The sequence below is a fragment of the Streptomyces sp. NPDC037288 genome, assembly GCF_055603265.1.
This window is the reverse complement of record NZ_JBVJVY010000017.1, coordinates 92,158-133,368: the sequence shown is the minus strand read 5'-3', so window position 1 is coordinate 133,368 and position 41,211 is coordinate 92,158. Positions and strand designations below refer to the sequence as shown.

Here is a 41,211-nt window from a genome sequence, read left to right as displayed (position 1 = left end):
CCAACAAAAAAACACAAACAAACCAAAACAAACCCGCAGGGGGGCCGCCACCCCCCCCCCCCCCCCCCCCCCCCCCCCCCCCACGTTTCTGCTCAGGTGCCGCAGGCGGTCACGCCTCTTCGTGCGTGGCCACGGCGCGGCGGGCGTCGGCGTCCAGGACGCCCCAGCTGATCAGCTGCTCGGTGAGGACCGAAGGGGACTGGTCGTAAATGACGGCGAGCGTGCGCAGATCGTCCTGGCGGATGGAGAGCACCTTGCCGTTGTAGTCACCGCGCTGGGACTGGATCGTCGCCGCGTAGCGCTGCAGCGGGCCCGCCTTCTCGGCCGGCACGGTGGCCAGCCGCTCCAGGTCGAGGACCAGCTTCGGCGGCGGCTCGGCCGCGCCGCCCGGCGTGGTGCCCGGCAGGAGCTCCTGCACGGGAACGCCATAGAAATCGGCCAGCTCGGCAAGCCGCTGGACGGTCACCGCACGGTCGCCACGCTCGTAGGACCCGACCACCACGGCCTTCCAGCGCCCCTGGGACTTCTCCTCGACACCGTGGAGGGAAAGGCCCTGCTGGGTGCGGATGGCCCGGAGCTTGGCCCCGAGCTGTTTGGCGTATTCGCTGGACATATAGCTCCCCGGACACTGTGTCGACGCGGCCGGAGGGTGTTCCCGCCGCGCGGCTGGTAACTCACTGTGAGGTTACGCAGCGTGACTCTCGTGCGTCAAGCCGAATGGTCCACACCGACTCTTCCGTGGTAGTGGCAACCGGTTGCGCCAAGGGGGTGATCGGGGACCTCTCCATGACCTGGTACGGTGGATGGCGCAAATCCGACGTCCTTTAAGGTCCGTCCCGTGAGGCGGAGAAGGGGGTCCGTTTCGTATGGACAAGCACGACTCGCCCGCGCAGGCGTCCGATGCGCGGCCCGTTCTCGAAGGCCCTGACATCGCGCGGGTACTGACCCGTATCGCCCACGAGATCGTCGAGCGCGCCAAGGGCGCCGACGACGTGGTGCTCCTCGGCATTCCCACCCGGGGCGTCTTCCTCGCCCAGCGGCTCGCCGTCAAGCTGGAGCAGATCACCGACCGCAAGGTCCCGGTCGGCTCCCTCGACATCACCATGTACCGCGACGACCTGCGCATGCACCCCCCGCGTGCGCTTGCCCGCACCGAGATCCCCGGTGACGGCATCGACGGCAAGCTGGTCGTCCTCGTCGACGACGTGCTCTTCTCCGGCCGCACCATCCGCGCCGCGCTCGACGCCCTGAACGACATCGGGCGCCCCCGTGCGGTCCAGCTCGCGGTCCTGGTCGACCGAGGCCACCGCGAACTGCCGATCCGCGCCGACTACGTCGGCAAGAACCTCCCCACGTCGCTGCGGGAGACGGTCAAGGTCCAGCTCGCCGAGGAGGACGGTCGCGACACCGTGCTGCTCGGTGTGAAGGCCGGTCAGTAGCAACTCAGGCGCCGGGCTGCTCCGGCATGCCCACACCTGCGCCGATTTGCCCCATATCTCCTGAATGAACTGCCTTACGGAGCCTGACAGATGCAGCGTCATCTCATCTCGGCCGCCGACCTCACCCGCGGCGACGCCGTCCTGATCCTCGACACCGCCGAGGAGATGGCCCGGGTGGCCGACCGGCCGATCAAGAAGCTGCCGACCCTGCGCGGCCGCACGATCGTCAACCTCTTCTTCGAGGACTCCACGCGCACCCGGATCTCCTTCGAGGCCGCCGAGAAGCGCCTGTCCGCCGACGTCATCAACTTCTCCGCCAAGGGCTCCAGCGTCTCCAAGGGCGAGTCCCTGAAGGACACCGCCCAGACCCTGGAGGCCATGGGCGTCGACGCCGTCGTCATCCGGCACGGCGCCTCCGGGGCCCCGTACCGCCTCGCCAACTCCGGCTGGATCGACGCGGCCGTGATCAACGCCGGTGACGGCACCCACCAGCACCCCACCCAGGCCCTGCTGGACGCCTTCACCATGCGCCGCCGCCTGGTCGGCCGGGACGCCGGTCTCGGCCAGGACCTCGGCGGCAAGCGCGTCACCATCGTCGGCGACGTCCTGCACAGCCGGGTCGCCCGCTCCAACGTCGACCTGCTGCACACCCTCGGCGCCGAGGTCACCCTCGTCGCCCCGCCCACCCTGGTGCCGGTCGGCGTCGAGACGTGGCCCTGCGAGGTGTCGTACGACCTCGACAGCGCGCTGCCCAAGTGCGACGCCGTGATGATGCTCCGCGTCCAGCGCGAGCGGATGAACGCCGCCTTCTTCCCGACCGAGCGCGAGTACTCCCGCCGCTACGGCCTCGACGGCGACCGCATGGCCAGGCTGCCCGAGCACGCCATCGTGATGCACCCCGGCCCGATGGTGCGCGGCATGGAGATCACCGCCGAGGTCGCCGACTCCGACCGCTGCACCGCCGTCGAGCAGGTCGCCAACGGCGTCTCCATCCGGATGGCCGTCCTGTACCTGCTGCTCGGCGGCAACGAGCCCGCCCAGACCCGCACTGAGGAGAAGTAAGACCATGAGCAAGATCCTGATCCGTGGTGCGAGGGTGCTCGGCGGCGAGCCGCAGGACGTGCTGATCGACGGCGAGGTCATCGAGGCGGTCGGTACGGGTCTGTCCGCCGACGGTGCCGAGGTGATCGAGGCCGGCGGCAGGGTACTGCTGCCGGGCCTGGTCGACCTGCACACCCATCTGCGCGAGCCGGGCCGAGAGGACTCCGAGACCGTCCTGACCGGCACCCGCGCGGCGGCGAGCGGCGGCTACACCGCCGTCTTCGCCATGGCCAACACCTTCCCGGTCGCCGACACCGCCGGTGTCGTCGAGCAGGTCTACCGGCTCGGCCAGGAGCACGGCTACTGCGATGTGCAGCCCATCGGCGCCGTCACCGTCGGCCTGGAGGGCAGGAAGCTCGCCGAGCTGGGCGCCATGCACGAGTCCGCCGCCGGGGTCACCGTCTTCTCCGACGACGGCAAGTGCGTGGACGACGCCGTGATCATGCGCCGCGCCCTGGAGTACGTGAAGGCCTTCGGCGGCGTCGTCGCCCAGCACGCCCAGGAGCCGCGGCTGACCGAGGGCGCCCAGATGAACGAGGGGGTCGTCTCCGCCGAGCTGGGCCTGGGCGGCTGGCCGGCCGTCGCCGAGGAGTCGATCATCGCCCGCGACGTGCTGCTGGCCGAGCACGTCGGCTCCCGCGTCCACATCTGCCACCTGTCGACCGCCGGCAGCGTCGAGATCGTCCGCTGGGCCAAGTCCCGCGGCATCGACGTCACGGCCGAGGTCACCCCGCACCACCTGCTCCTCACCGACGAGCTGGTGCGGACGTACAACCCCGTCTACAAGGTCAACCCGCCGCTGCGCACCGAGCGGGACGTGCACGCCCTGCGCGCGGCCCTCGCGGACGGCACGATCGACATCGTCGCCACCGACCACGCCCCGCACCCGCACGAGGACAAGGACTGCGAGTGGGCCGCCGCCGCCATGGGCATGGTCGGCCTGGAGACCGCGTTGTCAGTGGTCCAGGAGACCATGGTCGACACGGGTCTGCTGGACTGGGCCGGCGTCGCCGACCGTATGTCCGTCAAGCCCGCGCAGATCGGACAGGCCACCGGGCACGGCCGTCCCGTCTCGGCTGGTGAGCCCGCCAACCTCACCCTCGTCGACACGGAATACCGTGGCCGGGTGGACCCCGCGGGCTTCGCCTCGCGCAGCCGCAACACCCCCTACCAGGGGCGTGAGCTGCCGGGCCGTGTGACGCACACGTGGCTGCGGGGCAAGGCCACGCTCGTCGACGGGAAGCTCACGTGACACCTGTAATCCTGCTGGCCGAGGCCAAGAGGTCGGCCGAGGTCACCGACTGGCCGGCCCGCATCGGCTGGCTCGTCGGACTCCTGCTCTTCATCGCGCTCGTCTACTGGCTGATGCGCGAGGGCTGGAAGTGGCGCGGCACCCTCCAGAGCGACATCCCGGAGCTGCCCAGCGCGCCGGACGAGACCGGCCCGGTGAGACTGGGCATGAGTGGCCGCTACCACGGCTCCACCACCGCCGGGCAGTGGCTGGACCGCATCGTGGCCCACGGCCTGGGCACCCGCAGCCGGGCCGAGCTGACCCTGACGGAGCAAGGCCTGGAGGTCGAGCGTCCCGGAGCGACCGACTTCTTCGTCCCCGCCGCCGCACTGCGCGGAGCCCGGCTGGACAAGGGCATCGCCGGCAAGGTCCTCACCGAGGGCGGACTGCTGGTGGTGACCTGGGAGCTCGGAGACAAGCTGATCGACTCCGGCTTCCGCTCCGACCGGGCGGCCGAGCACACCGAGTGGGTCGACACCCTGAACCAGATGATCAACGACACGGAAGGCGCACGATGACGACCTCCACCAGGGGAAGCTCCTCTCAGAGGAACAAGGTGCTTCCCGCCGTACTCGTCCTGGAGGACGGCCGCATCTTCCGCGGCCGTGCCTACGGGGCCGTGGGGGCGACCTTCGGCGAGGCCGTGTTCTCCACCGGCATGACCGGCTACCAGGAGACCCTGACCGACCCGTCGTACGACCGGCAGATCGTGGTCGCGACCGCCCCGCAGATCGGCAACACGGGCTGGAACGACGAGGACGACGAGTCCAAGCGCATCTGGGTCTCCGGATACGTCGTGCGCGACCCCGCGCGCGTGCCGTCCAACTGGCGGGCCAAGCGCTCGCTGGACGACGAGCTGGAGCGGCAGGGCGTGGTCGGCATCTCCGGCATCGACACCCGCGCCCTGACCCGCCATCTGCGTGAGCGCGGCTCCATGCGCGCCGGCGTCTTCTCCGGTGAGGCGATCGCCCCCGACTCCGAGCTCCTCGCGCGCGTGCAGGCTCAGCCGCACATGAAGGGCGCGAGCCTCTACGAGGAGGTCGCGACCAAAGAGGCCTACGTCGTCCCGGCGATCGGCGAGAAGAAGTTCACCGTCGCCGCGATCGACCTCGGCATCAAGGGCATGACCCCGCACCGCATGGCCGAGCGCGGCATCGAGGTCCACGTCCTGCCCGCGACCGCCACCGCCGCCGACGTGTACGCCGTCAGCCCGGACGGGGTCTTCTTCTCCAACGGCCCCGGTGACCCGGCGACCGCCGACGGCCCCGTCGCCCTCATGTCCGCCGTCCTGGAGCGCAGGACGCCGCTCTTCGGTATCTGCTTCGGCAACCAGATCCTCGGCCGCGCGCTCGGCTTCGGCACGTACAAGCTGAAGTACGGCCACCGGGGCATCAACCAGCCGGTCCAGGACCGTACGACCGGCAAGGTCGAGGTCACCGCGCACAACCACGGCTTCGCCGTGGACGCGCCGCTCGACAAGGTCAGCGAGACCAGGTTCGGCCGCGCCGAGGTCTCGCACGTCTGCCTGAACGACAACGTCGTGGAGGGGCTGCAGCTGCTCGACCAGCCGGCCTTCTCCGTCCAGTACCACCCCGAAGCGGCAGCGGGCCCGCACGACGCCGCCTACCTGTTCGACCGCTTCGTTTCCCTGATGGAGGGCCAGCGTGCCTAAGCGCACCGATATCCAGTCCGTCCTGGTCATCGGCTCCGGCCCGATCGTCATCGGCCAGGCCGCCGAGTTCGACTACTCCGGCACGCAGGCGTGCCGCGTGCTCAAGGCCGAGGGCCTGCGCGTGGTCCTCGTCAACTCCAACCCGGCGACGATCATGACCGACCCGGAGATCGCCGACGCCACCTACGTCGAGCCGATCACCCCGGAGTTCGTCGAGAAGATCATCGCCAAGGAGCGCCCGGACGCCCTGCTGCCCACCCTGGGCGGCCAGACGGCCCTGAACACCGCCATCTCGCTGCACGAGAACGGCGTCCTGGCCAAGTACGGCGTCGAGCTGATCGGCGCCAAGCCCGAGGCGATCCACAAGGGCGAGGACCGCGACCTGTTCAAGGAGGTCGTGGAGGAGGTCCGCAAGAAGATCGGGCACGGCGAGTCCGCCCGCTCGGTGATCTGCCACTCCATGGACGATGTCCTCAAGGGCGTCGGGACGCTCGGCGGCTACCCGGTCGTCGTCCGCCCGTCCTTCACCATGGGCGGCGCCGGCTCCGGCTTCGCGCACGACGAGGAGGAGCTGCGCCGCATCGCGGGCCAGGGCCTCACGCTCTCCCCGACCACCGAAGTGCTCCTGGAGGAGTCCATCCTCGGCTGGAAGGAGTACGAGCTGGAGCTGATGCGGGACAAGCACGACAACGTCGTGGTCGTCTGCTCCATCGAGAACTTCGACCCGATGGGTGTGCACACCGGTGACTCGATCACCGTCGCCCCGGCGATGACGCTGACCGACCGCGAGTACCAGATCCTGCGCGACATCGGCATCGCGGTGATCCGCGAGGTCGGCGTGGACACCGGCGGCTGCAACATCCAGTTCGCGGTGAACCCCGAGGACGGCCGCGTGATCGTCATCGAGATGAACCCGCGCGTGTCGCGGTCCTCGGCCCTCGCCTCCAAGGCCACCGGCTTCCCGATCGCGAAGATCGCCGCCAAGCTGGCCGTCGGCTACACCCTGGACGAGATCCCGAACGACATCACCCAGGAGACCCCGGCCTCCTTCGAGCCCACGCTCGACTACGTCGTCGTCAAGGCCCCACGGTTCGCGTTCGAGAAGTTCCCGCAGGCCGACAGCACCCTCACCACCACCATGAAGTCGGTCGGCGAGGCCATGGCCATCGGCCGCAACTTCACCGAGGCCTTCCAGAAGGCGCTGCGCTCGCTGGAGAAGAAGGGCAGCCAGTTCACCTTCGTCGGCGAGACGGGCGACAAGGAAGCCCTGCTGCGTGAGGCCGTACGGCCCACCGACGGCCGGATCAACACGGTCATGCAGGCCATCCGCGCGGGCGCCACGCCCGAGGAGGTCTTCGAGTACACGAAGATCGACCCGTGGTTCGTGGACCAGCTCTTCCTGATCAAGGAGGTCGCGGACGAGCTGGCCGAGGCGCCCGAGCTGACCCGCGAGCTGCTCGCCGAGGCCAAGCGGCACGGCTTCTCCGACCAGCAGGTCGCCGAGATCCGCGGCCTGCGCGAGGACGTCGTCCGCGAGGTCCGGCACGCCCTCGGTATCCGCCCGGTCTACAAGACGGTCGACACCTGCGCCGCCGAGTTCGCGGCCAAGACGCCGTACTTCTACTCCTCCTACGACGAGGAGACCGAGGTCGCCTCCCGTGAGAAGCCGGCCGTCATCATCCTGGGCTCGGGTCCGAACCGCATCGGGCAGGGCATCGAGTTCGACTACTCCTGTGTGCACGCCTCCTTCGCGCTGTCCGACGCCGGGTACGAGACCGTGATGGTCAACTGCAACCCGGAGACCGTCTCCACGGACTACGACACCTCCGACCGGCTGTACTTCGAGCCGCTGACGCTGGAGGACGTGCTGGAGATCGTGCACGCCGAGCAGCAGGCGGGCCCGGTCGCCGGTGTGATCGTGCAGCTGGGCGGGCAGACCCCGCTGGGCCTGTCGCAGGCGCTGAAGGACAACGGCGTGCCGATCGTGGGCACGTCCCCGGAGGCGATCCACGCGGCCGAGGACCGGGGTGCCTTCGGCCGGGTGCTGGCGGAGGCGGGGCTGCCGGCGCCGAAGCACGGCACGGCCACCACGTTCGAGGAGGCCAAGGCCATCGCCGACGAGATCGGCTACCCGGTCCTGGTCCGGCCGTCGTACGTCCTCGGCGGACGCGGCATGGAGATCGTCTACGACGAGACCCGGCTCGCCGCCTACATCGCCGAGTCGACCGAGATCAGCCCCTCCCGGCCGGTCCTCGTCGACCGCTTCCTGGACGACGCCATCGAGATCGACGTCGACGCCCTGTACGACGGCGAGGAGCTGTACCTCGGCGGCGTCATGGAGCACATCGAGGAGGCCGGCATCCACTCCGGCGACTCGGCGTGCGCCCTGCCCCCGATCACGCTGGGCGGCTTCGACATCAAGCGGCTGCGCGCCTCCACCGAGGCCATCGCCCGCGGCGTCGGCGTGCGCGGCCTGATCAACATCCAGTTCGCGATGGCCGGCGACATCCTCTACGTCCTGGAGGCCAACCCGCGCGCCTCCCGTACGGTCCCCTTCACCTCCAAGGCGACCGCGGTGCCGCTCGCGAAGGCCGCCGCCCGCATCTCGCTGGGCGCGACCATCGCCGAGCTGCGTGCCGAGGGCCTGCTGCCGAACAACGGCGACGGCGGCGAGCTCCCACTCGACGCGCCGATCTCCGTCAAGGAGGCCGTCATGCCGTGGTCGCGCTTCCGCGACATCCACGGCCGCGGTGTCGACACCGTCCTCGGCCCGGAGATGCGCTCCACCGGCGAGGTCATGGGCATCGACTCCGTCTTCGGCACGGCGTACGCCAAGTCGCAGGCGGGTGCCTACGGCCCGCTGCCCACCAAGGGCCGCGCGTTCATCTCGGTCGCCAACCGCGACAAGCGCTCGATGATCTTCCCGGCGCGCGAGCTGGTCGCCCATGGCTTCGAGCTGATGGCCACGTCCGGCACCGCCGAGGTCCTCAAGCGCAACGGCATCAACGCCACGGTCGTGCGCAAGCAGTCCGAGGGCACCGGTCCGAACGGCGAGAAGACCATCGTCCAGCTCATCCACGACGGCGAGGTCGACCTCATCGTCAACACCCCGTACGGCACCGGCGGCCGCCTCGACGGCTACGACATCCGTACGGCCGCGGTGGCCCGCTCCGTGCCGTGCCTGACGACCGTCCAGGCGCTCGCGGCGGCCGTCCAGGGCATCGACGCCCTCAACCACGGTGACGTGGGCGTCCGCTCGCTCCAGGAACACGCGGAACACCTGACCGCGGCCCGCGACTAGCAGCCCTGAGGGGGACATCGGAAACGGTGTCCCCCTCTTCGTGAGGACCCCAGAGGACTTTCTAGATGTACGAGCTATTCTTCCGTCTGGTTTTCAAACGGATGGACCCGGAGAAGGCCCACTACCTGGCCTTCCGCTGGATCCGCCTCGCCGTCCGCATTCCCGTGCTGCGCACCCTCGTCGCGGCCGCCCTCGCACCCCGCTACAAGGAACTGCGCACGGAGGCCTTCGGGCTGCGCATGCACGGCCCCTTCGGGCTCGCCGCCGGCTTCGACAAGAACGCCGTCGCGATCGACGGAATGTCGATGCTGGGCTTCGACCACGTCGAGATCGGCACGGTCACCGGCGAGCCGCAGCCCGGAAACCCCGGGAAGCGGCTGTTCCGGCTGGTCGCGGACCGCGCGCTGATCAACCGCATGGGCTTCAACAACGACGGCTCGCTGGCCGTCGCCGCCCGCCTCGCGACCAGGGAGCCGGTCTTCCGGACCGTCGTCGGCGTCAACATCGGCAAGACGAAGACCGTCCCGGAGGCGGAGGCCGTCGCCGACTACGTGAAGTCCGCCGAGCGCCTCGCCGCGTACGCGGACTACCTGGTCGTGAACGTCTCCTCGCCGAACACGCCCGGCCTGCGCAACCTGCAGGCCACCGAGGCCCTGCGCCCGCTGCTGAGCGCCGTCCGCGAGGCCGCCGACCGCACGGTCGCGAACCGGCGCGTCCCGCTGCTGGTGAAGATCGCGCCCGACCTCGCCGACGAGGACGTCGACGCCGTCGCCGACCTGGCCGTGGAACTGGGCCTGGACGGCATCATCGCCACCAACACCACCATCGCCCGCGAGGGCCTCGGCCTGAAGTCGGCACCTTCGCTGGCGAAGGAGGCCGGCGGCCTGTCCGGCGCCCCGCTGAAGGCGCGTTCCCTGGAGGTCCTGCGCCGTCTGTACGCGCGCGTGGGCGACCGGATCACGCTGGTCGGGGTCGGCGGCATCGAGACCGCCGAGGACGCCTGGCAGCGCATCCTGGCGGGTGCCACGCTGGTCCAGGGGTACAGCGCGTTCATCTACGAGGGTCCCTTCTGGGCCCGGGCGATCCACAAGGGCCTCGCCGCCCGCCTGCGCACCAGCCCGTACGCCACCCTCGCCGACGCGGTCGGCGCCGACGTGAGGAAGCCCGCATGACTCTTCTGGAGCCCTTCGGCGCCCGGTTGCGCCGTGCCATGGACGAGCGCGGCCCGCTGTGCGTCGGCATCGACCCGCACGCCTCCCTGCTCGCCGAGTGGGGTCTGAACGACGACGTGGCCGGGCTGGAGCGGTTCAGCCGCACGGTCGTCGAGGCGGTGGCCGACCGGGTCGCCGTGATGAAGCCGCAGAGCGCCTTCTTCGAGCGCTTCGGCTCCCGCGGTGTCGCCGTCCTGGAGACGGTCGTCCAGGAGGCGCGCGCGGCCGGCACCCTGGTCCTGATGGACGCCAAGCGCGGCGACATCGGCTCGACCATGGCCGGGTACGCCGAGGCCTACCTGCACAAGGACGCCCCGCTGTTCTCCGACGCCCTGACCGTCTCGCCGTACCTGGGCTACGGCTCGCTCAGCCCGGCCGTCGCGCTGGCCCGGGAGAGCGGCGCCGGCCTGTTCGTGCTGGCGCTCACCTCGAACCCGGAGGGCCCCGAGGTCCAGCACGCCGTCCGCACCGACGGCCGCACCGTGGGCGCGACCATGCTGGCCCACCTGGCCGCCGAGAACGCGGGGGAGGAGCCGCTGGGCTCCTTCGGCGCCGTCGTCGGCGCCACGGTCGGCGACCTGTCGTCGTACGACCTCGCCATCAACGGACCGCTCCTCGCGCCCGGAGTCGGTGCGCAGGGCGCGACGCCGGCCGACCTTCCGAAGGTGTTCGGGTCGGCGCTGCGCAACGTCGTGCCGAACGTCAGCCGGGGTGTGCTGCGGCACGGTCCCGACGCCGGGGCGCTGCGCGCGACCGCCGAGCGCTTCGCGGAGGAGATCCAGGCCGCCGTCGCGGGCGCCTGAGTCCTGAGAGGTGCGCCCCGGCGAGCGGTGTCCCGGCGACTTGAGTGTGAATACATCCTCAAATCGAGGGCATTATGTCGGAAATGTCCGGCCTGGCGGAGGCTGACCAGGACTTTTCCGCTGTTCTCGCTGACTCTGGCGGCCTTGACCGCTAGTCTCCGAGCTGTGGGGGCACCCCCACACCCATTAGGTAGTGGGGGAGAACGGGCGAAGCGTGTTGCTCGTAGCTCCCCAGGTGTGGGGCGACTAGGTTCCTCACCGGTCCGTATCCGACAGTTCGACATCCGAGGTGACGTAGGCGTGGCTCTTCCGCCCCTTACCCCCGAACAGCGCGCAGCCGCGCTCGAAAAGGCCGCCGCGGCTCGCCGGGAGCGGGCCGAGGTCAAGAATCGACTCAAGCACTCCGGCGCCTCCCTGCACGAGGTCATCAAGCAGGGCCAGGAGAACGACGTCATCGGCAAGATGAAGGTCTCCGCACTGCTCGAGTCCCTGCCGGGCGTGGGCAAGGTCCGCGCCAAGCAGATCATGGAGCGTCTGGGTATCTCCGAGAGCCGCCGCGTGCGCGGTCTCGGTTCCAACCAGATCGCTTCCCTGGAGCGTGAGTTCGGCAGCACCGGCTCCTGAGTCCGGCGCCTGCCGGACCGGGAGTCCCGGGCACTCCGGGATTGCTGGAATAATCGCTGCATGAGTGAACGTCCGCGGCTGACCGTGCTCTCCGGCCCCTCGGGGGTCGGCAAGAGCACGGTCGTCGCCCATATGCGCAAGGAACACCCCGAGGTCTGGCTCTCGGTGTCGGCCACCACCCGCAAGCCGCGTCCCGGCGAGCAGCACGGAGTCCACTACTTCTTCGTCACCGACGACGAGATGGACAAGCTGATCGCCAACGGCGAGCTGCTGGAGTGGGCCGAGTTCGCGGGCAACCGCTACGGCACGCCCCGTGCGGCCGTGCTGGAGCGGCTGGAGAAGGGTGAGCCGGTGCTGCTGGAGATCGATCTCCAGGGTGCCCGGCAGGTCCGGGAGTCGATGTCCGACGCCCGCCTGGTGTTCCTGGCTCCGCCCTCCTGGGAGGAGCTGGTGCGCAGGCTGACCGGCCGGGGCACCGAGCCGCCCGAGGTCATCGAGCGCCGTCTGGAGGCGGCCAGGACCGAGCTGGCGGCCGAGCCGGAGTTCGATACGACCTTGGTCAACACCTCCGTCGAGGACGTGGCGCGCGAGCTGCTAGCCTTGATGGACGTCGTGTGATCGTGACTGTGATCACGTCGACTGAATCTTTCCCACCCATCGGAAGGTAGAGCGTGTCCTCTTCCATCACCGCGCCCGAGGGCATCATCAACCCGCCGATCGACGAGCTTCTCGAGGCAACCGACTCGAAGTACAGCCTCGTGATCTACGCGGCCAAGCGTGCCCGCCAGATCAACGCGTACTACTCGCAGCTCGGCGAGGGTCTCCTCGAGTACGTCGGTCCGCTCGTCGACACCCATGTCCACGAGAAGCCGCTCTCGATCGCCCTGCGTGAGATCAACGCGGGTCTGCTGACGTCCGAGGCCATCGAGGGCCCCGCCCAGTAGTACGCGGAGGAGTGCGCAGTAGTACTTTCAGACTGCGAACGACTTATCCACAGGCCCGGCAGTCGCACTGCCGGGCCTGTGGTGTGTCATTGGGTGTGCAGGGTTCCGAGTCCGGGGAGTGAGCGTGGACAAGCCGAGGGTCGTTCTGGGAGTCAGCGGCGGCATCGCCGCGTACAAGGCCTGTGAGCTGCTGAGAAGGCTTGCGGAGTCGGGCCATGACGTCCGCGTGGTGCCCACCGCCTCCGCGCTGCACTTCGTCGGCGCCGCGACCTGGTCCGCCCTGTCCGGCAACCCGCTCTCGACGGAGGTCTGGGACGAGGTCCACGAGGTCCCGCACGTCCGCATCGGCCAGCACGCCGACCTGGTGGTCGTCGCGCCCGCCACGGCCGACCTGCTCGCCAAGGCCGCCCACGGCCTCGCCGACGACCTGCTCACCAACACGCTCCTGACCGCCCGATGTCCGGTCGTCTTCGCGCCCGCCATGCACACCGAGATGTGGGAGCACCCGGCCACCCAGGAGAACGTGGCCACGCTCCGCCGCCGCGGTGCCGTCGTCATCGAGCCCGCCGTCGGCCGCCTCACCGGCGTCGACACCGGCAAGGGCCGGCTGCCCGACCCGGCGGAGATCTTCGAGGTCTGCCGGCGGGTGCTGGCCCGGGGCGCCACCGAGCCCGACCTCAAGGGGCGGCACGTCGTCGTCTCGGCGGGCGGCACGCGCGAGCCCCTCGACCCGGTCCGCTTCCTCGGCAACCGCTCCTCCGGCAAGCAGGGCTACGCCCTCGCCCGCACCGCCGCCGCGCGCGGCGCCCGGGTCACCCTGATCGCGGCCAACACCGGCCTGCCCGACCCGGCGGGCGTGGACGTCGTACCGGTCGGCACGGCCGTCCAGCTGCGCGAGGCCGTGCTGAAGGCGGCGGCGGACGCCGACGCGGTCGTCATGGCCGCCGCCGTCGCCGACTTCCGCCCGGCGGTCTACGCCAGCGGCAAGATCAAGAAGAGGGACGGCCAGGACCCGGACCCGATCGTCCTGGTGCGGAATCCAGACATTCTTGCGGAAGTTTCGGCCGACCGAGCGCGGCCCGAACAGGTGGTCGTGGGCTTCGCCGCCGAGACCGACGACGTCCTCGCCAACGGCCGTGCCAAGCTCGCCCGAAAGGGCTGTGACCTGCTCGTGGTCAACGAGGTGGGGGAGCGCAAGACCTTCGGTTCCGAGGAGAACGAGGCCGTGGTGCTGGGCGCCGACGGCAGCGAGACACCGGTGCCGCACGGCCCCAAGGAGGCTCTGGCCGACATCGTCTGGGACCTCGTGGCACGGCGGCTGGGGTGAGGTAGGGGCCCCGGACGCCCGGTTGACGGAGCGCCTCGGGAACGATCAAATCGGGTGCGGCGGTACCTGGCCAACGCCGCCCGGCATTGTGCAGAATGCCCGTGCCGCAGGTCACAGCGCTCCCGAGAGGCGAGACACGTGCCCCATCGGCCGAGTGTGACCGATAAACTGTTCACGGTCGACGCCGGGCGCAGCCCCGCGCGTCGCCGCAAATGATCAGCCAGCAGCCGCTGCAACCACAGGGAGCGTTGTGTCCCGTCGCCTGTTCACCTCGGAGTCCGTGACCGAGGGTCACCCCGACAAGATCGCTGACCAGATCAGCGACACCATTCTCGACGCGCTTCTGCGCGAGGACCCGTCCTCCCGGGTCGCCGTCGAGACGCTGATCACCACCGGCCTGGTGCACGTGGCCGGCGAGGTGACGACCAAGGCCTACGCGGACATCGCGACCCTGGTCCGCAACAAGGTCCTGGAGATCGGCTACGACTCCTCCAAGAAGGGCTTCGACGGCGCCTCCTGCGGCGTGTCGGTGTCCATCGGGGCGCAGTCCCCGGACATCGCCCAGGGTGTCGACACGGCGTACGAGTCCCGGGTCGAGGGCGACGAGGACGAACTGGACAAGCAGGGCGCCGGCGACCAGGGCCTGATGTTCGGCTACGCGTCCGACGAGACGCCGACCCTGATGCCGCTGCCGATCTTCCTGGCGCACCGCCTGTCGAAGCGCCTGTCGGAGGTCCGTAAGAACGGCACCATCCCCTACCTGCGCCCGGACGGCAAGACGCAGGTCACCATCGAGTACGACGGCGACAAGGCCGTACGCCTCGACACGGTCGTCGTCTCCTCGCAGCACGCGAGCGACATCGACCTGGAGTCGCTGCTCGCCCCCGACATCCGCGAGTTCGTCGTGGAGCCGGAGCTGAAGGCTCTCCTGGACGACGGCATCAAGCTGGACACCGAGGGCTACCGCCTGCTGGTCAACCCGACCGGACGCTTCGAGATCGGCGGCCCGATGGGCGACGCCGGCCTCACCGGCCGCAAGATCATCATCGACACCTACGGCGGTTTCGCCCGCCACGGCGGCGGCGCCTTCTCCGGCAAGGACCCGTCCAAGGTCGACCGCTCCGCCGCGTACGCGATGCGCTGGGTCGCCAAGAACGTGGTGGCGGCGGGCCTGGCCTCCCGCTGCGAGGTCCAGGTCGCCTACGCGATCGGCAAGGCCGAGCCGGTCGGTCTGTTCGTGGAGACCTTCGGCACGGCCAAGGTCGAGGCCGAGAAGATCGAGAAGGCGATCGACGAGGTCTTCGACCTGCGGCCGGCCGCGATCATCCGCGACCTCGACCTGCTCCGCCCGATCTACGCCCAGACGGCGGCGTACGGCCACTTCGGCCGCGAGCTGCCCGACTTCACCTGGGAGCGCACCGACCGCGTGGACGCCCTGCGGAAGGCCGTGGGCCTGTAGGTCCGCCTTCCGGCACAGGCACGGGCCCGGCTCTCGTCTCGGCGAGAGCCGGGCCCTTTGCGGTCGCCCTCGGAGGGGGTGGCCGCCCGGGCCGGGAGATCCGCCCTGGGTGCCGCATGCGGAGACGTCGTCAGGCGGGACCGAGCCGCGGCCGAGGCGATCTCGGTGCCGGCCCCCGTTGTCGGTGCCGTTTGGTAAGAATGCAAGCGTGAGCAGCGAGAACGGGGCGCCCCGGGCAGAAGGGGACGGCGGGGCCGCAGGGGCGCCGCCGGAGCAGCTCGCGCTCATTCGGGAGAGCGTGCGCAAGGCCGGGACACCCCGGGCCAAGCCGCGCACCTGGCGGGGGGCCGCGCTCGCCAAGGAACTGCCGGTCGCGCGGGTCCTGGTCGACAAGGGCGTGCTGCACCTCGACCGGTACTTCGACTACGCGGTGCCCGAGGAGCTGGACGAGCAGGCGCAGCCCGGGGTGCGGGTGCGGGTGCGGTTCGGGGCCGGGCGCGGGCGGGTGCGGGAGGGGCGCCGCGAGGGCGGCGGGCTCATCGACGGGTTCCTCGTCGAGCGGCGGGCCGAGTCCGACTATGCGGGGCCGCTGGCCGCACTCGCCCAGGTCGTATCGCCGGAGCCGGTGCTGAGCGAGGAGTTGCTCGGCCTCGCACGGGCCGTGGCCGACCGGTACGCCGGCAGCCTCGCCGATGTGCTCCAGCTGGCCGTGCCCCCGCGCAGCGCGCGAGCCGAACAGCGGCCGTCGCCCGCGCCGCTGCCACCGCCCAAGGCCCCCGAGCCGGCCTCCTGGCGGGGCTACGAGCACGGGGGAGCGTTCCTCCAGGCGCTGGCCTCGGGAGGGTCGCCCAGGGCCGTCTGGAACGCCCTGCCGGGCCCGCTGTGGAGCGAGGAGCTGGCCCGCGCCGTCGCCGCCACGCTCGCCTCGGGACGCGGCGCGCTCGTCGTCGTACCGGACGGGAGGGCCGCCGCGCGGGTCGACGCCGCGCTCACCGCGCTGCTCGGCGCGGGCCGGCACGCGCTGCTCACCGCCGACGCAGGGCCCGAGAAGCGGTACGGACAGTGGCTCGCGGTGCGACGGGGGTCCGTACGGGCCGTGGTCGGGACGCGGGCGGCGATGTTCGCGCCCGTTCAGGACCTGGGGCTCGTCGCCATCTGGGACGACGGCGACGACAGCCACAGCGAGCAGCACGCCCCGCAGCCGCACGCACGCGACGTGCTGCTGCTCCGCGCCGCGCTGGACAAGTGCGCCTTCCTGCTCGGCGGATTCGCCTGCACCGTCGAGGCCGCCCAGCTCGTCGAGAGCGGCTGGGCCCGGCCGCTGGTCGCCGGTCGGGAGCAGGTGCGCCGGGCCGCGCCCCTGGTCCGCACGGTCGGGGACGACGACCTCGCGCGCGACGAGGCCGCGCGTGCCGCCCGGCTGCCGACCCTCGCCTGGCAGGCGGCCCGCGAGGGGCTGCGGCGCGGTCCGGTGCTGGTGCAGGTGCCCCGACGCGGCTATGCACCACGTATGGCCTGCGCGCAGTGCCGGGCGCCCGCGAGGTGCCGGCACTGCGCGGGACCGCTGCAGGGCCAGGACGCGGGGGTTCTGCGGTGCGCCTGGTGCGGGCGTGAGGAGAGCGCGTGGCACTGCCCGGAGTGCGGCGGCTTCCGGCTGCGGGCCCAGGTCGTGGGGGCGCGGCGGACGGCCGAGGAGCTGGGGCGCGCCTTTCCCGCCGTCCCGGTGCGCACCTCGGGACGGGAATACGTGCTGGACACGGTGCCCGGCACGCCCGCGCTGGTCGTGAGCACACCGGGCGCCGAACCGGTCGCCGAGGGCGGCTACGCGGCGGCCCTCCTCCTGGACGGCTGGGCCATGCTCGTACGCCCCGACCTGCGGGCCGGCGAGGACGCGCTGCGCCGGTGGATCGCGGCGGGAGCGCTGGTGCGGCCGCAGAGCGAGGGGGGCACGGTGGTCGTGGTGGCCGAGCCGACCCTGCGGCCGGTGCAGGCACTGGTGCGCTGGGACCCCGTAGGGCATGCGGTGCGGGAGCTGGCCGAGCGGGCCGAGCTGGGGTTCCCGCCGGTGTCGCGGATGGCGGCGGTGTCGGGACCGCCCGCGGCCGTCACCGAGTTCCTGGCCTCGGTCGAACTGCCGCCGGACGCGGAGGTGCTGGGGCCGGTGCCGATGCCGCCGGCACCGCCCGGCCGGCCCCGCAGACCCGGAGGACCGCTGCCGGGCGAGCACTGGGACCGGGCACTGGTGCGCGTACCGCCGGGCAGCGGTGCCGCGCTGGCTTCGGCGCTCAAGGCCGCCCAGGCCGCTCGCATGGCACGGGGGGGCGGGGAGGCGGTGCGGGTGCGGATCGATCCGGCCGACATCGGATGAGGGGACGCGACCGCCGTGTGCCCCACCCCGCGCACGCGGTTCGCTCCTCCCTCCGGCATCCGGTCGCTGCCTCCACATGCGTGTCTGCCCTCCCGGACTCTCCCGGGAGGGCAGGGCAGGACTGTCAGCCGTTGCGGGGGCTCGGGAAGGCCGTCGGGCGGGCGTCGTCGCGCAGGCCCGGGCTGCCCGCGGTCGGCTGCGTGGGCATCGAGCGGGCCGCCGGGACCGTGGGCAGCCCGGTGTTCACGCTGACCGTGCGGGTACCGGACGGCTCCGGGGTCCGCTCCGCCTCGGCGGCAGCCTGGGCCGCGGCGCGTCGGGCGCCGTAACGGCGGTGCACCGCCTGCTTCGTGACTCCGAGCGCCGAGCCCACCGCGTCCCACGAGAAGCCGAGCGAGCGGTCGAAGTCCACGGCGGCCGTGACCAGGGTTTCGACACTGTCCCGGAGTTCCTGGGCGAGGCGCACCGTCGGGGCGGGAGCGCGTCCGTAGACGACGAAGCCCGTGGACGGGCCGGAGCGGCGCGGGCGGTAGACGTTGCCGAGCTGGGCGGTGAGCGTGCGCAGCGCGTCCACCTGCCGGCGGACCCGCTCGATGTCCCGCACCAGCAGGTGCAGGCTGGCCCGGGCCTGGGCGTCGTGGGTGGCGTGGTCGGCCATGAACAAGCCTCTCGAACCGGCGTTGAAAGGAAACGGGCCGTGAAAGGGCCCTGTGTGGTCAACTCTTTCTTGACCAACGCGTGCGCGCGCCACGGGTCACGGGGTGGGGGCGTACGGGCATATGCGTACGCCGGGCGGTCGGGGACGCGCCCGGCGAGAGACCGGGCGACCTGTGGCGGGTGTTCGCCGTCGGCGGCCGTGCGTCCGTGGTCATGACCCGTCCTTCCGGCCGTGGTCATAGACTGGTGCGCTGCCCGTCCAACCCCCGCCCGAGAGGCCCGATCCCGCCCATGAAGCTTGTCTTCGCCGGTACCCCCGAGGTCGCCGTTCCCGCTCTGGACGCCCTGATCGCCTCCGGACGGCACGAGGTGGCCGCCGTCGTCACGCGGCCCGACGCGCCGGCCGGGCGCGGGCGCAGGCTGGTCGCGTCGCCCGTGGCCGAGCGTGCGGAGGAGGCCGGGATCGAGGTGCTCAAGCCCCTCAAGCCGCGGGACCCGGAGTTCCTGGAGCGGCTGAAGGAGATCGCCCCGGACTGCTGCCCGGTCGTCGCCTACGGCGCCCTGCTGCCCAGGGTCGCCCTCGACATCCCGGCGCACGGCTGGGTCAATCTGCACTTCTCGCTGCTGCCCGCCTGGCGCGGGGCGGCACCCGTGCAGCACGCCATCATGGCGGGCGACGAGATCACCGGCGCCTCCACCTTCCTCATCGAGGAGGGGCTCGACTCCGGTCCGGTGTACGGCACGGTCACCGAGGAGATCCGGTCCACGGACACCAGCGGCGACCTGCTGACCCGGCTCGCCTTCGCCGGCGCCGGGCTGCTCGCCGCGACCATGGACGGCATCGCGGACGGCGCCCTGAAGGCCGTACCGCAGCCGGCCGAGGGCATCACCGTCGCGCCGAAGATCACCGTCGAGGACGCCCAGGTCGACTGGGCCGCGCCCGCGCTGCGCGTCGACCGGGTCGTGCGCGGCTGCACCCCGGCGCCCGGCGCCTGGACCACCTTCCGCGGCGAGCGGCTCAAGCTCATCCAGGTCACGCCCGTGCCCGGGCGCACGGACCTGGCGCCGGGGCGGATGGCGGTCGGCAAGAACAGCGTGCACGTGGGCACCGGTTCGTACGCCGTCGAGCTGCTCTGGGTGCAGGCACAGGGCAAGAAGCCGATGCGCGCCGCCGACTGGGCGCGCGGCGTGCGCATCGCCGACAGCGAGGCGCTCGGCGGCTGAGCCCGGGCGACGGGCGCGGCGGCGTGCCGACGTACGCTGGACACCGCACCCTCTTCTTCACATCCGGAGCACCTTTTTCGTGAGCGAGCAGTCCCGGCGGCCCCGCAAGCCCGCCAAGCCCTACCGCCGTCCTCAGAAGGACCCCGTCCGCATCCTGGCCTTCGAGGCGCTGCGCGCGGTCGACGAGCGGGACGCGTACGCCAACCTCGTGCTGCCCCCGCTGCTGCGCAAGGCGCGCGAGAAGGAGGGACCGGAGAGGTTCGACGCGCGGGACGCCGCTCTCGCCACCGAGCTGGTGTACGGCACGCTGCGCCGGCAGGGGACGTACGACGCGGTGATCGCCGCCTGTGTCGACCGGCCGTTGCGCGAGGTCGACCCGCCGGTGCTCGACGTGCTCAGTCTCGGTGTGCACCAGCTGCTCGGGACACGCATCCCGACGCACGCCGCCGTGTCCGCCTCGGTGGAGCTGGCGCGGGTGGTGCTCGGCGACGGGCGGGCCAAGTTCGTCAACGCCGTGCTGCGGAAGGTGGCTCAGGACGACCTCGACGGCTGGCTGGAGAAGGTCGCACCGCCCTACGACGAGGATCCCGAGGATCACCTGGCCGTCGTGCACTCGCACCCCCGCTGGGTCGTCTCCGCGCTGTGGGACTCGCTCGGCGGTGGCCGCGCGGGCATCGAGGACCTGCTCGAGGCCGACAACGAGCGGCCCGAGGTGACCCTGGTCGCGCGGCCGGGGCGGGCCACCACCGAGGAGCTGCTGCGCGAGGAGGCCGCCGTACCGGGGCGCTGGTCGCCGTACGCCGTGCGGCTCACCGAGGGCGGGGAGCCGGGCGCGGTGGAGGCCGTGCGCGAGGGGCGGGCCGGCGTGCAGGACGAGGGCAGCCAGCTGGTCGCCCTCGCGCTCGCCAACGCGCCCCTGGAGGGCTCCGACAGCAAGTGGCTGGACGGGTGCGCCGGACCCGGCGGCAAGGCCGCGCTGCTGGCCGCGCTCGCCGCCGAGCGCGGAGCCACGCTGCTCGCCTCCGAGAAGCAGCCGCACCGGGCCGGGCTGGTCGCCAAGGCGCTGACCGGCAACCCGGGGCCGTACCAGGTCATCGCCGCCGACGGCACCCGGCCGCCGTGGCGGACCGGCACCTTCGACCGGGTCCTCATGGACGTGCCGTGCACCGGTCTCGGCGCCCTGCGCCGCCGCCCCGAGGCCCGCTGGCGGCGGCGCCCGGAGGACCTGGACAACTTCGCTCCCCTCCAGCGCGCCCTGCTGCGCACCGCGCTCGACTCGGTGCGCGTCGGCGGGATCGTCGGCTACGCCACCTGCTCACCGCACCTCGCCGAGACCCGCGCGGTCGTCGCCGACATCCTCAAGCAGCACCCGGAGGCGGAACTGATCGACGCCCGGCCGCTCCTGCCGGGCGTGCCCGCGCTGGGCGACGGCCCGGACGTACAGCTGTGGCCGCATGTGCATGGCACGGACGCGATGTATCTGGCGTTGGTCCGCAGAACCGGCTGAACACCGCTCGGGGCAGCCAACCCAGGGGCGCGGGGAACTGCGCGAGCAACCCCCACCGGCCCGCACTCAAAACACCACCTCAACGGACCGCCGTTACAGCCAAGCGCTGCGGCATGGCAGGCTTGGGGCATGGCCGCGCAGATCAACCCCAGCATCCTGTCCGCCGACTTCGCCCGCCTCGCGGAGGAGGCCAAGGCGGTCCAGGGCGCCGACTGGCTCCATGTCGACGTCATGGACAACCACTTCGTCCCGAACCTCACCCTCGGCGTGCCGGTCGTGGAGTCCCTGGCGCGGGCGACGGACACCCCGCTGGACTGCCACCTGATGATCGAGGACCCCGACCGCTGGGCGCCCCAGTACGTCGAGGCGGGTGCCTCCTCCGTGACCTTCCACGTGGAGGCGGCCGCCGCGCCCGTGCGGCTCGCCCGGGAGATCCGCGCCAAGGGTGCCCGCGCCTCCATGGCGCTCAAGCCCGCGACGCCGATCGAGCCGTTCGAGGACCTGCTGCCGGAACTCGACATGCTGCTGATCATGACGGTCGAGCCCGGCTTCGGCGGCCAGGCCTTCCTGGACATCATGCTGCCGAAGATCCGCCGCACCCGTGAGCTGATCGGCAAGCACGGCCTGCAGCTGTGGCTGCAGGTGGACGGCGGTGTCTCGGCCTCGACGATCGAGCAGTGCGCGGACGCGGGAGCGGACGTGTTCGTGGCAGGCTCGGCCGTATACGGGGCGAAGGACCCTGCGGAAGCGGTACGTGCACTACGCACGCAGGCGGAGGCGGCCACCGCCAAGGCGTCCTGGGCATACGACCACTGAGCCACAGGTACGTGAACGGTTAAGTGAACGCCGCCCTTCAGGGCGGATCAGCCGCGCCGGATCTGCAAGGATGAACGGCGAATCCAGAGTGTGAACAGCAGTGAGGAGATCGCCGTGTCGGGTATGTCGGCGGGCCGGTCAGCCATGCGGATGGGACCCGCTGAGCTGGTGCAGGCGGCGGCCATGGCCCGCCGCTTCTACCTCGAGGGCAAGTCCAAGATCCAGATCGCGGAGGAGTTCGGCGTCAGCCGCTTCAAGGTGGCCCGGGTCCTGGAGACGGCCCTCGAACGGGATCTCGTGCGCATCGAGATCCGAGTCCCGGCCGAACTGGACGCCGAGCGCTCCGACGCGCTCCGCGCCCGCTACGGCCTCAGGCACGCCGTCGTGGTCGAGTCCCCGGCCGAGGCCGAGGAGACCCCCGACCCCGAGAACCTGGGCGAGGTCGCCGCCGACCTGCTCGGCGAGCTCGTCAACGAGGGGGACGTGCTGGGGCTGGCCTGGGGCCGGTCCACCATTCACATGGCGGCGGCGCTCGACCGGCTGCCGCCGTGCACGGTCGTACAGCTGACGGGGGTGTACGACGCCGGGACCTCGGAGCGCGGCTCGGTCGAGGCCGTGCGGCGCGCCGCCCAGGTGTCGGGCGGCGACGCCCACCCCATCTACGCCCCGATGCTGCTGCCGGACGCCGCCACCGCGGTGGCGCTGCGCAACCAGACCGGGATCGCCCGGGCCTACGAGTACTTCGACAAGGTCACCGTCGCCTGCGTCTCCATCGGCTCCTGGGAGCCGGGCATCTCGACGGTGCACGACATGCTCAGCGACGAGGAGCGGGCGCACTACGCCTCGCTCGGGGTCGCCGCCGAGATGGCCGCGCACCTCTTCGACGCCGACGGGCGCCGGATCGGGCGGGACCTGGGGGAGCGGTGCATCACGGTGAAGGCCGACCAGCTGCGCCGTGTCCCGGAGGTCGTGGCGATCGCCGGCGGCCAGCGCAAGGCGTCCGCGATCGACGCGGTGCTGCGGTCCGGGCTGGTCACCAGTCTGGTCACGGACACCTCCGCCGCGGACTATCTGATGACGGCCGGGCCGACCCCGAAGCCCGCACTCAGCCGCGCGGACCCCGACGGGGCGTGACGGACGCCACGGCGGGTCATGGAGGGCTCGCGGCGGGCCGTGGCGAGCCGCGGAGGGCTCGTGGCGGGCCGGGAGCGGGTCCGCTTGCCCGCGCCGGCGGGGTGCCTTCCCCACAGGGGGGTACCCCGAGCGCCCACCCCTGCCGCGGGGAACCGCGCGACCGGCCCGCCACGGACCCCCGGTGATGTCCGTGGCGGGAACAGCCGTGACAGCATCGTCGGCATGCCGCCGCGGTTCGTTCCCCACACGCTCAGACCGTCCCCCACCGCGCCCACTGAACCCGAACGCTGCCCGACACCGCCCCGCGCGCTCGCGGGTCTGCTGGGGCTCGTCCTCGCCGTCCTGCTCGCCGGATGCACGTCCGGCGCGCACCCGGGCCCCGGGACGAGCACGGGTGGGCGTCCTTCCGGTACCGGCGTGTCCGTCCCGGCATGGGCGCACGGGATGGCCACGGTCAGGGAGTCCGAGCTGCCCGCAGAGGCCCGCAGGACGCTTGTCCTGATCGACGAGGGCGGCCCCTTCCCGTACGCCGAAGACGGTGCCGTCTTCGGGAACTTCGAGGGGCATCTGCCGAAGCACCGGCGCGGCTACTACCACGAGTACACGGTCAGGACGCCCGGCTCGCGCGATCGCGGGGCCCGGCGCATCGTGACCGGGCAAGGCGGGGAGATCTACTACACCGGTGATCACTACTACTCGTTCCGGGCGGTGCTGAGATGAGCGAAGACCCCACAGACCTGACAGGGCGGCTTGTCGTCACCCTGGACCTCGGCGGTGTCACCGACAAGGCCGGACTCATGGAGCGCGCCGCCCGGGCCCTGACGCTGCCCGACTGGTTCGGCCGCAACTGGGACGCGCTGGTCGACTCCCTCTCCGACCACACCGTCTGGCCCGAGGGAGCCGTCGAACAGGGGCTGCTGGTCGTCGTCCGTGGCTGGCAGCCGTACGCCGAGGCCCAGCCGGGCGAGTGGCGGACGGCCCAGGACGTGTTCGCCGAGGCAGTGGACCGGACGCCCGCGCTCGCCGTCGTGCTGGCCCTGGGCGGATCAACCCTTGGAGGATCCTCCTAGGTGATCGGCGCTCACCCTGGATGTTCCGTGGGGCCGTGACCGCGGCCCCGACATGGGAGAATGAAGTACGTGCTCTTTCCCCCTGGCGCACCCGTCCGGGGGTCACCTCTGATCGACTGGGATGTGCAGCACGTGCGTTTCCTCAATGACATCCAGCCCGCGTACGACCTGACGTACGACGACGTGTTCATGGTGCCGAGCCGCTCGGCGGTGGGCTCGCGTCAGGGCGTGGACCTCAGCTCGCCGGACGGCACGGGCACCACCATCCCGCTCGTCGTCGCCAACATGACCGCGATCGCCGGCCGCCGCATGGCCGAGACGATGGCCCGCCGCGGCGGCCTGGTGGTCATCCCGCAGGACATCCCGATCGACGTCGTCACCGATGTCGTCTCCTGGGTGAAGAGCCGCCACCTGGTGCTCGACACGCCCATCGTGCTGGCCCCGCACCAGACCGTCGCCGACGCCCTGGCCCTGCTACCGAAGCGGGCGCACAACGCCGGTGTGGTCGTGGACGAGAACCAGCGGCCCGTCGGTGTCGTCACGGACGCGGACCTGACCGGCGTCGACCGCTTCACCCAGCTCGAAGTGGTCATGTCCAAGGACCTGCTGCTGCTCGACGCGGACATCGACCCGCGCGAGGCCTTCAACACCCTGGACCACCACAACCGCCGCTACGCCCCGGCCGTCGACAAGGACGGCAAGCTGGCCGGCATCCTCACCCGCAAGGGCGCCCTGCGCGCCACGCTGTACACGCCGGCCGTCGACGGAAACGGCAAGCTGCGCATCGCCGCCGCCGTCGGCATCAACGGCGATGTGGCGGGCAAGGCCAAGCAGCTGCTCGACGCGGGCGTGGACACGCTCGTCATCGACACCGCGCACGGCCACCAGGAGTCGATGATCAGCGCGATCAAGCTGGTGCGCGCCCTCGACCCGCAGGTGCCGATCGCCGCGGGCAACATCGTCTCCGCCGAGGGCGTCAAGGACCTGATCGACGCCGGTGCGGACATCATCAAGGTCGGTGTGGGCCCCGGCGCCATGTGCACCACCCGCATGATGACTGGTGTGGGCCGGCCGCAGTTCTCCGCGGTGCTGGAGTGCGCCGCCGAGGCGAAGAAGTACGGCAAGCACGTGTGGGCCGACGGCGGTGTCCGTCACCCGCGCGACGTGGCCATGGCGCTCGCGGCCGGCGCGTCCAACGTGATGGTCGGTTCGTGGTTCGCGGGCACGTACGAGTCGCCGGGCGACCTCCAGCACGACGCCAACGGCCGTGCCTACAAGGAGTCGTTCGGCATGGCCTCGGCGCGCGCGGTGGCCAACCGCACGTCCGACGAGTCCGCGTACGACCGTGCCCGCAAGGCGCTGTTCGAGGAGGGCATCTCCACCTCCCGCATGTTCCTCGACCCGGCCCGCCCGGGTGTCGAGGACCTGATCGACTCGATCATCGCGGGCGTCCGCTCCTCCTGCACCTACGCCGGGGCCGCCTCCCTGGAGGAGTTCGCCGAGAAGGCCATAGTCGGCATCCAGAGCGCGGCGGGCTACGCCGAGGGCAAGCCGCTGCACGCCAGCTGGAGCTGACCCTTCCGCGTCCCGCACGGCCCCCGTTCCTCCCCCACCGGGAAGGGCGGGGGCCGTCGGCGTGTGCGGGAGCCGGGCGTGCGGGCAAAGGGGGCGGTGAGGTTGCCGTGCAACGGTCGGCAGACCGCGCGCAACGATTTGGCGTTCGGGGCTGATGAACGCAATGATCATCCGGGGACGCGCAAGGTTGCTGCATTACGCCCGTGAAGGCCCGCCTCATAGGGTGCTCGTCTGTACGTGGTGTGGCGGGGACCCCGCTCGGTGGGTTTCCGCCCTCGCAGGGCTGCCACCGGTCCCCGCCCGCAATGACCGCAGGATTTAAGGAGCCAGCGCGTGCTCGACCAAGGCGCACCCCCGCACGACCGCACAGCGACCGCCCCCGCGTCCCCGGGTGTCGCCGCGCGCCTCATGCGGCGCAAGCCCGTGGAACGCCTGGTCGCGGAGGGCGGCCACGGTGAGGGAGGATCGCTTCGGCGCTCCCTCGGGCTGTGGCAGCTGACCATGATCAGCATCGGTGCCACGCTCGGCACCGGCATCTTCGTCGTCCTTGGCAACGCCGTGCCCAAGGCGGGCCCGGCCGTCACCCTCTCCTTCGTGATCGCCGGTCTCACCGCGCTGTTCTCGGCCCTGTCCTACGCCGAGCTGGCCGGCACCATCCCGGTCTCCGGCTCCTCGTACTCGTACGCATACGCAACCCTGGGCGAACTGATCGCCTGGGTCTGCGGCTGGTGTCTGCTGCTGGAGTACGGCGTCTCGGTCGCCGCGGTGGCCGTCGGCTGGGGCGAGTACCTCAACGAGCTGCTGGACGGCACCATAGGCGTGACCATCCCGACGGCCCTGTCGGCGCCGCCCGGCGACGGCGGTATCTTCAACCTGCCGGCCCTGATCGTCGTACTCCTCGCGATGGCGTTCCTGCTCGGCGGCGCCAAGGAGTCCGCGCGGGCCAACACGGTCATGGTGTGCGTGAAGATCGCCGCGCTGGTCCTGTTCTGCGCGATCGGCTTCATGGGCTTCAAGTCCGGCAACTACTCCCACTTCATGCCGCTCGGCATGGCGGGCGTCAGCGGCGCCGCCGGCACGCTGTTCTTCTCGTACATCGGCTTCGACGCCGCCTCCACCGCCGGTGAGGAGGCGAAGGACGCCCAGCGTGACCTGCCCCGCGCGATCATGCTGTCGCTGGTCATCGTGACCGCCCTGTACGTGCTGGTCGCGGCCGTCGCCGTCGGCGCCAAGCCGTGGCGGCAGTTCAACGACTCCGAGGCCGCGCTCGCCCAGATCATGAAGGACGTCACCGGTCAGAGCTTCTGGGCCACCCTGCTGGCCTTCTGCGCCGTCATCGCCATCGCGAGCGTCGTCCTGACCGTGCTCTACGGCCAGACCCGCATCCTGTTCGCCATGTCCCGCGACGGCCTGGTGCCCAAGATCTTCGCCAAGGTGCACCCGAAGACCGGTGCCCCCCGCGCCAACACCGTCATCGTCTCGGTGTTCTGCGGTGTCCTCGCCGCCGCGATCCCGCTGGGCCAGCTGGCGGACGCCACCAGCATCGGCACGCTGTTCGCCTTCGGCCTCGTCAACGTGGCCGTCGTCGTGCTGCGCCGGACCCGGCCGGCCATGCAGCGCACCTTCCGCGTCCCGCTGTCGCCGCTGCTGCCCGCGCTGGGCTTCGGCTTCTGCGTCTGGATGATGGGCAGCCTGTCCGCCGTCACCTGGATCGTGTTCGGTGTCTGGATGGCCGTCGGGCTCGTGTTCTACTTCGTATACGGCTATCGCCGTTCCCGTCTCGCGACCAGTGAGGCCCTCGCGGTGACGGCAGAGAAGTGACCGGACCGAAGAAGTGAACCACCCCCTGTGCTGAACGATCTCGACGAACGCATCGTGCACGCCCTCGCCGAGGACGCCCGCCGCTCCTACGCGGACATCGGGCAGATGGTCGGCCTGTCCGCGCCCGCCGTGAAGCGGCGCGTGGACCGGCTGCGGACCACCGGAGCGATCACCGGATTCACCGTACGGGTGGATCCGGCGGCGCTCGGCTGGGAGACCGAGGGGTACATCGAGATCTACTGCCGGCGCAACACCTCGCCGGACACCATTCAGCGGGGGCTGGAGCGGTATCAGGAGGTCGTGGCCGCGTCGACCGTCACCGGTGACGCGGACGCGATCGCGCAGGTCTTCGCGTCGGACATGCGGCACTTCGAGAGGGTGCTGGAGCGGATCGCCGGAGAGCCGTTCGTGGAGCGGACCAGGTCGGTGCTGGTGCTGTCGCCGTTGCTGCGCCGCTTTTCTTCCGGGGCGCCGGGGTAGGCCGCGGATTCCAGCGCGGGGCGCATCGTCGTTTACCGGGTGCGGGCAGTGCCGGGTTGCGCGAGCAGCCACAGGCGGCCCGCAGTCGGTACCCGGCAATGCGCCCCGAGGTCTACTCCGCCGTCTTGCGCGCCAGCGCGTTGTTGTCTATCGAGTTCCGCACGCTGAAGCTCACCGCATCGGACCGGTACCGGTCGTCCGACCACTCCACCGGCCGCCCTTCACGGGTCGTCGTCACGCGCCGCACCCGCAGCAGCGGACTCGTCCGGCGCACGCCCAGCAGCTCGGCGTCCTGCGCGCCGCAGGCGACCGCGTCGATGACGTGCTCGCCGTAGGCGAAGACCAGGCCCGTGTCGTCGTACAGCCGCTGCGTGACCGAGGGGCACTCCGGCTCGATCGACTCGACCGCCGGGGAGATCCAGTCGGCGTACACCGTGCGCTCCAGCAGCACCGGCTCGCCGTCCAGGCCCCGGACCCGGAGTACGTGCAACACCTCTGTGCCGACGGGCAGTTGGAGGCGTACGGCATCCTCGGCCGTCGCCGGGCGGTACTCCTGCGCCACCACGCGGCCCGTCGCCTCGCGGCCCATCGCGCGGGCCCACTGGGCGAAGCTGCGCAGTTCCTCGAAGCTCTGGCTGCGGCGGCTGGCGAGCACGACGCGCCGGGCGCCCTGACGGGAGCCGATCAGACCCTCGGCGGTCAGGGCCGCGACGGCCTGGCGGACCGTGCCGCGTGAGACGCCGTAGTGCGTGGCGAGTTCCGACTCCGAGGGCAGGCGGCTGCCGACCGTGTACTGCTCGCGGTCGATCGCCCGCCGCAGTTCATCGGCGATCTCCTCGTGTCGCGCCGTCATGCTTCCCCTCTGCTCAGGTCGCTGTGCACAGCGTGACCAGCCTAATCGAGACCTGAGCGTGATCTGCAACGGTCTGGATTGTGCAGCCAACCAGGGCTCAAAGTTTCGTTCACGTTTACGGACAGGACACCGTGAGCGGGCGTACTGTGACGCAACTTGTTCAGACAAGTTCTCCCGCCCTCCTCCTGCGTCCCCTGGAGAGACCGTGACCGTGTCCGTGCCGAGAAACGCCGTGCTCGGCGGCTGCACCGCCGTCGTCGCCGTGCTCGCGCTGAGCGCCTGCGGCGCCGCCCCCGACAACGCGTCGACCACCACCAAGGACGGCAAGAGCGCCGCCACCGCCACCTCCGCAGCCGGCTTCGGCGGCATGGACGCCCTCGTCAAGGCGGCCAAGAAGGAGGGGACGCTGCACATCATCGCGGTGCCCCGCGACTGGGCGAACTACGGCGCCCTGATCGACGGCTTCCAGAAGAAGTACGGCATCAAGATCGATGACGAGAGCCCGGACGGCACCAGCCAGGACGAGATCAACGCCGTCACCTCCAGGAAGGGCCAGGACCGCGCGCCCGACGTCCTCGACCTGGGCAGCTCGTTCGCGCTGAGCGCCGCACAGCAGGGCCTGCTCGCGCCGTACAAGGTGGCTTCCTTCGCCGACATCCCCGAGGCCCAGAAGGACCCGCAGGCCCGCTGGTACAACGACTACGGCGGCTATGTCTCCATCGGCTGCGACGCCAAGCGCGTCAAGCAGTGCCCCACCGGCTTCAAGGACCTCCTCAAGCCCCAGTACAAGGGCCAGGTCGCCCTCAACGGCAATCCCACCAAGTCGGGTTCGGCCTTCGGCGGCGTCTACGCGGCGGCCCTCGCGAACGGCGGCTCCTTCGACAGCATCCAGCCCGGCCTGGACTTCTTCGCCAAGCTGAAGAAGAACGGCAACTACACCCCCGTCGAGTCGACCCCGGCCACCGTCGAGAAGGGCGAGACGCCCATCTCCATCGACTGGGACTACCTGAACGCCGGATACGCCGACGAGTTCAAGTCCAAGGGTCTCGACTGGAAGGTCGTCATCCCCAGCGACGGCCAGTACGCCCAGTACTACTCCCAGGCCGTCAACAAGGACGCCCCGCACCCGGCCGCCGCCCGTCTGTGGCAGGAGTACCTGTACAGCACCGAGGGCCAGAACCTGTGGCTCAAGGGCTACGCCCGCCCGGCCCTGATGACCGCCATGGACAAGGCCGGCACCCTCGACGGGACCGCCGCCGCCAAGCTCCCGAAGGTCACCGGCACGCCGTCGTTCCCGACCGAGGACCAGCAGAGCAAGGCCAAGACGGTCATCGCCCAGGGCTGGGGTAAGGCCGTCTCCGGATGACCGCCGCTCTCCCGCGCGCGGACGTGGCGCCCGTCGCTTCGGCGAAGCGGCGGCGCCGCGCCCCCGGCTGGCTCGCCGTGCTGCCGCTGCTGGTGTTCACGGCCGTGGCCTTCGGCCTGCCGGCCGTCGCCATCGTCAACGGCGCCTTCACGGTCAAGGACGCCACCACGGGCGCCACCTCCTACACCGGCGCCAACATGACGGCCTCGCTGCAGGGCCCGTACCTCACCGCCCTGCTGGGCAGCGTCAAGCTGTCGGCGATCTCCGCCGCGCTCGGCGCCCTGCTCGGGCTGCCGCTCGCCCAGGCCGTGGTCAGCTCCCGCTCCCGCTGGCTGCGCGAGGCCGTGCTGACCGCCTCCGGCGTGCTCGCCAACTTCGGCGGCGTCCCGCTGGCCTTCGCCTTCGTCGCCACCCTCGGCAACGCGGGTGTGCTGACCGTGCACCTCGGCCTGAAGGACAGCGGCTGGGACCTCTACAGCTTCTGGGGCCTGGTCCTCGTATACCTGTACTTCCTCATCCCGCTCATGGTCCTCACCATCACCCCGGCGCTGGACGGGCTGCGCGCCCAGTGGCGGGAGGCCGCGCTGAACAACGGCGCCACCGGTGCGCAGTACTGGCGGCACGTGGCCCTGCCCGTGCTGGCGCCCTCGCTGCTCGGCGGCCTCGTCCTGCTCTTCGGCAGCGCCTTCGCCGCCTACGCCACGGCCGCCGCCATGGTCGGCAGCGCGGTTCCGCTGGTCACCCTGCAGATCGCCGACGCCCTGTCCGGGAACGTGCTGGTCGGCCAGGAGAACGTCGCCCTCGCCCTCAGCCTCGACATGGTCCTGGTGGCGGGCCTGGTGATGGCCGTGTACCTGCCCCTTCAGCGACGGAGTGCCCGATGGCTCGACGCCTGACCCTGTGGCGGTGGGTCGTCCTCGGCCTGGCCGCCCTGTACTTCCTGGTGCCGCTCGCCGCCTCCGTGATCTTCACGGTGGACGTGCCCGGCCAGGGTGTCACCTTCGACGCCTACACCAGGATCCTCTCCACCGACGGCTTCGTCTCCAGCCTGCTGCTCTCGCTGGAACTGGCCGTGGCCACCATCGCGGTCGTCCTGCTGCTGATGGTGCCCGCCATGGTCGCCCTGCGGCTCGGCGCACCCCGGCTCAGGCCGGTGGTGGAGGTGGTGTGCTCGCTGCCGCTGGTGGTGCCGCCGATCGCGTTCGTCGCCGGGATCGCCACCGTGCTGAAGTGGGGCCCGGAGTACTTGTCCCGGACCCCGCTGTTCGAGACCTTCGTGGTGATCCAGAACGACAGCTTCCCCGTGGTGCTCGTCCTCGCCTACGTCGTGATGGCCCTGCCCTTCGTCTACCGCGCCCTGGACGCCGGACTGCGCGCCATCGACGTACGCACCCTCGTCGAGGCCGCCCGCAGCTGCGGCGCCTCCTGGCCGCAGGCCCTCGTCCGGGCCGTCCTGCCCAATCTGCGCGGGGCGTTGCTGAACGCGGCCTTCCTCACCCTCGCCCTGGTGCTCGGCGAGTTCACCGTCGCCAGCCTGCTCGGCTACCGGCCCTTCGCCGTGTGGATCTACGACGTCGGCGGCTCGCAGGCCCAGATGTCCGTCGCCGTGTCCGTGCTCAGCCTGCTCGTCACCTGGGCCCTGCTCCTCGCGCTCGCCGGTGCCGGCGGCCGCAACCGAACCGCTTCCTCCCGGGGATGACACATATGACCGCCACCCTGCCCGAGACGCTTCACAAGGCCGCCACCGTCGAATTCCGGGGTCTGCGACGCGAGTTCGGGGCCACCGTCGCCCTCGACGGACTCGACCTGACCGTCCGCCCGGGGGAGTTCCTGGCTCTCCTCGGCCCGTCCGGCTGTGGCAAGACCACCGCGCTGCGCATGCTCGCCGGGTTCGAACAACCCGACTCCGGCGCGGTGCTGGTGGACGGCGAGGACGTCACACACGTGCCGGCCCACCGCCGTGACGCCGGCATGGTCTTCCAGTCGTACAGCCTCTTCCCCCATCTGAACGCCGTCGACAACGTCGCCTTCGGGCTGCGCATGCGCGGCGTCCGTACCGCCGAACGGCGCGCCCGCGCCACCGAGTTGCTGGAGCTGGTCGGCCTCGGCGACAAGGGCGAGCGCTACCCGCACCAGCTCTCCGGCGGCCAGCAGCAGCGCATCGCGCTGGCCCGCGCCCTGGCCCTGCGCCCGCGCGTGCTCCTGCTCGACGAGCCGCTGTCCGCACTGGACGCCAAGGTACGGCTCACCCTGCGCGAGGAGATCCGCCGGCTCCAGCAGGAACTCGGCATCACCACGCTCTTCGTCACCCACGACCAGGAGGAGGCCCTCTCGGTCGCCGACCGGGTCGCCGTGATGCGCGCCGGCCGGCTCGAACAGTGCGCGGAGCCCGCCGAGTTGTACGGCCGCCCCGCCACCGCCTTCGTCGCCGAGTTCGTCGGCACCATGAGCCGGATCCCGGGCGACCTGAAGGACGGCACGGTCCAGGTGCTCGGACAGCGGCTGCCGGCCGACGGCGAGGTGTCCGACGGTGCGGTGGACGTGCTGGTGCGGCCCGAGGCCGTACAGGTGCGCCCGGACGAGCAGGGCGGTGCCCGGGTCGTCGCCACCGCCTTCCTCGGCGCGGTCGTCCGGGTGACCGTACGGCTCGCCGACGGCACCGAGGCCAAGGCCGACCTGCCCGCGCACGAGGCGACCGGGCTCGGCGCCGGAACCGCCGTCGGCGTGTCACTGCCCCAGCGGCCGGTGCTCGTGGCCGAACGTACCCAGAAGTGAGGAACCACTCCGAATGACCCCCCACACCGCCCTTCAGGCGGTTCTGTTCGACATGGACGGCACGCTCGTCGACACCGAGCGGCTCTGGTGGGAGGCGGTCGAGCAGGTCGCCGGACGCCCGCTGGCCGAGGCCGACCAGCCGGACGTGCTCGGCCGCCCGGTCGAGCACACCGCCGCCTGGCTCGCCGCGGCCACCGGAGGGCGGTCCGCCGACCTCGCGGCCGGCCTGCACCGCGAGTTCGCCGCCCGCGTCCGCACCGGGATCGTGCCCCGGCCCGGCGCCCTCGGCCTGCTGGACGCGCTGGCCACCGCCGGTGTCCCGGCCGCCCTGGTCACCGCGTCCCCGCGCGCGGTCGCCGACGTCGTCCTCGACGCCCTGGGCGCGGAGCGCTTCTCGGTGTCCGTCACCGCCGACGACACCGCCCGCACCAAGCCCGCCCCCGACCCGTACCTCGCCGCCTGCGGCGCCCTCGGCGTCGACCCCGCCGGCTGCGTGGCCGTCGAGGACACCGAGACCGGTGTGGCGTCGGCCGAGGCCGCCGGCTGCGCCGTACTCGCCGTGCCGTCCCTGGCGCCGATCGGCGCGGCGCCCGGCCGGACCGTGCGGGAGAGCCTCGCCGGGGTCACGGTCGGGGAACTGCGGGGGATGGTCGCCCCCGAACTCCGCGTGATGAGCTGGAACCTGTGGCTGGGCGGACGCAAGGTCGGCGATCACCGCGCCAAGCAGCTCAAGGTCGTCATCGACAGCGGCGCCGACGTGGTCGGACTGCAGGAGACGGGCGGAACCGCCGCCCAGGAGCTAGCCGAGGCGCTCGGCTGGTACCACCACCGGGCCGGCGAGAACCTCGGCGTCATCAGCCGTCACCCGATCACCGCCCGTTTCGGCGACCCGGACGTCGGCTTCTACGGCGCCGCGGGCGTCCGGATCGCCCTCGCCCCCGGCCGCGAGGTCGACGTGTGGACCGTGCATCTGCACTACACGCCGTACGGCCCCTACGAGTCCGTCTTCGACGGGCTGCCGGCGGCGGAGCTGATCGCCCACGAGGAGCTGCGGCTCGCGCAGATGCGGGACGCGTTGAGCCGCATCGCCGACTCCTCCGGCGAGGGCGTCCCGGTCGTCCTCGTCGGCGACTTCAACTGTCCCTCGCACCTGGACTGGCCGGATGTCGCCTGGCCGGTGACGAAGGCCGCCGAGGACGCGGGCTTCGCCGACTCCTACCGCGAGGCCCACCCGGACCCCGTCGCCGAGCCCGGCCACACCTGGTCGCCGATCCACCCGGTGCATGAGGACGGCAGCGGGCGGCCCGAGCCGCAGGACCGGATCGACTACGTCCTGCACCGGGGCCTGACCGTGCGGGACGTGCGGACCCTCGTCACCGGCAGCCCGCGGCCCTGGCCGGATGTCGCGGACAACGACTGGCCCTCCGACCACGCCGCGGTGCTGACCACCTTCACCGTGACCCGGATGTGACCTGGGGTTACCGCAGGTCACCATTGCGGTCCGGGGTGATCGTCCCGTAGGTTGTGCCGAACTTTCTACTGACTGGTAACAGCGGCAGGTACTCCATGCGCTGGCCCCTCGGCCGTCCCACCACCGTCCGTGCGCGGATCGTGGCGCTCGCGCTCGCCCCGGCCGTCGCGCTGATGGGGCTGTGGAGCTTCGCCATGTGGTCCGTGACCGGTGAAACGCGCGCGCTGATCCGGCTCCAGGGGGTGTACGAGGACTTCGGCACCCCCGTGGACACCGCGGTCGGACAGATCCAGATCGAACGCCGGATGTCCGCCGCCTATCTGGGAGCCCGCCTCGACACGGCCGCCGCGGGCGACCTGCTCGGGCAGCAGCGCCGCACCGACCGGGCCGTCGACGCCATGCGGCAGGCGGTGCGGGGCGGCGACCGCAGCCGGCTCACGGTACGGCAGCGGCAGGCGCTCGACGCCATGGTCGCCGCCACCGGGAAGCTGGACGACCTGCGCTCGCAGGTGCTGTCCCGGCACATCACCTGGGACCGGGCCGTCGACGAGTACAGCGCGCTCGTCGAGCCCGGTTTCGACGTGCAGTCCACCCTCACCGCCCTGCAGGCCGGACAGCTCGCCCGTGAGGCGCAGGTCGTCATCGAGCTGGTGCGGGTACGCGAGTTCGTCTCGCGGGAGGACGCGCTGGTCGCCGGGGCGCGGGCGGCCGGCACGCTGACCGACCGGCAGTACGACAGCCTGACCGCGACCATCGAGGACCGGCGCGTCTTCCAGCGGACCTACGTACCGGACCTGCCCACAGACTCGCGCGCGCTGTTCGAGCGGTTCCAGCGCGGGGACCTGTACGGCTCGCTGGCGCGCGGCGAGGACGCGCTGCTGCGGGCCGGTGCCGCCGGTGCCGGGAAGGCCGTCGCCGCGGACGCCTGGCGGTCCACCACCGACCGGGCTGTGCAGCGGTACATGCAGCTGTGCACGCGGTCCGCCGAGAACTCCGCCGCACGCGGCCGGGCCTTCGCCTACCGCGAGCTGACCAAGGCGGCAGTCGTCGGCGTGGTCGGACTCGGCGCCGTCGGGCTCTCCCTGTGGTTCGCGGTGCGCGGCGCCCGGCGCATCTCACGGCGGCTGGAGACCCTGCGGGACGCGGCCGACGTCCTGACACGGGAACAACTGCCCGATGTCATGCGCCGGTTGAGCGCGGGCGAGGAGGTGGATGCTGTGGCGGAGGCGCCGCCGCTGGCCACCGACGAGGTGCGTGACGACGAGATCGGCCAGGTGGGCCGGTCGTTCAACACCGCGCGGCTCGCCGCCGTCGAGGCCGCCGTCAAGCAGGCGACCCTGCGCCGCGGCCTGTTCGCGGTGCTGCTCAACATCGCCCGCCGCAACCAGGCCCTCGTCCACCGGCAGCTGAAGCTGGTCGACACCCTGGAGCGGCGCACGGACGACCCCGACGTGCTGCGCGACCTGTTCCGCATCGACCACCTGACCACGCGCATGCGCCGGCACGCGGAGAGCCTGATCATCCTCTCCGGCGCCACGCCCGGCCGGCGCTGGCGCCGGCCGGTGCCGGTCGCGGACGTCGTCGCCTCGGCCGTCAGCGAGATCGAGGACTACGCGCGCGTGGCGGTACCGCCGATGCCCGAGACCGGCGTCACCGCGGACGCCGTCGCCGACGTCGTCCACCTCATCGCCGAACTCCTGGAGAACGCCACGGTGTTCTCCCCGCCGCACACCCAGGTCACCCTGCGCACCGGCCGGGTCGGCAGCGGGTTCGTGCTGGAGATCGACGACCGGGGGCTCGGCCTCGACGCCGACGCCCGCGACCGGGCCCACGCCACCCTCACCGACCCCGACGCCTTCGACCCCACCCGCCACGACCGGCTCGGCCTCTACGTCGTCGGCCGCCTCGCCGCCCGGCACGGCATCGAGGTGACCCTGCGCGATTCGCCGTACGGCGGGACGACAGCGGTGGTCCTGCTGCCGGAGCGGGTGCTGGCGGAGGTGGAGCCGGTGGTACCCGAGCCGCGAGACCAGGGGGCGGCGGTGCACGAGCTGCCGTCCAGGAAGCGGTCCGCCGCGCGGGCCGAGCGGCAGAGCTCACCCGCGGAGGAGCCGCCGGCACGCAGCCGGCTCGCGTCGGTGCCGCGGTCTCGGTCCGCGCCTCAGGGGCACCCTTCGCCCGCCCCCGGCCCGCAGGACGCGCCCGAGCCGCCGATGGCCGCGCCCGCTCTGCCCACCCGGATCCGGCAGGCGTCTCTCGTACCGGAGTTGCGGGACGAGCCGCCGAGCGGGGCGAACACGGCGAGGGCACCGGAGACCGACGCCGAGGAGATGCGGGCGATCTTCGGCGCGTTTCAGCGGGGCCTGGACCGCGGTCGCAGGGGCCTGCCCTCACCCGACCACGCGCCCCCAGCCGACCACGCGCCCGCACCCGACCACACCCGCGACGCGACCAGCGAAGCCGACGCCGAACCCGTGACCACCCACGCCCACGAACGGACGGACACCGACGATGCCCGGTGACGAACAGAGGCAAGAGCAGCCCGCCGAGCCCAGCGGAGCGCCCGGCACGGATCTCGGGTGGCTGCTGGACGACCTCGTGGCGCGAACCGACCACGTCCGCCAGGCCGTCCTGCTGACCGCCGACGGCCTCCCCCTCAGCAGCTCGGAGGGGATGCGCCGGCGGGACATCGAGCATCTGGCCGCCGTAAGCTCCGGCTTCCACGGCCTCGCCCGGTCCGCGGGGGAGCGGTTCGCGGCGGGCCGGGTGCGGCAGACCATGGTGATGCTCGACGACGCCTACCTCTTCATCACCCCGGCCGGACACGGCAGCCGGCTCGCCGTGCTCAGCGAAGCCCGCACCGATGTCGGCCAGCTCGCCCACGAGATGGCCCTGCTCGTCCGGCGCCTCGGCCGTCACCTGGACGCGGCCACCCGCAACCCCAGCTGATCCCGCACGTGAGCGACGAGCACTGGTACGAGGACGAGACCGGGTCGATGGTGCGCCCCTACACGGTGACCCGCGGCCGCACCCGCCCCTCGGGCGCGCACGCCATCGACCTGATGTCCCGGGTGACCGCGCTGGACACCGACGCGCCGGGGCCGGACGTCGACCACGCCCGGACCGTCCTGCTCGACCTGATCCGGCGCGGCCCGCGTCCCGTCGTGGAGCTGGCCGCGGACGCCGATCTGCCGCTGACCGTCCTGCGGGTCCTGCTCGGCGATCTGGCCGAGGCGGGCGTGATCCGCATCGACGAGCCGCGCCGCCTCCCGGCCGGCGGCCCGGCCGCCGACCCGGGGCTGCTGCGGGAGATCGTGCGGCGGCTGCGGGAGATCTAGGCGAAGTGCCGTCGGTGTCCCGCAGCCGGACCTAGAGCTTCGGCCGCCAGGGCACGACCGTGAAGTCACCCGTGCCCTGCTTCACCTTCTCGAACGGGGCCGACGACACACACGGCGGCAGGTCCTTCATGTCGCGGGGGCTGCCGACCGCCGCCCAGCTGTAGCCCAGCCGGTCGTGCCGGCCGAGGTCGTGGACCGTGACCCCGACCCGTTTGCCCTTCGCCCCCGGCAGGTCGGACGCGGTGATCACCCCGGAGACGACGGCGACCGGGCCGCCGGTGACCAGGCAGTCGACCTTGGCCTTGGCCCAGGCCCCCTGACCATGCAGATAGTGGCTGAACTCGAAGGTGCCGGTGGCCTTGCGCGGGTTCATGTTGTCCTTCCGCGCCAGATGCGCGTCGAAACGGAAGGTGATGTCGTCCCCGGCCGAGCGGTACAGCTTGGCCGTACCGGTCAGGGCGGCGGCCTCCCGCTGGGGGTGGTGCGCCCCGCCGCCCGAGGCCAGTGCCGCCCCGGCCGTTCCGGCGGTGATCAGCAGGGCGGTGGTGAGGGTGACGGCGGCGATCTTCGTACGACGCTTCATGACGGTCCTTTCCGCAGGTCAAGCGCGTGAACTGAACGATCACCACTCTCCCGGCAGCGGGCCGGCCGCACATCGCCCCGCCGGCGGGCCCCGTCTCCGCCGTCCGGCGGGGAACCCCGGCCGTGGCCTGCGCCTCGGGGAGGACGGGATGCGGCCCCGGGGGGCGCGCAACGAATCGCCGCCCGGCCCTGCCTCCACGCAACGAACCGCGCACAGGCGCGCAACGGCTCCTTCTTGTCCGGCCGAGCGCGCCGACCGTACCTTCTTCATGGCCCCCAAAACTTCCCGGCCACCCACAAGAGACCTCTTTCCGGTGAGGACCCCGCATGCGCACCGCCCTGCTCCAGAGCTCCGGCCGCCCCGGCTCGATCGTCGAGAACCTCAAGGTCCTCGACGAGGCCGCGGGCCGTGCCGCCGCCGCGGGCGCCGCGCTGCTCGCCGCACCGGAGATGTTCCTGACCGGGTACGCCATCGGCGACGACATCGCCCGCCTCGCCGAGCCCGCCGACGGCGACTCCGCCGACGCGATCGCGGAGACGGCCACCCGGTACGGCATCGCGATCGCCTACGGCTACCCGGAGCGCGACGGTGAGACCGTCTACAACTCCGCCCAGCTGATCTCCGCCGACGGCATCCGGCTCGCGAACTACCGCAAGACCCACCTCTTCGGGTGCGCCGAGCGCGAGCACTTCACCCCGGGCGAGCAGTCGCTCGTCCAGGCCCGCCTGGGCGGCCTGACCGTCGGCATCATGATCTGCTACGACGTCGAGTTCCCGGAGAACGCGCGCGCCCACGCCCTGGCCGGCACCGACCTGCTCGTCGTGCCGACGGCGAACATGCACCCGTTCCAGTTCGTCGCCGAGGCCATGGTGCCGGTGCGTGCGTGGGAGAACCAGATGTACGTCGCGTACGTCAACCGGGTCGGCCCCGAGGGCGAGTTCGAGTTCTTCGGACTCTCCGCCCTCGCCGGGCCCGACGGCATCGCCCGCACCCGCGCCGGCCGTGGTGAGGAACTGGTGCTCGCCGACGTCGACCCGGCCCTCCTGGCCGCCTCCCGTGAGGCGAACCCGTACCTGAAGGACCGCCGCCCCGGTCTGTACGGGACCCTCGTCTGAACCCCCCAGCCTTCCCCCGACTCACCCCCGCGCAAGGAGTCCGTACCCCATGACGTCCACGGTGCCCAACGCCGTCGAGCACACCGACGAGCAGCAGCCGCCGATCACCATGTTCGGCCCGGACTTCCCCTACGCCTACGACGACTTCCTCGCCCACCCGGCGGGCCTCGGTCAGATACCCGCGACCGAGCACGGCACCGAGGTCGCGGTCATCGGCGGCGGCCTGTCCGGCATCGTGGCCGCGTACGAGCTGATGAAGATGGGCCTCAAGCCCGTCGTCTACGAGGCCGACCAGATCGGCGGCCGGCTGCGCACCGTCGGCTTCGAGGGCTGCGGCACCCGGACGGAGGGCCTGACCGCCGAGATGGGTGCGATGCGCTTCCCGCCGTCCTCCACGGCGCTGCAGCACTACATCGACGTGGTGGGCCTGGAGACCAGGCCGTTCCCGAACCCGCTGGCCGAGGCCACCCCCTCGACCGTCGTGGACCTCAAGGGCGAGTCTCACTACGCCGAGACCGTCGACGACCTGCCCCAGGTCTACCGGGACGTCGCCGACGCCTGGAACAAGTGCCTCGAAGAGGGCGCCGACTTCTCCGACATGAACCGCGCCATGCGCGAGCGGGACGTCCCGCGCATCCGCGAGATCTGGTCCCAGCTGGTCGAGAAGCTGGACAACCAGACCTTCTACGGCTTCCTCTGCGACTCCGAGGCCTTCAAGTCCTTCCGGCACCGCGAGATCTTCGGCCAGGTCGGCTTCGGCACCGGCGGCTGGGACACCGACTTCCCGAACTCCATCCTGGAGATCCTGCGCGTCGTCTACACCGAGGCCGACGACCACCACCGCGGCATCGTCGGCGGCTCCCAGCAGCTGCCGCTGCGCCTGTGGGAGCGCGAGCCGGAGAAGATCGTCCACTGGCCGTACGGCACCTCGCTGAAGTCCCTGCACGTGGACGGCGAGCCCCGCCCGGCCGTGACCCGGCTGCACCGCACCGCGGGCAACCAGATCACCGTGACGGACGCGAACGGCGACATCCGCACCTACAAGGCGGCCATCTTCACCGCCCAGTCCTGGATGCTGCTGTCCAAGATCGCCTGCGACGACACGCTGTTCCCGATCGACCACTGGACCGCGATCGAGCGCACCCACTACATGGAGTCGAGCAAGCTCTTCGTGCCCGTCGACCGGCCGTTCTGGCTGGACAAGGACGAGGAGACCGGCCGGGACGTCATGTCGATGACGCTCACCGACCGCATGACCCGCGGCACCTACCTGCTGGACGACGGCCCGGACAAGCCCGCCGTGATCTGCCTGTCCTACACCTGGTGCGACGACAGCCTGAAGTGGCTGCCGCTGTCCGCGAACGAGCGGATGGAGGTCATGCTGAAGTCGCTCGGCGAGATCTACCCGAAGGTCGACATCCGCAAGCACATCATCGGCAACCCGGTGACGGTCTCCTGGGAGAACGAGCCCTACTTCATGGGCGCGTTCAAGGCCAACCTGCCCGGCCACTACCGCTACCAGCGGCGCCTGTTCACGCACTTCATGCAGGACCGGCTGCCCGAGGACAAGCGGGGCATCTTCCTGGCAGGCGACGACATCTCCTGGACGGCCGGCTGGGCCGAGGGCGCCGTCCAGACCGCGCTGAACGCGGTCTGGGGTGTCATGCACCAGTTCGGCGGCCAGACCGACCCGGCCAACCCCGGCCCGGGTGACGTCTACGACGAGATCGCCCCCGTGGAGCTGCCCGAGGACTGACCAGAAGAGCGAGCAAGGACCAAGGCGGGGGGGGGGGGGGGGGGGGCGGGGACCCCGGCGCCCCGCCCCCCCCCCCCCACACCAGCGCCCTACCACCCCACGCCGGTCTCGCGGCGAGTCTATCATATAA

37 protein-coding genes are annotated in these 41,211 nt (G+C 71.7%); 33 read left to right on the top strand and 4 right to left on the bottom strand.

Features of this window, described 5'->3' with window-relative positions; all coding sequences use genetic code 11:
- Positions 1-109: 109 nt before the first annotated feature.
- On the bottom strand, positions 110-613 hold the full coding sequence (gene bldD, locus ACZ7GZ_RS20795) for a transcriptional regulator BldD (RefSeq protein ID WP_014671524.1): 504 nt from the start codon (positions 611-613) through the stop codon (positions 110-112).
- Positions 614-866: 253 nt separating this feature from the next.
- Between bldD and pyrR the strand changes: the two genes are divergently transcribed.
- From pyrR to ACZ7GZ_RS20725, 14 genes are all read left to right on the top strand, one after another.
- Positions 867-1,439 (top strand): bifunctional pyr operon transcriptional regulator/uracil phosphoribosyltransferase PyrR, encoded by a 573-nt coding sequence (gene pyrR / locus ACZ7GZ_RS20790; RefSeq protein ID WP_471026123.1) that lies wholly within the window; start codon positions 867-869, stop codon positions 1,437-1,439.
- A gap of 90 nt (positions 1,440-1,529) precedes the next feature.
- Positions 1,530-2,501, top strand: coding sequence for an aspartate carbamoyltransferase catalytic subunit (locus ACZ7GZ_RS20785; protein WP_471026122.1), 972 nt, complete (start codon positions 1,530-1,532; stop codon positions 2,499-2,501).
- A gap of 4 nt (positions 2,502-2,505) precedes the next feature.
- Positions 2,506-3,792, top strand: coding sequence for a dihydroorotase (locus ACZ7GZ_RS20780; RefSeq protein ID WP_471026121.1), 1,287 nt, complete (start codon positions 2,506-2,508; stop codon positions 3,790-3,792).
- Positions 3,789-4,349 carry a PH-like domain-containing protein gene (locus tag ACZ7GZ_RS20775; protein ID WP_471026120.1) on the top strand — a complete coding sequence of 187 codons (561 nt, stop codon included), beginning with the start codon at positions 3,789-3,791 and terminating at the stop codon, positions 4,347-4,349. The genes ACZ7GZ_RS20780 and ACZ7GZ_RS20775 overlap by 4 nt, the downstream gene beginning before the upstream one ends.
- Positions 4,346-5,503: a glutamine-hydrolyzing carbamoyl-phosphate synthase small subunit gene (gene carA / locus ACZ7GZ_RS20770; RefSeq protein ID WP_471026118.1), complete on the top strand. Its 1,158-nt coding sequence runs from the start codon at positions 4,346-4,348 to the stop codon at positions 5,501-5,503. The genes ACZ7GZ_RS20775 and carA overlap by 4 nt, the downstream gene beginning before the upstream one ends.
- Positions 5,496-8,804: a carbamoyl-phosphate synthase large subunit gene (gene carB / locus ACZ7GZ_RS20765; protein WP_471026117.1), complete on the top strand. Its 3,309-nt coding sequence runs from the start codon at positions 5,496-5,498 to the stop codon at positions 8,802-8,804. Before carA ends, carB begins: the two co-directional genes overlap by 8 nt.
- 65 nt (positions 8,805-8,869) lie before the next feature.
- Positions 8,870-9,976 carry a quinone-dependent dihydroorotate dehydrogenase gene (locus tag ACZ7GZ_RS20760; protein WP_471026115.1) on the top strand — a complete coding sequence of 369 codons (1,107 nt, stop codon included), beginning with the start codon at positions 8,870-8,872 and terminating at the stop codon, positions 9,974-9,976.
- Positions 9,973-10,818 carry an orotidine-5'-phosphate decarboxylase gene (gene pyrF / locus ACZ7GZ_RS20755; RefSeq protein WP_471026112.1) on the top strand — a complete coding sequence of 282 codons (846 nt, stop codon included), beginning with the start codon at positions 9,973-9,975 and terminating at the stop codon, positions 10,816-10,818. The genes ACZ7GZ_RS20760 and pyrF overlap by 4 nt, the downstream gene beginning before the upstream one ends.
- Before the next feature lie 300 nt (positions 10,819-11,118).
- Positions 11,119-11,442 (top strand): integration host factor, encoded by a 324-nt coding sequence (locus tag ACZ7GZ_RS20750; protein WP_003977346.1) that lies wholly within the window; start codon positions 11,119-11,121, stop codon positions 11,440-11,442.
- Positions 11,443-11,451: 9 nt separating this feature from the next.
- The gene (gmk, locus tag ACZ7GZ_RS20745; RefSeq protein WP_471026181.1) at positions 11,452-12,060 is read left to right on the top strand and encodes a guanylate kinase; all 609 of its coding nucleotides are present in this window, start codon (positions 11,452-11,454) and stop codon (positions 12,058-12,060) included.
- 53 nt (positions 12,061-12,113) lie between these two features.
- Entirely contained in the window at positions 12,114-12,386 is a 273-nt protein-coding gene (gene rpoZ, locus ACZ7GZ_RS20740; protein ID WP_005319902.1) for a DNA-directed RNA polymerase subunit omega, read from the top strand.
- Between the two features lie 124 nt (positions 12,387-12,510).
- On the top strand, positions 12,511-13,713 hold the full coding sequence (gene coaBC, locus ACZ7GZ_RS20735; protein WP_471026111.1) for a bifunctional phosphopantothenoylcysteine decarboxylase/phosphopantothenate--cysteine ligase CoaBC: 1,203 nt from the start codon (positions 12,511-12,513) through the stop codon (positions 13,711-13,713).
- A gap of 250 nt (positions 13,714-13,963) precedes the next feature.
- Complete coding sequence (gene metK / locus ACZ7GZ_RS20730) at positions 13,964-15,172, top strand: methionine adenosyltransferase (RefSeq protein ID WP_471026109.1); 1,209 nt, start codon at positions 13,964-13,966, stop codon at positions 15,170-15,172.
- A 208-nt stretch (positions 15,173-15,380) separates the two neighbouring features.
- Positions 15,381-17,540, top strand: a complete 2,160-nt coding sequence (locus ACZ7GZ_RS20725) for a primosomal protein N' (protein WP_471026108.1) — start codon at positions 15,381-15,383, stop codon at positions 17,538-17,540.
- Between the two features lie 124 nt (positions 17,541-17,664).
- Here the strand turns inward: ACZ7GZ_RS20725 and ACZ7GZ_RS20720 are convergent, their stop codons facing one another.
- Complete coding sequence (locus tag ACZ7GZ_RS20720) at positions 17,665-18,198, bottom strand: hypothetical protein (RefSeq protein WP_471026106.1); 534 nt, start codon at positions 18,196-18,198, stop codon at positions 17,665-17,667.
- Between the two features lie 290 nt (positions 18,199-18,488).
- Here ACZ7GZ_RS20720 and fmt point away from each other — a divergent pair, with 290 nt between their 5' ends.
- From fmt to ACZ7GZ_RS20675, 9 genes are all read left to right on the top strand, one after another.
- On the top strand, positions 18,489-19,421 hold the full coding sequence (fmt, locus tag ACZ7GZ_RS20715) for a methionyl-tRNA formyltransferase (protein WP_471026105.1): 933 nt from the start codon (positions 18,489-18,491) through the stop codon (positions 19,419-19,421).
- A gap of 79 nt (positions 19,422-19,500) precedes the next feature.
- Positions 19,501-20,928 (top strand): RsmB/NOP family class I SAM-dependent RNA methyltransferase, encoded by a 1,428-nt coding sequence (locus ACZ7GZ_RS20710; protein ID WP_471026103.1) that lies wholly within the window; start codon positions 19,501-19,503, stop codon positions 20,926-20,928.
- Between the two features lie 129 nt (positions 20,929-21,057).
- Complete coding sequence (rpe, locus tag ACZ7GZ_RS20705) at positions 21,058-21,744, top strand: ribulose-phosphate 3-epimerase (protein WP_471026101.1); 687 nt, start codon at positions 21,058-21,060, stop codon at positions 21,742-21,744.
- Positions 21,745-21,834: 90 nt separating this feature from the next.
- Positions 21,835-22,878: a sugar-binding transcriptional regulator gene (locus ACZ7GZ_RS20700; RefSeq protein WP_471026099.1), complete on the top strand. Its 1,044-nt coding sequence runs from the start codon at positions 21,835-21,837 to the stop codon at positions 22,876-22,878.
- A gap of 222 nt (positions 22,879-23,100) precedes the next feature.
- Positions 23,101-23,598, top strand: coding sequence for a guanyl-specific ribonuclease (locus ACZ7GZ_RS20695; RefSeq protein ID WP_471026096.1), 498 nt, complete (start codon positions 23,101-23,103; stop codon positions 23,596-23,598).
- Entirely contained in the window at positions 23,595-23,948 is a 354-nt protein-coding gene (locus tag ACZ7GZ_RS20690) for a barstar family protein (protein ID WP_471026094.1), read from the top strand. The genes ACZ7GZ_RS20695 and ACZ7GZ_RS20690 overlap by 4 nt, the downstream gene beginning before the upstream one ends.
- A gap of 132 nt (positions 23,949-24,080) precedes the next feature.
- Positions 24,081-25,523, top strand: a complete 1,443-nt coding sequence (locus ACZ7GZ_RS20685; protein ID WP_471026092.1) for a GuaB1 family IMP dehydrogenase-related protein — start codon at positions 24,081-24,083, stop codon at positions 25,521-25,523.
- Between the two features lie 333 nt (positions 25,524-25,856).
- Positions 25,857-27,344: an amino acid permease gene (locus ACZ7GZ_RS20680; RefSeq protein WP_471026090.1), complete on the top strand. Its 1,488-nt coding sequence runs from the start codon at positions 25,857-25,859 to the stop codon at positions 27,342-27,344.
- A 27-nt stretch (positions 27,345-27,371) separates the two neighbouring features.
- The gene (locus ACZ7GZ_RS20675) at positions 27,372-27,824 is read left to right on the top strand and encodes an Lrp/AsnC family transcriptional regulator (RefSeq protein WP_471026089.1); all 453 of its coding nucleotides are present in this window, start codon (positions 27,372-27,374) and stop codon (positions 27,822-27,824) included.
- 112 nt (positions 27,825-27,936) lie between these two features.
- Here ACZ7GZ_RS20675 and ACZ7GZ_RS20670 read toward each other — a convergent pair whose 3' ends face one another.
- Positions 27,937-28,677 (bottom strand): GntR family transcriptional regulator, encoded by a 741-nt coding sequence (locus tag ACZ7GZ_RS20670; RefSeq protein WP_471026086.1) that lies wholly within the window; start codon positions 28,675-28,677, stop codon positions 27,937-27,939.
- A 205-nt stretch (positions 28,678-28,882) separates the two neighbouring features.
- Here ACZ7GZ_RS20670 and ACZ7GZ_RS20665 point away from each other — a divergent pair, with 205 nt between their 5' ends.
- From ACZ7GZ_RS20665 to ACZ7GZ_RS20630, 8 genes are all read left to right on the top strand, one after another.
- Positions 28,883-30,043 (top strand): ABC transporter substrate-binding protein, encoded by a 1,161-nt coding sequence (locus ACZ7GZ_RS20665; protein WP_471026085.1) that lies wholly within the window; start codon positions 28,883-28,885, stop codon positions 30,041-30,043.
- The gene (locus tag ACZ7GZ_RS20660) at positions 30,040-30,939 is read left to right on the top strand and encodes an ABC transporter permease (RefSeq protein ID WP_471026083.1); all 900 of its coding nucleotides are present in this window, start codon (positions 30,040-30,042) and stop codon (positions 30,937-30,939) included. Before ACZ7GZ_RS20665 ends, ACZ7GZ_RS20660 begins: the two co-directional genes overlap by 4 nt.
- Positions 30,924-31,742, top strand: coding sequence for an ABC transporter permease (locus tag ACZ7GZ_RS20655; protein WP_471026082.1), 819 nt, complete (start codon positions 30,924-30,926; stop codon positions 31,740-31,742). The genes ACZ7GZ_RS20660 and ACZ7GZ_RS20655 overlap by 16 nt, the downstream gene beginning before the upstream one ends.
- Before the next feature lie 5 nt (positions 31,743-31,747).
- Complete coding sequence (locus tag ACZ7GZ_RS20650) at positions 31,748-32,818, top strand: ABC transporter ATP-binding protein (RefSeq protein ID WP_471026080.1); 1,071 nt, start codon at positions 31,748-31,750, stop codon at positions 32,816-32,818.
- Positions 32,819-32,831: 13 nt separating this feature from the next.
- Positions 32,832-34,289, top strand: a complete 1,458-nt coding sequence (locus ACZ7GZ_RS20645; protein ID WP_471026078.1) for an HAD-IA family hydrolase — start codon at positions 32,832-32,834, stop codon at positions 34,287-34,289.
- A 95-nt stretch (positions 34,290-34,384) separates the two neighbouring features.
- Positions 34,385-36,811: a sensor histidine kinase gene (locus ACZ7GZ_RS20640; RefSeq protein ID WP_471026077.1), complete on the top strand. Its 2,427-nt coding sequence runs from the start codon at positions 34,385-34,387 to the stop codon at positions 36,809-36,811.
- Entirely contained in the window at positions 36,801-37,238 is a 438-nt protein-coding gene (locus tag ACZ7GZ_RS20635) for a roadblock/LC7 domain-containing protein (protein ID WP_471026076.1), read from the top strand. The genes ACZ7GZ_RS20640 and ACZ7GZ_RS20635 overlap by 11 nt, the downstream gene beginning before the upstream one ends.
- An 8-nt stretch (positions 37,239-37,246) precedes the next feature.
- The gene (locus ACZ7GZ_RS20630; RefSeq protein ID WP_471026075.1) at positions 37,247-37,627 is read left to right on the top strand and encodes a DUF742 domain-containing protein; all 381 of its coding nucleotides are present in this window, start codon (positions 37,247-37,249) and stop codon (positions 37,625-37,627) included.
- 31 nt (positions 37,628-37,658) lie between these two features.
- Here the strand turns inward: ACZ7GZ_RS20630 and ACZ7GZ_RS20625 are convergent, their stop codons facing one another.
- Positions 37,659-38,210 carry a Repetin gene (locus tag ACZ7GZ_RS20625; RefSeq protein WP_471026073.1) on the bottom strand — a complete coding sequence of 184 codons (552 nt, stop codon included), beginning with the start codon at positions 38,208-38,210 and terminating at the stop codon, positions 37,659-37,661.
- Positions 38,211-38,536: 326 nt separating this feature from the next.
- On the opposite strand from ACZ7GZ_RS20625, the gene ACZ7GZ_RS20620 reads away from it, so the two are divergent.
- The gene (locus ACZ7GZ_RS20620) at positions 38,537-39,325 is read left to right on the top strand and encodes a carbon-nitrogen hydrolase family protein (RefSeq protein WP_471026072.1); all 789 of its coding nucleotides are present in this window, start codon (positions 38,537-38,539) and stop codon (positions 39,323-39,325) included.
- Between the two features lie 49 nt (positions 39,326-39,374).
- On the top strand, positions 39,375-41,081 hold the full coding sequence (locus ACZ7GZ_RS20615; RefSeq protein ID WP_471026071.1) for a flavin monoamine oxidase family protein: 1,707 nt from the start codon (positions 39,375-39,377) through the stop codon (positions 41,079-41,081).
- Positions 41,082-41,211: the final 130 nt, after the last annotated feature.

Coding starts and splice junctions, on each gene's coding strand:
- bldD (WP_014671524.1), bottom strand. CDS start 613: ATGTCCAGCGAATACGCCAAACAGCTCGGGGCCAAGCTCCGGGCCATC.
- pyrR (WP_471026123.1), top strand. CDS start 867: ATGGACAAGCACGACTCGCCCGCGCAGGCGTCCGATGCGCGGCCCGTT.
- ACZ7GZ_RS20785 (WP_471026122.1), top strand. CDS start 1,530: ATGCAGCGTCATCTCATCTCGGCCGCCGACCTCACCCGCGGCGACGCC.
- ACZ7GZ_RS20780 (WP_471026121.1), top strand. CDS start 2,506: ATGAGCAAGATCCTGATCCGTGGTGCGAGGGTGCTCGGCGGCGAGCCG.
- carA (WP_471026118.1), top strand. CDS start 4,346: ATGACGACCTCCACCAGGGGAAGCTCCTCTCAGAGGAACAAGGTGCTT.
- ACZ7GZ_RS20760 (WP_471026115.1), top strand. CDS start 8,870: ATGTACGAGCTATTCTTCCGTCTGGTTTTCAAACGGATGGACCCGGAG.
- pyrF (WP_471026112.1), top strand. CDS start 9,973: ATGACTCTTCTGGAGCCCTTCGGCGCCCGGTTGCGCCGTGCCATGGAC.
- ACZ7GZ_RS20720 (WP_471026106.1), bottom strand. CDS start 18,198: ATGGCCGACCACGCCACCCACGACGCCCAGGCCCGGGCCAGCCTGCAC.
- fmt (WP_471026105.1), top strand. CDS start 18,489: ATGAAGCTTGTCTTCGCCGGTACCCCCGAGGTCGCCGTTCCCGCTCTG.
- rpe (WP_471026101.1), top strand. CDS start 21,058: ATGGCCGCGCAGATCAACCCCAGCATCCTGTCCGCCGACTTCGCCCGC.
- ACZ7GZ_RS20695 (WP_471026096.1), top strand. CDS start 23,101: ATGCCGCCGCGGTTCGTTCCCCACACGCTCAGACCGTCCCCCACCGCG.
- ACZ7GZ_RS20690 (WP_471026094.1), top strand. CDS start 23,595: ATGAGCGAAGACCCCACAGACCTGACAGGGCGGCTTGTCGTCACCCTG.
- ACZ7GZ_RS20670 (WP_471026086.1), bottom strand. CDS start 28,677: ATGACGGCGCGACACGAGGAGATCGCCGATGAACTGCGGCGGGCGATC.
- ACZ7GZ_RS20660 (WP_471026083.1), top strand. CDS start 30,040: ATGACCGCCGCTCTCCCGCGCGCGGACGTGGCGCCCGTCGCTTCGGCG.
- ACZ7GZ_RS20655 (WP_471026082.1), top strand. CDS start 30,924: ATGGCTCGACGCCTGACCCTGTGGCGGTGGGTCGTCCTCGGCCTGGCC.
- ACZ7GZ_RS20650 (WP_471026080.1), top strand. CDS start 31,748: ATGACCGCCACCCTGCCCGAGACGCTTCACAAGGCCGCCACCGTCGAA.
- ACZ7GZ_RS20645 (WP_471026078.1), top strand. CDS start 32,832: ATGACCCCCCACACCGCCCTTCAGGCGGTTCTGTTCGACATGGACGGC.
- ACZ7GZ_RS20640 (WP_471026077.1), top strand. CDS start 34,385: ATGCGCTGGCCCCTCGGCCGTCCCACCACCGTCCGTGCGCGGATCGTG.
- ACZ7GZ_RS20635 (WP_471026076.1), top strand. CDS start 36,801: ATGCCCGGTGACGAACAGAGGCAAGAGCAGCCCGCCGAGCCCAGCGGA.
- ACZ7GZ_RS20625 (WP_471026073.1), bottom strand. CDS start 38,210: ATGAAGCGTCGTACGAAGATCGCCGCCGTCACCCTCACCACCGCCCTG.
- ACZ7GZ_RS20620 (WP_471026072.1), top strand. CDS start 38,537: ATGCGCACCGCCCTGCTCCAGAGCTCCGGCCGCCCCGGCTCGATCGTC.
- ACZ7GZ_RS20615 (WP_471026071.1), top strand. CDS start 39,375: ATGACGTCCACGGTGCCCAACGCCGTCGAGCACACCGACGAGCAGCAG.